56 protein-coding genes and 1 other annotated feature (1 of these 57 only partly in view) are annotated in these 57,671 nt (G+C 55.4%); of the genes, 19 read left to right on the top strand and 37 right to left on the bottom strand.

Annotation, left to right across the window (positions count from 1 at the left end):
- The 14 genes from ACCC84_RS03770 to ACCC84_RS03705 all read right to left on the bottom strand — a co-directional run.
- Positions 1–249, bottom strand: partial view of an EAL domain-containing protein gene (locus ACCC84_RS03770; RefSeq protein ID WP_198773166.1) — the start only. Its footprint begins 492 nt before the window's first position; 249 of the gene's 741 nt are visible here — the first part of the coding sequence; its start codon is at positions 247–249; its stop codon lies off the left edge, out of view.
- A gap of 453 nt (positions 250–702) precedes the next feature.
- Entirely contained in the window at positions 703–1,716 is a 1,014-nt protein-coding gene (gene lplA / locus ACCC84_RS03765; protein ID WP_004963623.1) for a lipoate--protein ligase, read from the bottom strand.
- An 80-nt stretch (positions 1,717–1,796) separates the two neighbouring features.
- Positions 1,797–2,255 (bottom strand): NlpC/P60 family protein, encoded by a 459-nt coding sequence (locus ACCC84_RS03760; RefSeq protein ID WP_004963628.1) that lies wholly within the window; start codon positions 2,253–2,255, stop codon positions 1,797–1,799.
- A gap of 118 nt (positions 2,256–2,373) precedes the next feature.
- Positions 2,374–2,766 (bottom strand): 4-amino-4-deoxy-L-arabinose-phosphoundecaprenol flippase subunit ArnF, encoded by a 393-nt coding sequence (gene arnF, locus ACCC84_RS03755; protein ID WP_004963629.1) that lies wholly within the window; start codon positions 2,764–2,766, stop codon positions 2,374–2,376.
- Positions 2,763–3,107, bottom strand: coding sequence for a 4-amino-4-deoxy-L-arabinose-phosphoundecaprenol flippase subunit ArnE (gene arnE / locus ACCC84_RS03750; RefSeq protein WP_004963631.1), 345 nt, complete (start codon positions 3,105–3,107; stop codon positions 2,763–2,765). The genes arnF and arnE overlap by 4 nt, the downstream gene beginning before the upstream one ends.
- Positions 3,104–4,768 carry a lipid IV(A) 4-amino-4-deoxy-L-arabinosyltransferase gene (arnT, locus tag ACCC84_RS03745; RefSeq protein WP_004963633.1) on the bottom strand — a complete coding sequence of 555 codons (1,665 nt, stop codon included), beginning with the start codon at positions 4,766–4,768 and terminating at the stop codon, positions 3,104–3,106. Before arnT ends, arnE begins: the two co-directional genes overlap by 4 nt.
- Positions 4,765–5,670, bottom strand: coding sequence for a 4-deoxy-4-formamido-L-arabinose-phosphoundecaprenol deformylase (arnD, locus tag ACCC84_RS03740; protein ID WP_004963637.1), 906 nt, complete (start codon positions 5,668–5,670; stop codon positions 4,765–4,767). The genes arnT and arnD overlap by 4 nt, the downstream gene beginning before the upstream one ends.
- Complete coding sequence (gene arnA / locus ACCC84_RS03735) at positions 5,667–7,649, bottom strand: bifunctional UDP-4-amino-4-deoxy-L-arabinose formyltransferase/UDP-glucuronic acid oxidase ArnA (protein ID WP_088499922.1); 1,983 nt, start codon at positions 7,647–7,649, stop codon at positions 5,667–5,669. The genes arnD and arnA overlap by 4 nt, the downstream gene beginning before the upstream one ends.
- Positions 7,649–8,629, bottom strand: a complete 981-nt coding sequence (gene arnC / locus ACCC84_RS03730) for an undecaprenyl-phosphate 4-deoxy-4-formamido-L-arabinose transferase (RefSeq protein WP_371901562.1) — start codon at positions 8,627–8,629, stop codon at positions 7,649–7,651. The genes arnA and arnC overlap by 1 nt, the downstream gene beginning before the upstream one ends.
- Positions 8,616–9,770, bottom strand: a complete 1,155-nt coding sequence (arnB, locus tag ACCC84_RS03725) for a UDP-4-amino-4-deoxy-L-arabinose aminotransferase (protein WP_004963645.1) — start codon at positions 9,768–9,770, stop codon at positions 8,616–8,618. The genes arnC and arnB overlap by 14 nt, the downstream gene beginning before the upstream one ends.
- A gap of 403 nt (positions 9,771–10,173) precedes the next feature.
- Complete coding sequence (gene btuD, locus ACCC84_RS03720) at positions 10,174–10,929, bottom strand: vitamin B12 ABC transporter ATP-binding protein BtuD (RefSeq protein ID WP_039992756.1); 756 nt, start codon at positions 10,927–10,929, stop codon at positions 10,174–10,176.
- 15 nt (positions 10,930–10,944) lie between these two features.
- Entirely contained in the window at positions 10,945–11,496 is a 552-nt protein-coding gene (locus ACCC84_RS03715) for a glutathione peroxidase (protein WP_004963650.1), read from the bottom strand.
- 42 nt (positions 11,497–11,538) lie between these two features.
- Complete coding sequence (gene btuC, locus ACCC84_RS03710) at positions 11,539–12,546, bottom strand: vitamin B12 ABC transporter permease BtuC (RefSeq protein ID WP_198773170.1); 1,008 nt, start codon at positions 12,544–12,546, stop codon at positions 11,539–11,541.
- A gap of 178 nt (positions 12,547–12,724) precedes the next feature.
- Complete coding sequence (locus ACCC84_RS03705) at positions 12,725–13,192, bottom strand: DUF2502 domain-containing protein (protein WP_071586674.1); 468 nt, start codon at positions 13,190–13,192, stop codon at positions 12,725–12,727.
- 230 nt (positions 13,193–13,422) lie between these two features.
- On the opposite strand from ACCC84_RS03705, the gene ACCC84_RS03700 reads away from it, so the two are divergent.
- Positions 13,423–13,557 carry a hypothetical protein gene (locus tag ACCC84_RS03700; RefSeq protein ID WP_371901561.1) on the top strand — a complete coding sequence of 45 codons (135 nt, stop codon included), beginning with the start codon at positions 13,423–13,425 and terminating at the stop codon, positions 13,555–13,557.
- A 212-nt stretch (positions 13,558–13,769) separates the two neighbouring features.
- Here the strand turns inward: ACCC84_RS03700 and ihfA are convergent, their stop codons facing one another.
- The 9 genes from ihfA to ACCC84_RS03655 all read right to left on the bottom strand — a co-directional run bounded on the left by ihfA (position 13,770) and on the right by ACCC84_RS03655 (position 21,978).
- Positions 13,770–14,066, bottom strand: a complete 297-nt coding sequence (ihfA, locus tag ACCC84_RS03695; protein ID WP_004943604.1) for an integration host factor subunit alpha — start codon at positions 14,064–14,066, stop codon at positions 13,770–13,772.
- Between the two features lie 4 nt (positions 14,067–14,070).
- Positions 14,071–16,458, bottom strand: coding sequence for a phenylalanine--tRNA ligase subunit beta (gene pheT, locus ACCC84_RS03690; protein ID WP_004963665.1), 2,388 nt, complete (start codon positions 16,456–16,458; stop codon positions 14,071–14,073).
- Positions 16,459–16,472: 14 nt separating this feature from the next.
- The gene (gene pheS / locus ACCC84_RS03685) at positions 16,473–17,456 is read right to left on the bottom strand and encodes a phenylalanine--tRNA ligase subunit alpha (protein ID WP_004963667.1); all 984 of its coding nucleotides are present in this window, start codon (positions 17,454–17,456) and stop codon (positions 16,473–16,475) included.
- A gap of 202 nt (positions 17,457–17,658) precedes the next feature.
- Positions 17,659–17,782 (bottom strand) — a sequence feature (Phe leader region).
- Positions 17,733–17,777 (bottom strand): pheST operon leader peptide PheM, encoded by a 45-nt coding sequence (gene pheM / locus ACCC84_RS03680; RefSeq protein WP_121626058.1) that lies wholly within the window; start codon positions 17,775–17,777, stop codon positions 17,733–17,735. Its footprint overlaps the feature before it by 45 nt.
- Positions 17,783–17,893: 111 nt before the next feature.
- Entirely contained in the window at positions 17,894–18,250 is a 357-nt protein-coding gene (gene rplT / locus ACCC84_RS03675) for a 50S ribosomal protein L20 (RefSeq protein WP_004963673.1), read from the bottom strand.
- Positions 18,251–18,293: 43 nt separating this feature from the next.
- The gene (rpmI, locus tag ACCC84_RS03670) at positions 18,294–18,491 is read right to left on the bottom strand and encodes a 50S ribosomal protein L35 (RefSeq protein WP_004931418.1); all 198 of its coding nucleotides are present in this window, start codon (positions 18,489–18,491) and stop codon (positions 18,294–18,296) included.
- Positions 18,492–18,589: 98 nt separating this feature from the next.
- A complete protein-coding gene (gene infC / locus ACCC84_RS03665; protein ID WP_071586675.1) occupies positions 18,590–19,141 on the bottom strand; it encodes a translation initiation factor IF-3 in 552 nt (183 codons plus the stop codon).
- 3 nt (positions 19,142–19,144) lie between these two features.
- Positions 19,145–21,073: a threonine--tRNA ligase gene (gene thrS / locus ACCC84_RS03660; RefSeq protein ID WP_039992165.1), complete on the bottom strand. Its 1,929-nt coding sequence runs from the start codon at positions 21,071–21,073 to the stop codon at positions 19,145–19,147.
- A 569-nt stretch (positions 21,074–21,642) separates the two neighbouring features.
- Positions 21,643–21,978 (bottom strand): hypothetical protein, encoded by a 336-nt coding sequence (locus ACCC84_RS03655; protein ID WP_004963682.1) that lies wholly within the window; start codon positions 21,976–21,978, stop codon positions 21,643–21,645.
- 251 nt (positions 21,979–22,229) lie between these two features.
- On the opposite strand from ACCC84_RS03655, the gene ACCC84_RS03650 reads away from it, so the two are divergent.
- Positions 22,230–22,919, top strand: coding sequence for a MarC family NAAT transporter (locus ACCC84_RS03650; RefSeq protein ID WP_004963684.1), 690 nt, complete (start codon positions 22,230–22,232; stop codon positions 22,917–22,919).
- Positions 22,920–22,990: 71 nt separating this feature from the next.
- Here ACCC84_RS03650 and ACCC84_RS03645 read toward each other — a convergent pair whose 3' ends face one another.
- The 6 genes from ACCC84_RS03645 to ACCC84_RS03620 form a co-directional block, all read right to left on the bottom strand.
- The gene (locus ACCC84_RS03645) at positions 22,991–24,124 is read right to left on the bottom strand and encodes an ABC transporter substrate-binding protein (RefSeq protein WP_039992166.1); all 1,134 of its coding nucleotides are present in this window, start codon (positions 24,122–24,124) and stop codon (positions 22,991–22,993) included.
- Between the two features lie 147 nt (positions 24,125–24,271).
- Complete coding sequence (locus ACCC84_RS03640) at positions 24,272–25,555, bottom strand: SLC5/6 family protein (protein ID WP_039992168.1); 1,284 nt, start codon at positions 25,553–25,555, stop codon at positions 24,272–24,274.
- A gap of 463 nt (positions 25,556–26,018) precedes the next feature.
- Positions 26,019–27,359 carry a c-type cytochrome gene (locus ACCC84_RS03635; protein WP_371901560.1) on the bottom strand — a complete coding sequence of 447 codons (1,341 nt, stop codon included), beginning with the start codon at positions 27,357–27,359 and terminating at the stop codon, positions 26,019–26,021.
- A 12-nt stretch (positions 27,360–27,371) separates the two neighbouring features.
- A complete protein-coding gene (locus ACCC84_RS03630; RefSeq protein WP_371901559.1) occupies positions 27,372–29,156 on the bottom strand; it encodes a GMC family oxidoreductase in 1,785 nt (594 codons plus the stop codon).
- A 2-nt stretch (positions 29,157–29,158) separates the two neighbouring features.
- A complete protein-coding gene (locus ACCC84_RS03625; RefSeq protein WP_039992169.1) occupies positions 29,159–29,887 on the bottom strand; it encodes a gluconate 2-dehydrogenase subunit 3 family protein in 729 nt (242 codons plus the stop codon).
- Between the two features lie 306 nt (positions 29,888–30,193).
- Entirely contained in the window at positions 30,194–30,859 is a 666-nt protein-coding gene (locus ACCC84_RS03620) for a transglycosylase SLT domain-containing protein (protein ID WP_273867858.1), read from the bottom strand.
- Positions 30,860–30,968: 109 nt separating this feature from the next.
- On the opposite strand from ACCC84_RS03620, the gene ghoS reads away from it, so the two are divergent.
- From ghoS to ACCC84_RS03590, 6 genes are all read left to right on the top strand, one after another.
- The gene (ghoS, locus tag ACCC84_RS03615) at positions 30,969–31,268 is read left to right on the top strand and encodes a type V toxin-antitoxin system endoribonuclease antitoxin GhoS (RefSeq protein WP_004963708.1); all 300 of its coding nucleotides are present in this window, start codon (positions 30,969–30,971) and stop codon (positions 31,266–31,268) included.
- 147 nt (positions 31,269–31,415) lie between these two features.
- Positions 31,416–32,354 carry a metal ABC transporter substrate-binding protein gene (locus tag ACCC84_RS03610; RefSeq protein ID WP_004963718.1) on the top strand — a complete coding sequence of 313 codons (939 nt, stop codon included), beginning with the start codon at positions 31,416–31,418 and terminating at the stop codon, positions 32,352–32,354.
- On the top strand, positions 32,351–33,241 hold the full coding sequence (locus tag ACCC84_RS03605) for a manganese/iron ABC transporter ATP-binding protein (RefSeq protein ID WP_004963720.1): 891 nt from the start codon (positions 32,351–32,353) through the stop codon (positions 33,239–33,241). Before ACCC84_RS03610 ends, ACCC84_RS03605 begins: the two co-directional genes overlap by 4 nt.
- Positions 33,241–34,107, top strand: a complete 867-nt coding sequence (locus ACCC84_RS03600; RefSeq protein ID WP_004963723.1) for a metal ABC transporter permease — start codon at positions 33,241–33,243, stop codon at positions 34,105–34,107. Before ACCC84_RS03605 ends, ACCC84_RS03600 begins: the two co-directional genes overlap by 1 nt.
- The gene (locus ACCC84_RS03595) at positions 34,107–34,988 is read left to right on the top strand and encodes a metal ABC transporter permease (RefSeq protein WP_004963726.1); all 882 of its coding nucleotides are present in this window, start codon (positions 34,107–34,109) and stop codon (positions 34,986–34,988) included. The genes ACCC84_RS03600 and ACCC84_RS03595 overlap by 1 nt, the downstream gene beginning before the upstream one ends.
- A 185-nt stretch (positions 34,989–35,173) precedes the next feature.
- Positions 35,174–36,040, top strand: coding sequence for a fructosamine kinase family protein (locus ACCC84_RS03590; protein ID WP_198774025.1), 867 nt, complete (start codon positions 35,174–35,176; stop codon positions 36,038–36,040).
- 48 nt (positions 36,041–36,088) lie between these two features.
- Here ACCC84_RS03590 and ACCC84_RS03585 read toward each other — a convergent pair whose 3' ends face one another.
- On the bottom strand, positions 36,089–36,649 hold the full coding sequence (locus tag ACCC84_RS03585) for a YniB family protein (protein ID WP_004963732.1): 561 nt from the start codon (positions 36,647–36,649) through the stop codon (positions 36,089–36,091).
- A 194-nt stretch (positions 36,650–36,843) separates the two neighbouring features.
- Between ACCC84_RS03585 and ACCC84_RS03580 the strand changes: the two genes are divergently transcribed.
- The 6 genes from ACCC84_RS03580 (at position 36,844) to ACCC84_RS03555 (ending at position 43,064) form a co-directional block, all read left to right on the top strand.
- Positions 36,844–38,115 (top strand): HdeD family acid-resistance protein, encoded by a 1,272-nt coding sequence (locus ACCC84_RS03580; RefSeq protein WP_371901558.1) that lies wholly within the window; start codon positions 36,844–36,846, stop codon positions 38,113–38,115.
- 66 nt (positions 38,116–38,181) lie between these two features.
- Positions 38,182–38,847, top strand: coding sequence for a hexitol phosphatase HxpB (hxpB, locus tag ACCC84_RS03575; protein ID WP_004963738.1), 666 nt, complete (start codon positions 38,182–38,184; stop codon positions 38,845–38,847).
- 253 nt (positions 38,848–39,100) lie between these two features.
- Entirely contained in the window at positions 39,101–39,937 is an 837-nt protein-coding gene (kduI, locus tag ACCC84_RS03570) for a 5-dehydro-4-deoxy-D-glucuronate isomerase (protein WP_004963741.1), read from the top strand.
- Positions 39,938–39,970: 33 nt separating this feature from the next.
- Positions 39,971–40,732 carry a 2-dehydro-3-deoxy-D-gluconate 5-dehydrogenase KduD gene (gene kduD, locus ACCC84_RS03565; protein WP_004963744.1) on the top strand — a complete coding sequence of 254 codons (762 nt, stop codon included), beginning with the start codon at positions 39,971–39,973 and terminating at the stop codon, positions 40,730–40,732.
- 208 nt (positions 40,733–40,940) lie between these two features.
- A complete protein-coding gene (locus ACCC84_RS03560) occupies positions 40,941–41,489 on the top strand; it encodes a metal-dependent hydrolase (RefSeq protein WP_004963747.1) in 549 nt (182 codons plus the stop codon).
- A 183-nt stretch (positions 41,490–41,672) separates the two neighbouring features.
- On the top strand, positions 41,673–43,064 hold the full coding sequence (locus ACCC84_RS03555) for an L-cystine transporter (protein WP_371901557.1): 1,392 nt from the start codon (positions 41,673–41,675) through the stop codon (positions 43,062–43,064).
- Between the two features lie 93 nt (positions 43,065–43,157).
- On the opposite strand, the gene kdgR is transcribed toward ACCC84_RS03555, so the two are convergent.
- Complete coding sequence (kdgR, locus tag ACCC84_RS03550; protein ID WP_004963753.1) at positions 43,158–43,949, bottom strand: DNA-binding transcriptional regulator KdgR; 792 nt, start codon at positions 43,947–43,949, stop codon at positions 43,158–43,160.
- Between the two features lie 203 nt (positions 43,950–44,152).
- Here kdgR and ACCC84_RS03545 point away from each other — a divergent pair, with 203 nt between their 5' ends.
- On the top strand, positions 44,153–45,544 hold the full coding sequence (locus ACCC84_RS03545; RefSeq protein WP_371901556.1) for an MFS transporter: 1,392 nt from the start codon (positions 44,153–44,155) through the stop codon (positions 45,542–45,544).
- Positions 45,545–45,599: 55 nt separating this feature from the next.
- On the opposite strand, the gene htpX is transcribed toward ACCC84_RS03545, so the two are convergent.
- From htpX to msrC, 4 genes are all read right to left on the bottom strand, one after another.
- On the bottom strand, positions 45,600–46,478 hold the full coding sequence (gene htpX / locus ACCC84_RS03540) for a protease HtpX (protein WP_004963759.1): 879 nt from the start codon (positions 46,476–46,478) through the stop codon (positions 45,600–45,602).
- A 376-nt stretch (positions 46,479–46,854) separates the two neighbouring features.
- Positions 46,855–48,903 (bottom strand): carboxy terminal-processing peptidase, encoded by a 2,049-nt coding sequence (gene prc / locus ACCC84_RS03535; RefSeq protein WP_004963764.1) that lies wholly within the window; start codon positions 48,901–48,903, stop codon positions 46,855–46,857.
- A gap of 19 nt (positions 48,904–48,922) precedes the next feature.
- Positions 48,923–49,633 carry an RNA chaperone ProQ gene (gene proQ, locus ACCC84_RS03530; protein WP_371901555.1) on the bottom strand — a complete coding sequence of 237 codons (711 nt, stop codon included), beginning with the start codon at positions 49,631–49,633 and terminating at the stop codon, positions 48,923–48,925.
- A 96-nt stretch (positions 49,634–49,729) separates the two neighbouring features.
- The gene (gene msrC / locus ACCC84_RS03525; RefSeq protein ID WP_004963768.1) at positions 49,730–50,227 is read right to left on the bottom strand and encodes a free L-methionine (R)-S-oxide reductase MsrC; all 498 of its coding nucleotides are present in this window, start codon (positions 50,225–50,227) and stop codon (positions 49,730–49,732) included.
- A gap of 249 nt (positions 50,228–50,476) precedes the next feature.
- Here msrC and yebS point away from each other — a divergent pair, with 249 nt between their 5' ends.
- From yebS to ACCC84_RS03505, 4 genes are all read left to right on the top strand, one after another.
- Entirely contained in the window at positions 50,477–51,724 is a 1,248-nt protein-coding gene (yebS, locus tag ACCC84_RS03520) for a membrane integrity lipid transport subunit YebS (protein ID WP_039992757.1), read from the top strand.
- The gene (locus tag ACCC84_RS03515) at positions 51,693–54,326 is read left to right on the top strand and encodes a PqiB family protein (protein WP_273867812.1); all 2,634 of its coding nucleotides are present in this window, start codon (positions 51,693–51,695) and stop codon (positions 54,324–54,326) included. Before yebS ends, ACCC84_RS03515 begins: the two co-directional genes overlap by 32 nt.
- 106 nt (positions 54,327–54,432) lie before the next feature.
- Positions 54,433–55,872 (top strand): 16S rRNA (cytosine(1407)-C(5))-methyltransferase RsmF, encoded by a 1,440-nt coding sequence (rsmF, locus tag ACCC84_RS03510; RefSeq protein WP_371901554.1) that lies wholly within the window; start codon positions 54,433–54,435, stop codon positions 55,870–55,872.
- A gap of 329 nt (positions 55,873–56,201) precedes the next feature.
- Positions 56,202–56,450, top strand: coding sequence for a DUF1480 family protein (locus ACCC84_RS03505; RefSeq protein WP_004963781.1), 249 nt, complete (start codon positions 56,202–56,204; stop codon positions 56,448–56,450).
- Between the two features lie 51 nt (positions 56,451–56,501).
- Here ACCC84_RS03505 and ACCC84_RS03500 read toward each other — a convergent pair whose 3' ends face one another.
- Positions 56,502–57,104: a cysteine peptidase family C39 domain-containing protein gene (locus tag ACCC84_RS03500; protein ID WP_273867806.1), complete on the bottom strand. Its 603-nt coding sequence runs from the start codon at positions 57,102–57,104 to the stop codon at positions 56,502–56,504.
- Position 57,105: 1 nt separating this feature from the next.
- A complete protein-coding gene (locus ACCC84_RS03495) occupies positions 57,106–57,498 on the bottom strand; it encodes an ASCH domain-containing protein (protein ID WP_004963785.1) in 393 nt (130 codons plus the stop codon).
- Between the last annotated feature and the right edge of the window lie 173 nt (positions 57,499–57,671).

Genomic DNA, 57,671 nt, shown 5'->3' with positions numbered 1-57,671 from the left:
ACTCAATAACACCTGATGTTCAATAAACCATGATGCGTATTGCTCTATTAACAGCAGTTGTTCATTAAATAGCGCAACTCTCTGCCGGGGAGTTAATAAGCCAACCCCAATTTCCGTTGGCATTGCCAGATCGCCGTCAAGGCTGTCGAATCGGCTCAAGATTTCTACCGCTAACAACCGTCCATCGCTAGAATAAATCGGTTGGAAAACATAGCGACTAATAAAGTCGGCTTCAAATTGGATTTTCATTTTAATGCCAGAGGCCAAATGGCGAGCATCTCATCGTATATCAATATATTTTATCGATCAATCCCTGTAAGATTAATCGGAAATATCAATGTAAATACCAATAAAATCGGTTTTAATTGATAGTTCAAGGCTATATCTGATACGCCGTGTGGTGGTTAAGAATAGCCTACACTTAAGACAAACGGGCGCGTCAACGTCGATTTACCATCGATATTTCACTTAAGTGATATAACTGTGCTGACAATTTGACTTAGCCATCTTGTTTTTATTAGAAAAATCGGCATGATTTTAAGAAATATCTCAGGCGGCATTTTTTATCATCTGTGCGTTTAACGTTACAATTGATTAAAACTGATTACATATCAATTTCAGCGTTTATTCTTGACATTGAATTCGATAAAAAATGCTCGCCTTGCTTTTTGCCAATCTTGTGCTCTTAATCTGCCGCTACGGTTATTTAATCACCTCGCTCAGCCAACGTTGCAGTTGCTGCAGTTCGGTTGCCTGCTGCGGATAATCTGCCAACAACCGCTGACAGCACGCAGCCACCGCGTCGCTGCGGTAGGCACAACCCACCAGCAAGCCGGCCAACTGCTGTAACGGCGCCGGTTGCAGGCTATCACTGAAAATTTGCGCGCGAGTGATTGCACCCTGTTCGACGTCGAAAAAGATATCTACCCCGCCCCAGCTAAAGCGTTCATTGAGCAGATGACTGAACGCCGGCGCTTTGCCAAAATTCCACTGCCAGCTGCTTTGCTTGGCAAACTGATCGGCAAAGTTGGGCAAGTCGGGGAACGCGTCGGGGGAAATCACCTCCGCCGTTGCGCTGCTGCCGTAGTAGGCAAAAAAGGTCTGAATAATCGCCTCGCACACCTGTTGATGAGTAATGTCGGGGGCAAACTCCGCCAGATTGGCGACCCGTGAACGCACCGAGGTGATACCTTTAGCCTGCAGTTTTTTCGGATCGGGATTCAGATAATCAGCTAGCCGGTTAAGATCGGCATTCAGCAGCAACGTACCATGGTGAAAACCGCGATCTGCGGTTTCGCGGTAGGCTGAACCAGAAATCTTGCGAATGCCGTCGGCGGTCTCAATCACCAGATCGTTGCGCCCCGACGCGCTGGCGTTAATTCCCAGTCGTGACAATGCCTGTAAAATAATGTTGGTCGATACCGCTTTGTCGTAACCCGGTTTGCCGGCCATAAAGGTAAAACAGGTGTTACCAAGATCGTGGAACACCGCGCCGCCACCGCTACTGCGGCGTGCCAGGCGGATACCGTCTTGCTCCATCCGCCGGGTATTGCACTCTTTCCACGGGTTTTGCGACTGGCCTATCACCACCGTTTCAGCATTGCGCCACAGGAACAGTATCACTTGCGAGTTCATCTCGCGGAAAATGCACTCCTCCACCGCCAGATTGAACCAGGGATCGTAAGAGTCGGAAATCAATAAACGCAGGGAGGTCATGGCAGTCACCGCTGAAGTAAACAGGAGATGCTGCCATTATATCGGAAAACAACGGGTTAACTTATCGAAAAAGGCGCGGATCAGATGCGGCGCGCCTGCCAGTAGACCTTTTTCCAGTAGACGTTATCCAGCGAGGAGCGGATCACGCCACGGCTGGTGGAGGCGTGAATAAATTGATCGTTGGTATCATAAATGCCGACGTGCAGACCGTTTTCACCGTGACCGGTTTTGAAAAACACCAGGTCGCCCGGCAGCAGCTCATCGCGCGACACCTTGGTGCCCAGCTCGGTTTGCGCTTCGGTCGAACGCGGCAGTTGCATATCGAAACGGTCGCGGAAGGTTCGATAGACGAAGCCGGAACAATCGACGCCGCCGCGATCCAGCCCGCCGTAACGGTACGGTGTACCGTGCCATTGACGTAACTGTTCGTTTAACTGCGCCACGACCACGATCGAATCCGCCAGTTTGCCGCTGGGCGGTGGTGCGTGACTGCTGCAACCGGCCAGAACCAGGCTGACCAGTAAAAATAGTGTACGCATCCTACATATCCCTTTATTGAATCCGTTGCCACATGCTTTTGGGCATAATTTATCCCTCGTACGAGGAAAAAGGCAAGCGTGATGAAGATGATAAGCGGCACGGTACGTTTTTTTTGCGTTAATCGGCAGGTTTGTTTGCGCCACCGCGGGTAATTAGCCAGACGCCGAACAGGATGCAGAGGGTTCCCAACGTTTTCAGCAGCGTCGCCGATTCATTGAACCACGGCAGCGCCACCGCGGCCAGATAGACCAGCGCATAGCTGATGCTGAGCAAGGGATAAGCGCGGTTTAACGGCAAATGCCGCAAGGCAAAAAACCAGCACAGCATCGATAGGGCATAACCGAAAACCCCGCCACTGACTGCCAGCAACGGCAGCGCGTGCTGGCGTAGCAATATCAGCACGCCGTCGGCAAACAGCACCAGTGGCAGTTGCACCATGCCCCACTTCATCAGCAATTGCGCCAGCGTAACCAGCAGTACGCTGGCGATGCCCCATCCATAGCCTTTCATGGTGCAAGACTCATCAGCACAATCCCCAACACGATCGATGCCACGCCGCACCAGTGTCGTAACGTGGTCGGTTCATGAAATAGCCATCGCGCTGCCAGCGTCACCGCAACCACATTCAAGCTGAGCATCGGGTACGCCACGCTGAGCGGCAGCCGCTGCAACACGCCGAGCCACACCAGCATCCCCAGCGCCAGCAGCAGCAAGGCCAATGCCAGCCAGCGTAGCGCGTGGCGGCGACGCAGCTCAACCGGCAACAACCAGCAACGCGCTGCCTGCTTCTGGCACAGCTGGCCGGCACAGGTCAGCAGGCAGGCCGCCAGCACCAACAGATAGCCGGTCATGGCTGTTGCTGATACCACAGCAGCGCAAACCGGTTCATCAACTGCAGTTGATCGGCGGGTGGCAGGTTGGCCGGCACACTTTCCCCGCGGGACAGCTGTAACACCAGCGAAACGTTGCCTTGCCGACGAGCCTGAGCCAGCCACTGCGGGAAATCGGCATCGCTGACGAAACGGCTGCGCGCATCCTGGTAATCCAACCCGTAGCTGACTTCACCCTTTTCGCTGTACATCAATACGTCGCTACGCTTGAGCTGCCAGGCCAAACCGGCGGCCAGCCCAACGCTGTCGCTCAAAACATAACGGCTGTGCGCCAGCACATCCTGATTGGCTCGAATAAAGTTCTGCGGCTGTTTGGAGTCAATGACCTGTTGCGGGATGGTATAACCGATCAGCAAACACAGCAGCAGCGGGCAGGCTGCCGCCCAGCTCCAGCGTCTGGTGCCGTCACGCACCGATACCACGGCAAACAGCAGCCAGCCGGTGAAGGCGATGATACCGAGGATGATCTTTGGCCATTCCTGCTGGCTAAACAGATGCAGGCGCGGCAACAACCCAAGACCTATAGCCAGCAAGGCTCCTATCCCCAGCAGGCCAAATGCCCCATTGAGCAGTGCATTGATTCTGAACACGCGATGGTGCAACGCGGCGACGGCGTCCTCGGCATAGGCGGCCATCAGCAACGCCAACGGCGCCATACACGGCAGAATATAGGTTGGCAATTTGCCCTTGGCGATGCTGAAGAAAATCAGTGGCATTACCACCCAGCTCAACAGGAACAACAGTTCCGGACGCCTGGCTCGTTCACGCCAGCCTTTCAGCAACGCCCCCGGCAGCAACGCCAACCACGGCAGCACGCCGGCCATCAATACCGGCAGGTAATACCAGAATGGCGCCTTATGTTGCGCATTGTCTTCGGCAAAACGCTGAATATGTTCAATCCAGAAAAAATAGTGCCAGAAATCCGGCTCGCGCTCGGCAATGGCCAACGCCCACGGCAGGCTGAGCAACGCCGCTGTCACGATTGCCAATGGGCCGTAAATCAGCAATTCGCGCCAACGCCGCTGCATAATGGCAATCGGCAACACCGCGATCACCGGTACCGCCAGCGCCAGGAACCCTTTGGTCATAAAGCCCATGCCGCAGGCCAGCCCCAGCAGCAGATAGCCGCCCAATTTTCCCTTGATGGTAGTGGCTTGCAGCGTCAGATAGTAACTGGCCATCGCAGCGGTCAGCCACAGCGCGATCATCGGGTCAAGCACGCTGTAAGTGCCGATGCTGAACACCAACACCATCGACATGAATATCAGCGTCGCCAGGCTGGCGCGCCGGATATTGCGCCACATCAACCAGCCCAGGCTAAACACCAGCAACGCGGTAATACCGGTACTGAACACCGAGGCGAAACGCACGGCAAAATTGCTGTCACCAAACAACCATTGGCTAATGTTATTCAACCAATAGCCGGCCACCGGTTTTTCGAAATAGCGCAAACCAAGCAGGTTTGGTACCACCCAATCGCCACGTTGCAGCATTTCGCGGCTGATTTCGGCATAACGGGTTTCATCCGGCTGCCACAATAGACGGCCGTTGAGCGGCAGCAGATACACCAGAGCAAAAAACAGGGTCAGCAATCCACCCCAAATATTCTTACATGCCTTCATTCATCATCCTTTAATGCGCTTTGACAGCCTAACCAGCCTTCTCGCCCAGGAAACGGCGAGCGGATGACACGGCCCGCCGGCAGCGTGGTGAGATCCTGTGGCAACAGCCGGCTCAGCGGACAAAATTCAATCCCCTGCCGCTGCGCCCGTTGCAATAGCTGTTCGAACATCGCCGCCTGCGACATGCCTTCCACTTCCGCATGAATGGTGTATACCGACACGCCTCGCTGGTTTTCCATCAACTGCAAAATATAATCGTTAAAGTTCGCCAGGCTGGTCTCGCTGCCAATCACTTCATCAAACGTCGGCAGCGTCACCGGAATTTGTACCGTACCGAAGCGCCCGTTACTCAACTGCGGGCGGAACGGCTGCGTACCGCGGCAATCGCTGTTGTAGTGAAAACCGAAGCGCTGTTTGACATCCAGCACCCGCGTATCGGCACGCCAACCGGCCGCCGCGGAGCATTTTACCGGCTGGCCAATGGCCGCCGTCAGCGCATCCTGCCCCAGTTGGATCTGCCGCGTCAGTTCGGCGTCGCTCCAGCGACCGGCGTTGGCCTGCCAGCGCTGATGATCCCAGGCATGTAGCCCCACTTCATGACCGGCGTCGACGGTCTGCTTCATCAACGGCGCCAGCGAGCGGCCAATTTTCCGCCCCGGCCAGGCGGTGCCGGCCAGCAGAATATCCCAGCCGTACAGCGCCGCCGCGTTCGAACGCAGCATCTTCCACAAAAATCGTGGCCGCAACAGGCGCCATAGGTGGCGCCCCATATTATCCGGCCCGACGCTGAAGAAGATGCTGGCCTGAATCTGATACTGCTCAAACAGACTCAGCAAACGCGGCACACCGTCACGGGTGCCGCTAAAGGTATCGACGTCAACGCGTAAGCCGACGCGCTTCATGTCACCTTACCTGCCTCTGCGGTGGTACGCAGGAAGTAATCCAGCGTATCGGCCACGGTCTGCTGCATGGCGATGGTGGGCTGCCAGTCCAATAGACGACGGGCGTTTTTAATGCTCGGCGTTCGGTGTTCAACGTCCTGATAACCCTTGCCGTAGTAGCTGCTGCTTTCCACGTCTTTGAAACCGGCAAACGGCGGGAAGCGATCGCGCAACGGGTGATTATTGAAGCTTTCCAGCAGCATTTCCGCCAGTTCGCGGATGCTGGCCTCGTTGGTTGGATTGCCGATATTGACGATCTGGCCATCGCAACGACCATCGCGGTTTTCGATAATACGGAACAGCGCCTCGATACCGTCATTGATGTCGGTAAAGCAGCGCTTTTGCGCCCCACCGTCCACCAGCTTGATCGGCGAACCTTCCACCAGGTTCAAAATCAGTTGGGTGATGGCGCGCGACGAACCGATACGCGCCGCATCCAGGTTATCCAGGCGCGGCCCCATCCAGTTGAACGGACGGAACAGCGTGAAACGCAGCCCTTCCTTCACGCCGTAGGCCCAGATAACCCGATCCAGCAACTGTTTGGATACCGAATAAATCCAGCGTTGCTTATTGATAGGCCCGACAATCAGACGTGAAGTGTCTTCATCAAACTGTTTATCGTCGCACATGCCGTACACTTCGGACGTTGACGGGAAGATGATGCGCTTGTTGTACTTCACGCAATCACGCACAATTTTCAGGTTCTCTTCAAAATCGAGTTCAAACACTCGCAGCGGATTGCGGGTGTATTCGATTGGCGTCGCGATGGCCACCAGTGGCAGCACCACGTCGCATTTCTTGATGTGATATTCGATCCATTCCGAATGAATACTGATATCACCCTCGACAAAGTGGAAGTGCGGATTGCCCATAAAGCGGCTGATGGCATCTGAACCGATATCCAGGCCGTAAATCTCATAGCTATCTTCACGCAGCAGACGCTCGGTCAAATGGTTGCCGATAAAACCGTTAACTCCCAGAATCAGCACCCGCGTTCTGCGTTGCACCACGCTGTCCGGCTTCGCCGCCAGACGCGCATCAACCATGATGCCCATCTCCTGCGCCAGTCGACCGCCTTGCACGTACAGGCCAGCTTCGTTTTGCCCAGCGATGATTTCCAGCGCACCGTCACCACAGGCGACCACCAGCGGCGCATTGCTCAGTACCGTGCCCGGCTGTTTGTCATGCTGAATATCCAGCACGCGGGAGCGCCACACCGTCATTTTACGCTGGCCGAGATAGCTGAACGCCCCGGGATACGGTTCGGTCACCGCGCGCACCAGATTGTGGATCTCGGCGGCGCTTTTATGCCAGTGGATCTCGCCGTCTGCCGGCGTACGGCGGCCAAAGTAACTGGCCTCGGCTTCGTTTTGCGTGCTGAAGGTCGCCGTACCGTTTTTTAGCTTCGGCAACGCTTCGCGCAGCACCACCTGTGCGGCTTCGCACACTTTGCGATGCAGCGTCAGTGCGGTGTCATCGGCGGAAATCGCCACCGCATGCTGGGCGACGATATCGCCGGCGTCCGCGCGCTTGACCATTTTATGCAGCGTGGCGCCGGTTTCCCGTTCGCCGTTAACCAGCGCCCAGTTGATCGGCGCCCGGCCACGGTAGCGCGGCAGCAGCGAGCCATGCAGATTGAAACCGCCCTGCGGGGCCAGAGACAGTATCTCGTCGCTGAGCAGGTTACGGTAATAGAACGAGAAAATGATGTCAGGCTGTAACTCGCGCAGCCGTTCAACCCACAACGGGTGATTGACGTCCTCCGGCGCGTACACCGGCAAATTCAACTCAGCGCCAATGCGCGCAACGGAAGAGAAGAAGTTGTTCTCACCAGGATCGTCGGTATGTGTAAATACCGCCTGAATATCATAACCCGCTTCAGTCAACGCCTTCAGACCGGCGCAGCCAATATCATGGTAAGCAAATACAATAGCTTTCATCATTCTTCTTCCTGAGTGTTGTGGTCATGCTGTTTACCGACCACTTTTTGAACAAAGTAACGCGGACGAGCACGCACGTCGTTGTAGATACGACCGATGTACTCCCCCAATAACCCCATGCCGACAAACTGTGCGCCAATAAAGGTGAACAACACCGCAAACAGGGTAAACACCCCGCCCGCCGCCCATTCAGGCCCCAACAGCAAACGCATGACGATCAATATCACCGCCAGTAAAAAACCTGACAGCGCCACCACGCTGCCCACCACGCTGAGCAAACGTAACGGCGTGGTGGTCAGACAGGTGATCAGGTCATACATCAGGTTGATCAGCTTCATCAGGCTGTATTTGGAGTCGCCGAATTCACGCTCGGCGTGAGTCACCTGAATCTCGGTGGTGCGGCGTGCAAAGGTATTGGCCAAAATGGGAATAAAGGTGCTGCGCTCATGACAATGCAGCATCGCTTCAACAATGTGACGACGGTAAGCGCGCAACATGCAGCCGTAATCACCCATCGATTTACCGGTAGCACGCTGGATCATCATGTTGATTACCCGCGAGGCGCTTTTGCGGAACCAGGAGTCGCGACGGTTGGCGCGAACCGTGCCAACCACGTCATACCCTTGCTCGGCGACGCTCACCAGCCGCGGAATTTCTTCTGGCGGATTTTGCAAATCGGCGTCGAGGGTAATCACCAGATCGCCGCTAACCTGATTAAAACCGGCCATGATGGCCGAATGCTGGCCATAGTTACGGTTCAGCAATACGGCAATCACGCAACTGCCTGGCTGTTCGGCTGCGGCGGTCAGCAGTTCAGCCGAGTCATCGTTGCTGCCATCGTCCACCAGAATGATTTCATAAGGCTGCGACAGCTGTTTACAGGCGGCGCCAGTCCGTGCCAGCAATGCCGGCAGGCTTTCCTGCTCATTGAATACCGGGATGACCACGGACACTTTTTTAATCAGTTCAACGCGCGACACGGGAAAACTCCACAATAGAAAACAGGCTATTGACCACGCGATCGACATCTGCGTCGGTCATATCGGGGAACAGCGGCAGCGTACACAGGCGGGCAGAGTTCCATTCGGTATTGGGCAGCGACAGTTGCGGGTAGCGTTCGCGGTAGAACTTCTGCGTGTGCGCGGCACGGAAATGCAGACCACTGCCGATGCCTTGCGCCTGCAGGCGTTCCATCAGAGTGTCACGATCGATACCGCAGCGTTCGGCATCAACGCGCACCATAAACAGGTGCCAGGCGTGATGATGCGGATAGTTTGGCTGGCCAAGCGGCTGGAATGGCGAATCCTGTAGCGCGGCCAGATAGCGCTGCGCCAGTTCGCTACGCCGCGCGTTCAACTGCGGCAGACGCTGCAATTGCACCACCGCAATGGCTGCGTGAATGTCCGAGAGGTTGTACTTGTAACCGGGTTCCACCACTTCCGCCTGCGGCTTGCGCCCCTGACGTTGCCGATCGAAGGCATCGACGCCCAGCCCATGAAACTTCAGGCTGCGCAGGCGTTCAGCCAGCGCGTCATCATCGGTGGCGATCAGGCCGCCTTCGGCACAGGTAAGGTTTTTGATCGCATGGAAAGAGAAGATTGCCGTGCCCTGAGCGCCGACCCATTGATGGTGGTAGCGGGCGCCAACCGCATGCGCCGCATCTTCTACCAGTGGCAGATTATGGCGTTGCGCCACGGCGCGCAGTGCGTCCAGCGGCAACGGCGCGCCGGCATAATGGACCGGCACGATCGCTTTGGTTCTGGGGGTAATTGCCGCTTCGACGTCGGCGGCGCTGACCATCAGCGTTTCGCGATCGACATCGATCATTACCGGCGTTGCGCCAAGCAGTTCAATCATGTTGAGGGTGGACACCCAGGTCTGCGACGGGGTGATCACTTCATCACCCGCGCCCACGCCGAGTGCCATCAGTACAAGATGCATACCGGCGGTAGCGGAACACACGGCAACGGCATGCCGACAACCGAAGGTGTGGCAGAAATCCTGCTCCAGCCGTTGGTTCTGTGGGCCGGTGGTGATCCAGCCTGAACGCAATACTTTTTCGACCGCCGCAATTTCTAGCTCACCTATTGCCGGGCGTGAAAAAGGCAGGAATTGTTCCATAGTTAACCCCAAACGTATCGGATTTGCTTTAGCGCCACTGTAAATCTCTTTTATTTAACGGACATTAAACGCAAGAGAGAATCACTTCGGTGGTTTTATAGCCAATCTACGGGTTGAAGCTTAACTAAACCTTAAGAAAAAATTATTTCCTTAAGCCAATCCACTGCCAATACCGTTTTTATATCAATAATAAAATAATGTTAAAAAACAACTGGATAAATAAATAACAATGAGTTACTTAATTTCATTGAACTTAAATAAGTATAGGAAAAATTCGATTATTTTCAAGCGAGGCCGCATAACTGCCATCAGGAAGGGAATAATAACCGGCAGGCTATTCAATTATTTTAGTTATGTTTGTTTACCATCCGTTGATACTGTCATAATAATGCCATACGTCATTTTACGCGGTACGGGTCATGATCCAGCGCTGGTCGCCCACCGCGTGCAAATGAAAATCGACATCATAGATTTTCGACAGGTTATCAGGTTGCATCACATCGCGGGTCGCTCCCTGCGCGACCACCTGACCGGCATGCAGCAACCATACCCGATCGGCCTGCTGCAACGTGTGGTTAAGATCGTGCGCGCATACCAGCGCACAGCGGCCCGTTTGGCAAAACTCGCGCAGCAGGCGATCCAGCGCCACTTTCTGCGCCACGTCCAGGCTATTGGTCGGCTCATCCAGCAATAATAACCGACCGTGCGGGTTGATGGTCGGCCATACCTGCAGCAATACCGATGCCAGGCGCACACGCTGCCATTCGCCGCCGGAGAGCTGGGTCAGCATACGCGACAGCTTGTCCGTCAGTTTCAGGCGCTGGCACAGATAATAAATGGTGCTTTCCAGCGGCCGTTCGTCAACGCCCGCTGGCTGATGCAGCGCCAGGTATTGAAACACCGGCATCAGCGCCACCGGCGGTTGTTGCTGGCTAAGGTAGGCGCGTCGCTGCGCCAGTTGCTCGCCCGGATATGCGGCCAGCGCGCGGCCAGCCAGCTTTATCTCACCTTCCCCGGGCAGCATACCCGCCAGACGTGCCAACAGCGTACTTTTACCTGCACCATTCGGGCCGATAAGATGCACCTGCAGCCCAGCATCAATATGTGCCGAAAACGGCGCCAGACGCCCCGTGACCCCAACCTGGTCGAGCTGCAGCATGCCGTCCTCCATTGTTTACTTTGCCAACGCCATGTTAATCGCATCCGTAATGATCGGATCTTCCGGTTCCATGTCTGGTGCAAAGCGCTGGATAACGTTACCGTCACGGCCAATCAGGAACTTCTCGAAGTTCCAGAGGATATCACCACGCTGTTTTGGTCCCTGATCTTTACTGATGCGACGCGCCATAAACTCGCTGCCTGCCGGTGCAACCGCTTCCGGAACGGCGGCAATCAGCGCCCGGTACAGTGGATGACGCTGCTCGCCGTTGACCTCGATTTTGCTGAACATCGGGAATTTCACACCGAAGGTGCCGCGACAAAAAGCCTGAATCTGTTCATTACTGCCCGGCTCTTGCCCCAGGAACTGATTACATGGGAAACCGAGCACTTCAAACCCCTGCGAGTGATAGGTTTCATACAGGCTTTCCAGCCCTTGGTACTGTTTGGTCAGCCCACATTCCGACGCCACGTTAACCACCAGCAGTACGCTGCCGTGATATTTTTCCAGCGTGGTCGATTGGTGCTCAATGGTATCGACTGGGATCTGATAAATGGATTGCGTCATAAGTAGGTATCCTGTTGTTTTGATTGCAGGTGAACGGAAGGGTTACCTTACGCTCTTTACACGGGTCAGTAACCAGATAAATAACGGCGCCCCGAGCGTGGCGGTGACCACGCCAATCGGCAGCTCCGCAGACAGCAAGGCGATACGTGCCACTACGTCCGCCGCCAGCAACACGCCGGCGCCGGCCAGCGCACACCCTGGCAGCAGGTAGCGCTGGTCTGTCAGGCCACTGAGGCGCAATATATGCGGGATCACCAGCCCGACAAAACCGATCACGCCGGCCAGCGCCACGCTGACGCCGACCAACCAGCCGATGGCCATCACCAGAATATTACGCCACAGGTGCAGTGAAAGACCGAGCTGACGCGCCTGCAGTTCACCCAACGCCATAAAATTAAGCGCCTTGCCCTGCCCGCATAACCACAGCAACACCGGCAATAACGCGAATACCAACCATTTTTGTCGCCAGTCAACGCCGCCAAACCCGCCCATCATCCAATACATCAATTGGCGCAGATCGAGACTGGAACTGAAATAGACCGCCCAGGTCATCAGTGCACTGCATACGATGCCCAGCGCCACCCCGACCAACAGCAAACGTGCGTTGGTCAAGCGACGCCGACGGGCGAAGCTCAGTAACAGAAAGGTCATCAGCAATGCGCCGATAATCGCGCTGAGGCTCATCATGGCAACAGGCAACAGGCCGTTACCCAGCAACACCGTCAACACCAGCGCTACGCCAGCACCGTTGGCGACCCCCAGCAACCCCGGCTCCGCCAGCGGGTTTTCAAATAGCGCCTGCATCACCGCACCGGCCACCGCCAGGCTGGCGCCGACCAGCAACACGGCCAGCGCACGCGGCAAGCGCAGTTGCCAGACAAAAAGCTGTGCGGACTCGCTGAGCCACTGGGTTGGCCATAACCAAACGTCGCCGGCGCTGAGGCTAATCACAAACGCCAATGTCACGCCGATACTCAGCAACAATAGCTGACGTTTGTCACGCTGACGCTGATTTTGCAGCAATACGGTAAAAGTCTGGCTGGTCGGCATACGCGTGGAAGTTCCCTGTCGGCCGTGAGAATGGCCAGATAATTGACGTCTTGGGTCAAATATTAGGGGGTTAGCGCCGTCAGGGGAAGTGTTTGTAAAGCAGAAACCGGGGAAAACGGCGGCTGATGCTGTCGCTCACGCTTGATGAACGCAAAATCAACCGCCGCGGCGTCAATACTCAGCCATGCGCGCCGTTGCCATGCTGCGAATAAGGCCGGTCATCGTGTCGAGCGCCACGATCGTTGCCATTGCCCTCTCCCCGTGCGTGCTCATGGCGGTCGTGATTATTGCCCGGCCCTCTGTCATGGTCATCATGCTGCGGACGATCGTGGTGGTCATCATGGCGTTGGCCACCGTCGTGATGCCCGCCATTACCGCCTGGGCCATAACCGCGCGGCGGTGAATGCTGCCAACGACCGCCATCCCAATAATAACCGCGAGCATTGCGTTCGCCAAAGCCCCGTCCCTGGTGGGCATGCCACCATTGTGGCGGACGCCAGTCGTAGCCATCCCAGTAGTACCCGCGATGATCCCGATCGCCAAGATGCACGGATGCGCCAGGTACATTGATATCGATAGAAACCTCCGCCTGCGCCGCCAACGGCAGCAACAGCGGTAAACATACCAGCAACAGCCTCTTTTTCATTTACGTCTTCTCTCTATTTTGCAGCTGGCTCTTTTATAACAAGGAGGTTATTTATCGCCTATTGCTCTTTGGCCTATTTTCGTATCGTTTGCAACTCCTTTACGCAATGCTTACGTTTAAATCAAGGTTATTTAATTACTATAAGCGCTAGCGGTATATAACCATTTACTGACCAACCGTAGCTTCGCTCGGTATTTATAGCCCCATGAAATTCAACCAGAGATATTATTATGAAACGTATCGGAATGTTCATCACCATCACCCTGCTGGCCGCCACGCTCAGCGCCTGCTGCTTCGGGCCGCACCGGGACGGCGGCCATTATGGTGGCCCAGGCGACTCACACCACCATTACGATCGTCGTTAATCGTCTGGGGGCCACGCCCCCTTTTTTATCTTATTAAAGAAGTACCAAAGAAGACTAAGACAATAAGAAAACTCCGCAATTACTGCCAAGCAAAAAGATTATGCACAAAAGGTAAAATAAAATAACGACAAGAGGATTGATTATTGTCAGGTCAATAAACCGTGATACTAAAGAAAAAGGCCGCAGTAGCGGCCTTTTTTGTTTTACGCAAGTTACTCTTTCGGGCTCGCGTTTTCCACCCGGCTTTTCAACTTTTGCCCCGGACGGAAAGTCACCACGCGGCGCGCCGTAATAGGAATGTCCTCGCCGGTTTTCGGGTTACGTCCCGGACGTTGGTTCTTGTCACGCAGATCAAAATTGCCAAAACCTGACAGTTTCACCTGCTCGCCGTTCTCCAGAGCTCTGCGGACCTCTTCAAAGAACAGTTCTACCAGGTCTTTAGCGTCCCGTTTGCTAAGCCCGAGCTTTTCAAACAGGTGTTCTGACATTTCAGCTTTAGTAAGCGCCATAGGTTCAATCCCTCAAGGATGCTTGGAATCGCTGTTTTAGAGCCTCTACACATTTTGCAACGGTAGCTGCTATCTCCTCTTCTTCCAGTGTACGAGCGGTATCCTGCAATACCAGACTGATAGCCAGGCTCTTATCACCCTCTGCCACGCCCTTGCCACGGTACACATCAAACAAGTTTACGCCAACTACCTGATTTGCGCCAACTTTCTTACACTCTGCCAAAATATCTTCTGCCGGAACGTTTTCAGCCACCACCACAGCGATATCTCGACGGTTTGCCGGGAAGCGAGAAATCTCCCTCGCCTGAGGCACGACGCGGGTTGCGACCTTGTTCCACTCCAGTTCAAACACCACGGTACGGCCGTTAAGATCCAGTTTACGTTCAAGTTCCGGATGAACCACACCGATGAAACCGATACGCTCACCGTGCAAATAAATTGCCGCACTCTGCCCCGGGTGCAATGCCGGATTGGCCTCCGACTTGAACTGAATGTCGGACAATTTGCCCGTCAGCTCGAGTACAGATTCCAGATCTCCTTTTAAATCATAGAAGTCTACCGGCTTTCTTGCCAGATCCCAGTGTTCGTCATGGGTATGGCCGGCGATCACCCCTGCCAGCATGACGTCCTGACGGATAGCCAGATTTGCCGTACTATCAGGCACAAAGCGCAGGCCGCTTTCAAACAGTCGCAGGCGGGTCTGCTGGCGGTTCTGGTTATACACCACCGCAGATAACAGGCCAGTCCACAGCGACAGACGCATCGCGGACATCTCAACCGAAATCGGGCTTGGCAAGATCAGCGCGTCTTCATTCGGGTGCAGCAGCGCCTGAACTTTAGGATCGACAAAGCTATAGGTGATCGCTTCCTGATAGCCGTGATCGACCAGCAGAGTTTTCACGCGTTTCAGCGTTAAATCCGCTTCGCGGTGTTTGGTCATCTCCAGATCGGCACGCACCGGCACGTCAGGAATATTGTTGTAGCCGTATATACGCGCCACCTCTTCCACCAGATCTTCTTCGATTTCCATATCGAAACGCCAGCTTGGCGCCACTGCCTGCCAGTTTTCGCCTTGCTCGCTAACTTCACAGCCCAGACGGCGCAAGATGTCGCTCACCTGTTCGCTTGGCACAGGGTGACCGATCAGGCGATCCAGTTTTTCACGACGCAGCGTAATAGTCGCGCGCTTCGGCAAGCTGCTTTCATTGGTCACGTCAATCACCGGGCCAACCTGACCGCCGCAAATGGCAACCAGCAAGCGGGTAGCGCGTTCCATTGCCTGGTATTGCAAGGCCGGATCAACGCCGCGCTCATAGCGGTGTGAGGCATCGGTATGCAGACCATGGCGACGCGCACGACCGGCAATCGACAACGGGCTGAAGAATGCGCATTCCAGCAGGACGTCCTGCGTAGCGTCATTGACTCCAGAGTGTTCGCCGCCGAAGATGCCGCCCATCGCCAACGCCTGTTGATGATCGGCGATCACCAAGGTATCGGCGTTCAGTTTGGCCTGGCTGCCGTCCAGCAGCGTCAGGGTTTCGCCTTCGTGGGCCATACGTACCACAATGCCGCCGGCAATGCGGCTCAGATCGAAGGCGTGCATTGGCTGACCCAGCTCAAGCAGCACGTAGTTGGTGACATCAACCACCGCATCGATTGAACGAATACCGCAACGGCGCAGTTTTTCACGCATCCACAGCGGCGTTGGCGCCTTGACGTTGATACCTTTGATCACGCGGCCCAGATAACGCGGACAAGCCTCTGGCGCCTCAATGCGAATCGGCAGCGTATCGCTAATGGTCGCGGCAACCGGGCTCATGTCCGGCAGGGTCAATGCCTGCTGGTTCAATACGCCGACGTCGCGCGCAACGCCGATGATGCCCAGGCAGTCGGCACGGTTTGGCGTGACGCTGATTTCAATGGTGTTGTCGTCAAGCTGCAGATATTCACGAATATCGCTGCCGATTGGCGCGTCTTCCGGCAGTTCAATTATGCCATCGTGATCGTCGGAAATACCCAGCTCGGAAAATGAGCACAGCATGCCTTCCGACGGTTCGCCGCGCAGTTTCGCGGCCTTGATTTTGAAATCACCCGGCAATACGGCACCGACGGTGGCCACCGCCACTTTCAGGCCACTACGACAGTTTGGCGCGCCGCAGACAATGTCCAGCAGACGATCGCCGCCGACGTTAACCTTGGTAACGCGCAGTTTGTCGGCATTGGGGTGCTGACCGCACTCAACCACCTGCCCGACAACCACCCCGTTAAAGGCACCGGAGACGGGTTCTACGCCGTCCACTTCCAGGCCGGCCATGGTGATTTGATCGGATAATGCTTCGCTGCTGACGGCCGGGTTTACCCACTCGCGCAACCAGAGTTCACTGAATTTCATGTGATATTCCCGCCTTACTTAAACTGTTTGAGGAAACGCAGATCGTTTTCGAAGAATGCGCGCAGATCGGTGACACCGTAACGCAGCATCGTCAGGCGCTCCATGCCCATACCGAAGGCGAAGCCGGAATAGACTTCCGGATCGATACCCACGTTGCGCAATACGTTCGGGTGCACCATGCCGCAGCCCAGAACTTCCAGCCACTTGCCGTTTTTGCCCATCACGTCCACTTCGGCGGACGGTTCAGTAAACGGGAAGTAAGATGGGCGGAAACGAACCTGCAGATCTTCCTCAAAGAAGTTGTTCAGGAAATCGTGCAGCGTACCTTTCAGATTGGTAAAACTGATGTTCTTATCAACGATCAGCCCTTCCATCTGGTGGAACATCGGTGTGTGGGTCTGGTCGTAATCGTTACGATACACGCGGCCCGGTGCAATGATGCGGATTGGCGGCTGTTGGTTCTTCATGGTGCGGATCTGCACGCCGGAAGTCTGGGTGCGCAGCAGGCGCGTGGCATCAAACCAGAAAGTATCGTGATCGGCGCGCGCCGGGTGATGCCCAGGGATATTCAGTGCGTCAAAGTTGTGATAATCGTCTTCAATTTCCGGACCGGTGGCAACCGAAAAGCCCAGTTCGCCAAAGAAGGTTTCAATACGGTCGATGGTGCGCGTTACCGGGTGCAGACCGCCGTTTTCCAAACGACGTCCCGGCAGGGAGACATCGATGGTTTCTTCCGCCAGACGGGCGTTCAGCGCAGCAGACTCCAGCGTGTTCCTGCGTGCATTCAGCGCATCCTGAACCTGCTGTTTTGCCTGGTTGATCACTGCCCCGGCCGCCGGACGTTCTTCTGCCGGCAAGTCACGCAGCGATTGCATCTGCAAGGTAAAATGGCCTTTCTTGCCTAAATATTCGACGCGTACCAAATCCAACGCGGCAACATCCTGGGCATCTTCTACGGCTGCTTTGGCATTGGCAACCAGCTCTGCGAGATGTGGCATTGCTTTCCTCTTCCTTTGGCCGATATGGCCCTAAGTAATTGTTATCTATTATTCGAACACGCCTTTCGCAAATCTTCAAAGAATTTCACGTCGTAGCCAGGCAGCCAACTGAGCATCCCCAGACGCTTACTCACGTCAGTGACTGGGGTAAACGGGTGCAGCCAACAACGCTACGGCTTGAAAGGCGAAGAAGACAGACAAAAACAAAAAAGCCTCCACAGGGGAGGCTTAGGCGCTACTTTTCGTTTCTTTTCTTACGCGCAAAGCCTCCTGAAATCAGGCGCTAAAGTAAAAAAAGAAACGGAAAATAGCAGCGTGCATGCTTGCGTTACCTTATGCATTGGTTGAACACCAGTGATATAGCGTCAGCCAATAAAAGTCAATATTTGTTGGATTACAAAGATTAAAAGAGGGAGCAAGCTCCCTCTTCTACTGACTTACGCCAGTGCTGCTTTCGCTTTTTCAACCAGTGCGCCAAAGGCCACTTTGTCGAATACGGCGATGTCAGCCAGGATCTTACGGTCGATTTCAATAGAGGCTTTTTTCAGGCCATTAATGAATTTGCTGTAAGACAGACCGTTCTGACGGGCAGCTGCGTTGATACGTGCAATCCACAGCTGACGGAACTGACGCTTACGTTGACGACGGTCACGGTAAGCGTACTGACCTGCTTTGATTACTGCCTGGAAGGCAACACGATAAACGCGCGAACGGGCACCGTAGTAGCCTTTCGCTTGTTTCAAAATTTTCTTGTGACGTGCGCGTGCAATTACACCACGTTTTACGCGAGCCATATGCTCTCTCCTAAAGTCTTATTCTTGATTCAAAAAAAGTGGCTTATGCGTACGGCAGGCACGCAGTAACCAGGACCAGATCGTTCTTAGACACCATGCCTTTTGGACGCAGGTGACGTTTACGCTTGGTTGCTTTTTTGGTCAGAATATGACGCAGGTTAGCATGTTTACGCTTAAAGCCACCGCTGCCGGTTTTTTTGAAGCGCTTGGCTGCACCACGTACAGTTTTAATCTTAGGCATTTTAATTAAATCCACTTCGCATTGTTAAACAACGAATCAGTGAGGCGAATAAAACCCGCACAACGCAAGCGCCGCGCGGGATTCATTACTTGGAAGCCTTACTGTTTCTTCTTGGGTGCGAGCACCATGATCATCTGACGACCTTCGATCTTCGTAGGGAAGGATTCGACAACGGCCAGATCAGAATCTTCACACAGGTCTTTACGGACGCGGTTAAGCACTTCCATACCGATCTGTTGGTGCGCCATTTCACGCCCACGGAAACGCAGGGTGATTTTGGCTTTATCGCCATCTTCCAGAAAGCGAATCAGGTTGCGTAGTTTGACCTGATAGTCGCCATCATCGGTACCAGGTCGGAATTTGATTTCCTTGACCTGAATAACTTTTTGCTTCTTCTTCTGTTCTTTTGTCGACTTGCTCTTCTCGTAGAGGAATTTGCCGTAATCCATGATTCGGCAAACTGGCGGTTCGGCATTTGGGCTGATTTCTACTAAATCAACGCCCGCTTCCTCAGCTTTTTCAAGAGCTTCATTCAGACTGACAATACCAATCTGCTCGCCATCGACGCCGGTTAGGCGAACTTCTTGCGCGCGAATTTCTCTGTTAATGCGATTAGGACGCGCCGGTTGAACTCGTTTTCCGCCTTTAATACTTTATTCCTCCAGTTGATGAAGACTACGGCTGCGGATCTCTTTTTGCAGCTTGTCTACGACTTCATTTACGTCCAGGCTCCCCAGGTCTTTGCCACGGCGGGTACGAACGGCAACTTTGCCTGCTTCGACCTCTTTGTCACCGCACACCAACATGTAAGGAACTCGACGTAAAGTATGTTCGCGAATTTTAAAGCCAATCTTCTCATTTCTCAAGTCTGCTTTCACCCGAATACCTGCATCTTGCAGTTTTTTGGTTAATTGCTGGACATAATCAGACTGGCTATCGGTGATATTCATCACCACCACCTGTACCGGGGCAATCCAGGTCGGGTAGAACCCGGCGTATTCTTCGGTCAGAATACCGATGAAACGCTCCATGGAGCCCAGAATGGCACGGTGAATCATTACCGGCACTACGCGTTCGTTGTTTTCGCCGACGTACGACGCGCCTAAACGGCCCGGTAAGAAGAAATCGAGCTGCACGGTACCACATTGCCAGGCACGATCCAAACAATCATGCAGGGTAAATTCAATTTTTGGTCCGTAGAAGGCCCCCTCACCCGGCTGATATTCAAACGGAATGCCGTTTTCGGTCAGTGCGGCGGCCAAGTCTTCCTCGGCTCGGGTCCACATGTCATCGGTACCGATGCGCTTCTCCGGACGGGTGGACAACTTCACCGCGATCTTTTCGAAACCAAAAGTACCGTAGACATCATAGACCATACGGATGCATTCGTTGACTTCGGCGCGCACCTGATCTTCGGTACAGAAGATATGGGCGTCATCCTGGGTAAATCCACGTACGCGCATCAGACCATGCAGCGAGCCAGACGGTTCGTTGCGGTGGCAACTGCCGAACTCACCCATGCGCAGCGGCAGATCGCGGTAAGACTTCAGGCCCTGATTGAAGATCTGTACGTGTCCCGGGCAGTTCATCGGCTTGATGCAATATTCACGGTTTTCTGATGACGTAGTGAACATCGCGTCTTTATAGTTTTCCCAGTGCCCGGTTTTTTCCCACAGCACGCGGTCCATCATGAACGGACCCTTCACTTCCTGATACTGGTACTCTTTGAGCTTCATACGCACAAAGGCTTCCAGCTCGCGGAAGATAGTCCAGCCGTCGTTGTGCCAGAACACCATGCCCGGCGCTTCTTCCTGCATATGGTACAGATCGAGCTGCTTGCCGATTTTGCGGTGGTCGCGCTTGGCAGCTTCTTCCAGACGTTGCAGATAAGCGTTCAGCTGCTTTTTATCCGCCCAGGCGGTACCGTAGATGCGTTGCAGCATTTTATTTTTGCTGTCGCCGCGCCAGTAGGCGCCCGAAATCTTCTGCAATTTGAAATGATGGCAGAAACGCATGTTCGGCACGTGCGGGCCGCGGCACATGTCGATGTATTCTTCATGGTGATACAGGCCAGGACGATCGTCATGGCTGATGTTCTCATCCAGAATGGCCACTTTGTAGCTTTCGCCACGGGCGGCAAAGGCGTCACGGGCCTCTTGCCAGCTGACCTTCTGTTTGATGACATCGTAATCTTTGTCGGCCAATTCGTGCATCCGCTTTTCCAGCAGATCCAGGTCTTCCTGCGTCAGGGTATGGTCAAGGTCAACGTCATAATAGAAACCGTTGTCGATTACCGGGCCGATGGCCATTTTGGTGTTCGGCCACAGCTGTTTGATGGCATGACCCAGCAGGTGCGCACAGGAGTGGCGCAGAATTTCCAGGCCTTCGGCATCTTTGGCGGTAATGATCGCCAATTGCGCATCGGATTCAATCAGATCGCTGGCGTCGACCAGTTCACCGTTTACCCGACCGGCGATACAGGCTTTAGCCAGACCGGGTCCGATATCACGGGCAACATCCATAGGGGAAACGGCATGGTCGAAGTGACGCTGACTTCCGTCAGGAAGAGTAATAACAGGCATTAATAATTCCTTATCTACAGTGGTGACCCACACGACAGATCACATGAAGAAATACAATATCGTTTAACTACATGAGGTTATCGACGCTATCCGGCTTTACCCTGCCGAATATATACACGCATAAGTACACAATTTAAAATGCACTATGTTGTTACGCCATAACGGAACGGCGATTGTAGCACCCAAAGAAGCGGTGCATCCAGCCACCTTTTTTGATATTCCATGCTAAATACCACGCAGCTGCGCGCTCAGCAGCTGCCGGAGATACGCCGCTGCCTGAGTGCGGCATACAATCACCGCGGCCAGTTCAGCAGGCATACAAGGGAGGCGAACGGGAAAGTAACATTGGCGGCGGAACAATAGCGTAAACGACGGCGCTGGCAATGGATATCTCGAACGCCGCTGTCGACGAAGCTGACGACGGCGTAATGCATAAGGTTCGGTGCCAGGTGCGGCAAATAGGTCAACCGCCAGACATGAGTCGCCGAGCACTGCCGGCGCAGGCAAACGCCAGAGACCAAGCTCGTCCCCCGCGCTTGCCGCCGGCCAGGATAGCGGGCTGCCGATGGCTACTTTTTGTTGCCAGGCTGGTTTTTTTGCTCCGTCAGGCAACGCTGGCATTCGGCTGCCGAATCGTCGCAATTCCTGGTCGGCACGCTGGTCAGGCATTGTTTATGCTCGGTGCACAGCTCTGCACAAGCCCCTTCCGTGCCCCTGGCTCCCAGGGATCCCGGCCCCTTGATACCGCGCTCGGTGATGCCGCTGCCCTGCTCGTCATTCTCTGCGGCGGGCGCGGCCGAGCGACCATTTTCGCTGGCGGGCGCTTGCGACGGTGTGTCTTCAGCGCTGGAAAAGCCGGCAAATGTGGCGAACAGAATTGCGCCCAATAAAATGAGTTGTTTCATGCATGCCTCCACCTGTGATTAATCCCGCTCGGTTAGCAAGAAAGGAATAATTATAGTTGTTGGCCTGACGCTTGACGAACTCAGGGGCCGCAAGCCTGTCGTTTGCCACGCTGCCGTTCCTCCGGTTGGCAGCCCGTGACGCCGTCAATTGTCCGTATTCACCATCGAATAAATAACAGTTTGCCGCAACGAGTACACAGGCTACCCTGAATACAGGGTAACGTTTCAGCATGTTCAGGAGATGGGGTTCGATGTACAGCATTTTGCAATTATTCCAGGCCGTTGGGCTCGGGCTGGTATTACTGTTGCCTCTGGCTAACCCACTGACGACCGTTGCACTGTTGTTGGGACTTTCCGGCAATATGACGCGTGAAGAGCGCAACAACCAGTCGCGCATGGCATCCATTTACGTGTTCTTTATCATGACGGTGTCGTTTTACGCCGGTCAGTTGGTGATGAGTACCTTCGGCATTTCGATTCCCGGCTTACGTATTGCCGGCGGGCTGATCGTCGCCTTTATCGGTTTTCGCATGCTGTTTCCCCAGCAAACACCTGATGAAGCACCGGAGGTCGAACTTAAAACCACCGAACTGCGGCGTAAATCCTCGGCCAATATCGCCTTCGTGCCGCTGGCAATGCCCAGCACCGCCGGGCCGGGCACCATCGCGATGATCATCAGCTCCGCTTCCAGCATCAAGGAAAATACCCTCGGCTTTGCGCACTGGGTATTGCTGACGGCACCCGTGGCGACGTTTTTAGCGGTATCGTTGATCCTTTGGGCCTGCCTGCGCAGCTCTGGCGCGATCATGAAACTGGTCGGTCAAAGCGGCATCGAGGCCATTTCACGTCTGATGGGGTTCCTGCTGGTGTGTATGGGTGTGCAATTTATTATCAACGGCATTCTGGAACTGATCGCCAACTATACGCCGGGCGCTTACTGACTGGCCGCGCACAACCCTAGCTGCTGGCGATGATACGGTGGGAAAAGGCCTTCCCACCGTCGATACCGTCATTACTTGCCGGCTGGCGCCTGTGCGCCCAGGATCCCCTGGCCTTCAGGCACTTCGGTAAAGCGTTTGAGGATCTCGCTGTAGGTGTTCGCCGGATCAAGATCCTGGAACTGGCTGGGGTAGATAAACTTCGCCAGGTATTCCAGCCCGACGATGTTGTATGGATGGTTATAGAAGTTGTGATAAATGCCGTAGAAACGTTGATCTTTGATCGCCTTGACCTGCGCAAACCCCGGCCGCTGCTTCATGCGAGCAAATGCGGCATCCACCTGCTCTTTAGTGACACCGTAACCAAAAGGCACCGCGGCGTTGGTTTTGCTAGCCCACTGCGAGCCGGAAACGATGTACACATCCGGTTTCATACTGATGACTTTTTCCAATGAAACATCGCCGGTAGCGCCCGGCAGCAGTTCAGAGCCGATATTGCGCGCGCCCACCGCTTCCACCATACCGCCCCAACCAACGTGGGCATGGGTAAAGCAGCAGGATTCCAGCCCATTCAGACCGGCCTTGGCTTCCACGAACACCAGCGGCTTGGGCTCAACGGATGTGGTTTTATCGATGATGTGCTGATAATGCTGTTGGTAATAGTCGGTGTATTGCTTGGCTTCTTTTTCACGATCCAGCGCTTCACCGAGCAAGGTGACGCTCTTCGGCGTGTTTTCTACCGGCTTTAGCATGGTATCGATAAACAGTACCGGTACCCCCAGGCTTTTCAACTGCGCCAACACACCGGTCTGCTCCAGTGACGGCTTGGAACGCAACTGTGCAATCATCAAATCGGGCTGCTTGGCAATGACGCTTTCCAAATTGACTTCGCCCTTGTCGCTAAACCCCATGTCGATGACATTGTTGGCTTCCGGCCATTTGCTTTTCAGAATGTCCCAGGTCGCCCCATCGCTCTTCTTCAGCAGATTATTCCACGCCACCAGCCGGCTAAACGGATCGGCACGATCCAACAACGCCAGCGTCAGAATATCGCGCCCATCCTGTACCACCACGCGTTTCGGCTCTTGTTTAAGCGTGATGCTCTGCCCTGCGGTATCGGTCAGCGTCAGCGGATAGCTGGTCGCCAGCGCCTGGGTGGAAAAAATGCCAGCACAGGCCAGCAGCAGCGAGGTCATTCGACGTTGCACATGAAACTCCTTAGCGAAAATATCAACCAGGGAATAGTAATGAGAATTGCTTGCATTATCAAAGTTGAACGGTTTTTTGCGACGGTTTAATTGAAAACAGCTGTAACCGGAGGGAACGGCGCACCCGCATCGGGTGCGCCGGCAAAACTATATCAGACCATAAATCAGGGCCGACAGCGCAATCAGCCCCATCAGTAGCACAAAGACGTTGCTGAGCGCACGATACTGGCGCATGGCGGGCACCGTACGCACCGCATACATCGGCAGGATGAATAAGATTGCCGCAATCAGCGGGCCGCTGATGGTTTCAATAATATGCAACGCACTCGGGTTCCATACCGTCGCCGCCCAGGTCAGCAGAAACAGCACCACCGCGGAAATACGCTGCGTGGTGCGTGCCGCCAACGGCTTACCGATGGCGCGCGTCAGGCCGTCAATCAGGCTGGTCGCCCCTTCCGTTACCCCCAGTGAGGTGCCAAGAAACGATTTGGCCATCGCCAGCATCGCCATTACCGGCCCGAGATAGGCGATAAACGGGTTGGAGAACTTATTCGCCAGCGTGGTCAGCACCGTGATGTTCTGCTCCTTCGCCTGTTGCATATCGTCATAAGACAAACTGAGCACACAGCTAAAAACAAAAAACAGCACGGTAATGCAGATCAGTACATAGCTGTAGCGCATGATACGCGCGCAACGACGTTCTGCCTTATCGCCATACAGGCTCTTCTGCGTTGAGGCAAAAGACGAAATGATTGGCGCATGACTGAAGGAAAACACCATCACCGGCACCGCCAGCCACAGTGAATGCCATAACGCTGGACTATCGACGCGAGTGCTCGCCAAGCCACTGACAAAATGGGCAGTATTCCAATGCGGCAACAGATAAAGCGAAATGCCCATCAAGAAAACCAACAATGGGAATACCAGAATGCCCATCGCCGCAACGATACCGTCCTTGCCACGCAATAGCACCAGGTTCAGCACTGCCACCACCGCCAGGCTCAGCCACAGGCGTGGCGGTGGCGTAACGTGAAACTGGTGGATCAGGAAGTTGTCCAGCGCGTTAGTGATCGAAATGCTGTACACCAATACGATCGGGAAGAACGCCAGCAGGTACAGCACCATGATGATTTTGCCGGCCAGCACGCCAAAATGCTCGACCACCACATCGTGAATATTGCCATCGCGGCTGGAGCCCGAAAGAACAAAACGGCTCAGAGCCCGATGCGGCAAATAGGTCAACGGAAACGCAAACAGCGCCATCAGCAGCAGCACCAGTGGGCCATTCAGCCCGGCGTTAATCGGTAAAAACAGCGTGCCGGCACCCACCGCCGTAGCATACAGGCCAAACATCCAAACGGAGTCGGTTTTATTCCATTTGGCCGATGGCGTCGCCGCCAGCGTGCCTGAATCTGGAGAAATAGTACTCATGAGACAACTTACCCTAATCTGTAACGACAGCGATTGCGCTCAACGGAACATCCCTCTCCGCGAAAACTAAATAGAAAAAACAATGCATTAACGCAGAATTTCATTCTTGTGACTGATAAAAAGACGGCAAAGGATAATTAAAAATGCAGGTTAGGTCTATATTTATGCGGCTGACCGGCTACTTTATCAGCAACATCAACCAAAGAATGGCCATTTATTCAGCAGAAAATGTGGCGATGGTAGGCGAAGAGGCGCAAGGATGTGAGAAGGAATTGACGATAAAGCCGCCCCAGAACAGGGAGCACAGGTTAGCATTCATAGAGACGGTAGTTTTGAAGGTTTAGGGGGTGTTTTGGCGAATATAAACCTAAACGTTCTGACTGCCGTTTTCTATTGGTTCACGCTAATACGCGATGAACCAAAAAAAGGCCTCTTGCGAGGCCTTTATCATCAGCAAGCAAGCTTACTTCGCCGCGTCCGGGTGATCCGGCACCTGGGCGCTGCCCATCGCCTTTTCATCACGGATCATCGAGCGATCCTTACGTACATCGGCAACATCGGCGGCGCTGATGGCCTTGGCGTCGTTGCCCCAGCTGGAGCGGATAAAGTTCACTACATCCGCCACCTGCCGATCGTCAAGACGCCAGCCGAACGGCGGCATGGTGATGTTGGACACCGCCCCCTTCACCGCTGGCGTGGTGTTGCCGGTCAATACGATGTGGATAAGCGAAGTTGCATCGTCGGTTTGTACGACCGGATTGCCCTTCAAGGCCGGGAAGGCGCGTTTGTAGCCCACGCCGTCGGTACGGTGGCATGCCGCACAGTTATCAACGTACAGCGCCGCGCCAGGCTTGCTGTCGTCGCCGCGCCACAGATCTTTCGCCACACTGTCCGCCACCGGTGCCGCTGTCTGCTGCTTGCCGTCTTTTGGCGGTAGCGTTTTCAGGTAGCGGGCAATCGCCGTCAGATCCTCGTCGGTCAGATATTGCAGGCTGTGCTCGACCACATCGCTCATGCCGCCAAACACGATGGCCTTGTCGTTGCGACCGGTTTTCAGGAACTCGGTGAGCTCCGCTTCGCTCCAACTGCCCAGCCCATCCTTATGCTCGCCGCGCAGGCTGGAAGCAACCCAACCGTCGATTGGCGCATTGCTACCGGACAGGTAGTCATCGCCCTCGTTATTGCTCAGCGCCTTCTCTTGCATGGTGATGCTGCGTGGCGTGTGGCAGGCACCGCAGTGCCCCAACCCTTCAACCAGATAACGCCCACGCTCGATCAGCGGATCGGCGTTGGCTTCGGCGACAAAGTCCGCCGGCGTCGGGGCGAACACGCCGCGCCAGATGCTCAGCGGCCAGCGCATCGACAACGGCCACGGAATGTCGGATTCACGATTAGCCTCTTCCACTGCCGGTACGCCATGCATAAAGTAGGCATACATGGCGCGCATGTCATCTTCCTTGATCAAGGCAAACGACGGATAAGGCATCGCCGGGTACAGGGTGCTGCCATTTTTGGCGACGCCTTTACGTACCGCGTTATCGAAATCCTCGAAGCTATAGTCACCGATGCCGGTTTTCTTGTCTGGCGTAATATTGGTGGAATATATGGTGCCGATCGGCGTTTCCATCGCCAAACCGCCAGCGAACGCTTTGCCGCTTTTGCCATTGGTGTGACAAGCCACGCAGTCGCCGGCACGCGCCAGATACTCACCGCGCTTGATAAGCTCGCTGCTCACCGTCGCATCCTGCGCGAAGGCCGACACACTCAGCGCACTGAAAACCAGTGCAGAAACAATTGTTTTCATCACTCGCCGTCCTTATGCCTGCACCAATGGGCCTGGGTTCTTCAGATACTGCTCGCGGATAGCCCGGGCAGACCAGTACGCCAGCGCCGCGACGGTGCCGGTCGGGTTGTAGCCCAGCCCTTGCGGGAAGGCAGACGCGCCAATCGAAAACACGTTGTGTACGTCCCAGCTTTGCAGATAGCGGTTTACCGCGCTGGTCTGCGGGTTTTCGCCCATCACCGCGCCGCCGTTCATGTGGGTGGTCTGGTAGCTGGTGGTGTCAAAATGGCTGTCGGCGTTTTTCGGACTGCCGATAATGTGTTTCGGGTTCATCGCCTTGGCAATCGGAGCCATCTTGTTGAACATGAACTGCGCCATCTTGATGTCGTTTTCCTGCCAGTCGAAGGTCATGCGCAGCAACGGCTGACCGAACACGTTTTTGTAGTTCGGGTCGAGGTCCAGATAGTTGTTGCGGTAAGACTGGTGCGCACCGTGCGCATCCATCGATACATGATGGGTGTAGGCTTCCGCTACCGCCGCCTTCCATTCGCTGCCCCAGGCCGGGGTGCCGGCCGGTGTCGGCAAGCCCGAAATCGGCTTGGTACCCGCCTGGTTGACCCAGAATGGCGAGCCGCCGACAAAGCCCTCTTTGGCGTGATCGAAGTTGTCTGCGTTGAAGTCGTCAACGCCAACGCCGTTGCCGCCCGCACCGATAAACGGATTGGTGTGCACGTTTTTATCGAAGAACGCTTTAATGGTGGTCATGTTCTGATAGGCAAAGTTACGCCCCACCACCCCTTCTCCGGTCAGCGGATCGTACGGTTTGCCGATGCCGGACAGCAGCATCAGGTGTACATTGTGGAACTGGAACGCTCCCAGGATCACCAGATCGGCCGGTTGTTCCACTTCACGCCCCTGTGCGTCGATGTAATTCACGCCGGTAGCGCGTTTTTTATCGTCGGTCAGGTTCACTTTCAGTACGTTGGCGTTGGTGCGCAGCTCGAAACGTTTCTCCATACGCAGCGCTGGCAGAATATTCACGTTCGGCGAGGCTTTGGAATACATGTAGCAGGCGTAACCGCTACAGAAGCCACAAAAGTTGCATGGCCCCATCTGAGCGCCGTATGGATTGGTGTAAGAATCCGAGGTATTGGCCGACGGCAGGTTATATGGATGATAACCGACCTCGGTCGCCGCTTTTTGGAACAGTTGCGCAGAGTAGGTATTCTTTTGCGCCGGCAGCGGGAAATCGTCGGAACGATCTGGCGCGAACGGGTTGCCCCCCTTGCCTGCACCAACCACTTTCCCCTTGATCGACCACGCGCTGCCGGAGGTGCCAAACACCTTCTCCGCCTTGTCAAAGTACGGTTCCAGCTCGTCGTAGGTCACGCCGAAGTCCTGGATGGTCATATCCTTGGGAATGAAGTTTTTGCCATAGCGCTCTTCATAATGGCTGCGCATGCGCAGTTCGATCGGATCGATGCGGAAATGTACCCCAGACCAGTGCAGTCCGGCACCGCCCACGCCGGTACCCGGCAGGAATGCCGCCAACTGACGGTATGGCACCGCGGTCTGGCTGCTGTTATGGCGAATGGTCACCGTGCTTTTCGACAAGTCCTGGAACAGTTTGCGGCGAATATTATAGGTAAGTTCGTCGATAACCTGCGGATAGGAACCGTCCGGGTAGGTATCGCGCATCGGCCCACGCTCCAGCGCAACCACGTTCAGCCCCGCTTCGGTCAGCTCCTTGGCCATGATGGCGCCAACCCAGCCAAACCCGACGATCACCACGTCCTTTTTCTTCATTAGCGTTGCCATTGTTATCCTCTCTCCCCACGAATCGAAACCGGTGGGAAGGGATAACGTTCCCCTCGCTCAACCCAGTCCATAAAGTCGGCGCGCGCACCCGGAAAATTAATCAGCTTCCAGCCAACCATGTCTTTATTACCGCCATGGATCGGATCGCTGAAGAAACCTTCGCGGGTGTTTTGCAGCAGGTAGGAGAAAAACAGCTTGGCGGGCACCTGTTCGAACTCGGCTTCACCAGCTTCCATCTGTTTCAGCATCGCGTCCTGTTGTGCGCCATCCAACTGGGCAAACACCTTGCCATGCTGCTTTTTGCTGTAACCGTCGGCGTCGGCGATGCCCAGATTGTAAATCTGCTTTGGCACCAGCGGTAACTGATAACCCAGCTCCTTAGGTACGTCCGGGTTGAATGGCCCCTGCATATACCAGATGGCACCGGTGGCATAGGGAGTATTCATCTGGCGATCGATAAATTCCGGCACGCCAGCTTCCAGCGCGCCTGGGCCACGATCGTCGGCCGGGATCAACCGCGCCACCGCGGCGTTGATAAAGGCCCACTCTTCCGGCGTGAAGAAAGTGGGTTGATAAGCGTCAGTTGTTGCGGGTGTGTTACTGGCAGCATTGGCGGCTGCCGGCGCGGTCAAAGCCCCGACGCTACTGCCGCCAATCACCGCAGCAGGGATCAGGGTCATCGATTTGAGTAAGAAATCGCGCCGCGAATTGTTAGTTTTATCGTCCGACATATCACATTCCATCCAAAGATAATCACAACTATTTAACCTCAACCGTGCGGTTGATGTGGGTTTTAAACATAATTTGTAACTTTTTTGTCTATTTATTGAAGGCCAAAAAATAATCTTTAGCAAAAATGTTACCGGTAACTTATTGAATGGACGCAAAGAATTGACCACAGCCGACAAATTGACTTTTTGTGCTGTTTTTTGGCTAACGGCAGGAGAAATAACGAAAAATGAGATATTCGACGGGTTTGCGCGCTTAAGAAAGTAAAAAAACCGGCCAGGAAGGCGCCGGTTTTTCACGGGTTCGGGTTATTGCTGCATCGCCTGGTAAGCGGTTGTCACCTTCCACAGGTAACGCGGCGCCTGCGGTGCTGGGTGTTTCTTCTGTATGTGCTGGTAAAACTCGTCCGGGCTCATTTGGTTGATGCGGTTCACCGCCACCCGCTTGTCCGAAGAGAAGGTGCGCAGCATCGCGCCAGCACCATTGACGTAGGAGACGATGGTAGCGTATTGCAGAGTTTTAGGGTTGGTAATCCCGGCTAGCTGTTGGCTTTGAAGAATATTGATATAGGCCGTTCCCAGATCAATATTGACCGCCGGATCTTTTAATTCTCGCGAACTGGGTTGCCCCTTTTTGCCCTTCATACGATAGGCATCACGCCCGGCAGTAGAGGCTTTCAACTGCATCAGCCCCACGGCATTGGAGGTGCTGACCACGCTTGGATTAAATCCGGATTCAACCTGGATAATCGCCTTGATCAGCGTTTCATCCACGCCGTAATGGCTGGCGGCCTGGCTGATATAGTCGTTGTAGGCAACCGGGGTGCCGGTGCGGTTGACCGGTGCCTGCGGCGGCGGCAGCAACCACCCTCCCTTGCCTGTGCCACTGCCCGTTGTGCTGCTGGTTGTCTGCGGGTCTTTCGCGCACCCCGCCAAAAGCGTAATTGCCATCAGGCAACCAATTTTTGTTTTCACAGAATCCCTCACTCCTTTCAATGAGTTGCGTAGCAGAGGCAACGTGTAAGGACGCCTGCATTCATTTTTTGGTCTATTCTCATGCTATCCATATACCAAGAGGTGATTTATGAGTCAATCTGCGACCAGGTGTTTTGTGGTGACTTTTCGCTACCAGGAAGAAGGATTAACTGATTTGGCGAAGCTTACCGGACAATTGACCCGCGAAGGTTTCACCACTGCGCTGACGGATAAAGACGGAGTTTCGCACGAGTTGGGTAGCAATAGCTTTGCGCTGATAACCTCATTGGATCAAGCAGATACCGAAAAACTGGCACAAGGACTCGGGCAGGTTGCGTTAGGAAAAACGCCAGAAGTGTCGATATCTACTTATGACGAGTATGTTAAACAGTTACACACCGATAACTAGTTACATACGGATACATTAAATGCTATAACTCACCGGACGGTATTATTTGTTGATGCTGGAATCAACCTGTCGTCAGTTGCTTGTGACGCTTGACTTCATGATAAATGATATTGATAATCATTTTCATTTAAACAAGGAGAAGTCACCATGCTACTGAAACCGAACGCATTTCCCTTTGAGCAACGCGCAACACGATGGCTGCGCCCGTTTGTTCTGCCTGGACTGCTGCTGGCTGCCGCGCTGTTCAGCCACCCTGCGCTGGCCGAAAAGAAACTGCGCGTGGTGACGACCTTCACCATTATTCAAGACATTGCGCAAAACGTGGCCGGCGATGCCGCCGTGGTCGAATCCATTACCAAACCCGGCGCAGAAATTCACGATTATCAACCCACGCCGCGCGATATCGTCAAGGCGCAGCACGCGGATCTGATCTTATGGAACGGCATGAACCTGGAGCGTTGGTTCCAGCGCTTCTTCGAAAATATCAAGCAGGTGCCTGCGGCGGTGGTTACCGAAGGCATTACGCCGCTGCCGATCCGCGAAGGGCCGTACAATGGCAATCCCAACCCGCACGCCTGGATGTCACCCACCAACGCCCTGGTATATATCGATAATATTCGCCAAGCGCTGGTGAAGTACGATCCGGCCAATGCCGAAACCTACAATCGCAACGCCAAAGCCTATGCAGAAAAAATTGCCGCGCTTGACGCCCCGCTGCGTGAACGACTGTCGCGTATTCCGGCGGCGCAGCGCTGGTTGGTGACCAGCGAAGGCGCGTTTAGCTACCTGGCGAAAGATTATCAGTTGAAGGAAGTCTATCTGTGGCCAATCAACGCCGACGAGCAAGGCTCACCGCAGCAGGTGCGGCGGGTTATCGACGCGGTGCGCGCCAATAACATTCCGGTGGTGTTCAGCGAAAGTACCATTTCCGACAAACCGGCCAAACAGGTGGCAAAGGAAACCGGGGCCAACTACGGTGGCGTGCTGTACGTTGATTCGCTGTCTGCCCATGACGGACCGGTACCGACATATATAGACTTGCTGAATGTAACCGTGCAGACCATTGCCAAAGGATTTAATCAATGACCGCTGAGGCGTTTGTCCGACCCGAATTGAACGTCGATGATGTCACCGTCACCTACAACAACGGCCATACCGCGATTTACGACGCCAGCTTCTCACTCACCGGCGGCGCCATCTGTGCCCTGGTCGGGGTGAACGGCAGCGGCAAATCGACGTTGTTTAAAAGCATTATGGGGCTGGTGCGCCCCACTCACGGCCGCGTATTGCTCAGCGGCAAACCGATTGCCGATGCGCTGAAGAAAAACCTGATTGCCTACGTCCCACAAACGGAAGACGTTGATTGGAACTTCCCGGTACTGGTGGAAGATGTGGTGATGATGGGGCGTTACGGCAAGATGAATTTTCTGCGTATTCCTTCCAAAGACGACCGTCAGCGCGTGGATAACGCGCTGGCGCGCGTCGGTTTGAGCGAGCTGCGCAAGCGGCAGATCGGCGAGCTGTCCGGCGGGCAGAAAAAACGCGTATTTCTAGCCCGGGCGCTGGCGCAGCAAGGCAGCGTACTGTTGCTGGACGAGCCGTTTACCGGCGTTGACGTCAAAACCGAAAACGCAATTATTGACCTGTTGCGCGCGCTGCGCGACGAAGGCCACCTGATTCTGGTTTCCACTCACAATCTGGGTAGCGTGCCGGAATTCTGCGATCGGGTAATACTCATCAACCGCACGGTGCTGGCCGCAGGCCCGACCGAAACCACCTTCACCCAGAGCAATCTGGAGCTGGCGTTTGGCGGCGTGTTGCGCCATATCAACCTGTCCGGCCCGGATCTGCACGACGATAACGATCCGCGTACCGTTACGGTGCTGACCGACGACGAACGGCCGGCGGTATTTTACGGTCACACCAAAAGCGATCCACCAGCGCAAAGCCAGCCAAAGGAGAAACAATCCTGATGCTGGAGATTCTGCTGCAACCCTTCAATTACAACTACATGGTCAAAGCCATTTGGGTCAGCGCCATCGTCGGCGCCGCCTGCGCGTTCCTGTCGGCCTATCTGATGCTGAAAGGCTGGTCACTGATGGGCGATGCCCTGTCACACTCGGTGGTGCCTGGCGTTGCCGGCGCTTATGCCTTGGGGCTGCCCTACGCCGCCGGCGCATTCTTTACCGGCATGCTGGCGGCGCTGGCAATGACGCTGGTACGTCACGTTACCCGTCTGCGCGAAGACGCGATTATCGGTTTTATCTTTTCCACCTTTTTTGCCGTCGGGCTGCTGATCGTCTCGCTAAATCCGACCTCGGTTAACGTGCAGTCGATTATTTTTGGCAATATCCTCGGCATCGCCGATGAGGACGTGCTGCAGGTAGAGATTATCATCGGCGTCTCACTGGTTATTCTGTGCCTGCTGTGGAAGGACCTGCTGGCAGTATTCTTCGACGAGAGTCACGCGGTGTCGATTGGCCTGTCGCCGCTGCGGCTGAAAATCCTGTTCTTTACCCTGCTCAGCGCCTGTACCGTTGCGGCATTGCAAACCGTTGGCGCCATTCTGGTGATCGCCATGGTGATCACCCCTGGCGCAACCGCCTATTTACTGACCGACCGCTTTAGCCGACTGGTGATCATCGCTATCATTATCGGCGCGCTGACCAGCGGTATCGGCGCCTATTTAAGCTTCTTCCTTGATGGAGCCACCGGCGGCGTGATCGTCACCCTGCAAACCGTGGTATTCCTGCTGGCGTTTGTGCTGGCACCGAAACATGGCCTGCTGGCGAGCAAACGTCGGGTGGCGCGCGCTGAACACCACGGGGAGGAAGGCTGATGGAAATGTTATATCAATGGCTCAGCGAGCCCTTCGCCTATCCGTTTATGCAACGGGCGATCGTGGCTGCCATCGTCACCGGCGTGGTGTGCGCGGTACTGTCATGCTATCTGGTGCTCAAGGGCTGGTCGTTGATGGGCGACGCCATTTCACACGCCGTACTGCCTGGAATCGTACTGGCGTTCGTTCTCGGTATTCCCTTGGCCATCGGCGCGTTTCTCTCCGGTATATTTTGCGCACTCGCCACCGGTTATCTAAAGGAAAACAGCCGGGTGAAGGAAGACACGGTGATGGGCATCGTCTTCTCCGGCATGTTCGCCTTTGGGCTGGTGCTTTTTTCGCGAGTGGATACCGATCAGCACCTGAGTCACATTCTGTTCGGCAACATGCTCGGCATCACCGACGGCGAACTGAAACAAACGCTGCTGATTGCCGGTATTACGCTGGCGGTGGTGCTGCTGAAGCGCCAGGATCTGATGCTGTACTGCTTTGATCCCAGCCATGCACGGGTAATTGGCCTGCCGGTCAAACTGCTGCATTACGGCTTGCTGTGCCTGCTGGCAATGACCATTGTCGCCTCGTTGCAGGCGGTGGGGGTGATTCTGGTGATCGCCATGCTGATAGCTCCAGGGATTATCGCCTTCCTGCTGTGTCGCAGTTTTGACCGCATGCTGCTGGTTGCCACCGTGGTGTCAGTGTTTTCCTGCGTGCTCGGCACCTTGATAAGCTTTCATATCGATGGTGCAACCGGACCATGCATCGTCATCGTACAGGCCGTGCTGTTCGTCATCGCCCTGCTCTACAGTCGCATTAAGCCGTTACAACGTCACGAAGGTACGCTACTGGATGATAAATCCCGCTCGCGCGCTCCCCGCGCCTAGCAGTAGGAAAAACTAACCTCGGCACAGGAGTATTTAAATTAATCAATAGCGTATATACTTTGACCAGATGTGCGATTGTGACAAATACGCCAACGGTAACGCACGGCTGTGCGCCATATCGTGTTTTCACCATGTCAAAGACGCTAAGCTAATGAAACAGCAGGCAACACAGAGGGGGGAATACCATGTGGCAAGCCGTTAGTCGTCTGTTAAGTGAACATCTTGGCAACGCAGAAATCCGCCAAAGGACTGAACTGCCGGGGGGCGAAATCCACCCGGCGTGGCGCGTGAATTACGGTGACAGCGAGGTGTTCGTCAAGTGCGACGCCCGCGAGTTGCTGCCTATTTTCACCGCCGAAGCGGATCAGCTGGCATTGCTGGCGCGTAGCAAAACCGTGCGCGTGCCGGCGGTCTACGGCGTCGGCAGCGATCGCGACTACAGTTTCCTGCTGCTGGAATACCAGACGCTCAAGCCATTGGATGCCCACGGCGCCCATTGTCTCGGACAACAGCTGGCACGTCTGCATCAGTGGAGCGAACAGCCGCAGTTCGGCCTCGATTTTGATAACGATCTTGCCACCACACCGCAGCCCAATGCCTGGCAACGCCGCTGGGCCGAATTCTTTGCCGAACAGCGCATCGGTTGGCAGCTACAGCTGGCGGCGGAAAAAGGCATGACCTTCGGTGATATCGATGAACTGGTCGACATCGTCTACCTGCGTTTGCAGAACCACCAGCCACAGCCTTCCTTGCTGCATGGCGATGTGTGGCCAGCCAACTGCGCAATGACTGCCAACGGCCCAATGCTGTTCGACCCCGCCTGCTACTGGGGCGATCGAGAATGCGATCTTGCCATGCTACCGTTGTACCCGGAACTGCCGCCGCAAATATATGATGGCTATCAAAGCGTTTGGCCGTTGCCCGCCGACTTTATCGAACGTCAGCCGCTGTATCAGCTCTATTATCTGCTCAATCGCAGCAACCTGTTTGGCGGCCAGCACCTGGTCGCAGCGCAGCGTGCCATCGACAGCCTGCTACACCCTGAACCATAAAAAAGGGCCCGTGACGGGCCCTGTTTTTACCTGTCGCGAGCCCGTCGATCAGGCGCCGCCGGCCAGGCTTCCCAGCAGTTTGATGACAAAATAGGCCACCACCGCTATCACGATGGGCAAAATATACAGCGGGAAATATTGCAAGAAAATGGTGTGGTGCGGCAGTGTAATACGCTGTTCCAATTGAGCACGCGTAAGCCCTTCACTGCCCTTGGCCTGTTCAAGGATCAACTGATCTTCCAGACGTTCGCGGATGAACTTCACCTGTCGTGACATACGCGCGCCGGAAGCGCACAGCGCCAGCCCGACAAAGATAAGGAAATAGATAACGATAAACATCAGGTTGCCGCCGCTGAACAGGCTTTTATCGAGATTCGGCACCGGCGAGTTATACCAGAACAGGTTAAGAAACGGTGTATTGAAACGCACCATATCCACCATGACATGCACAAAGTCCAGCATCACCGCATTGATGCCTTTGGTTTTCTCACTGTGTTGATAGATAAAGTTGAGCAGTGAAATCAGCGTCGACAGCAACGCCGGGATGAATACCAGCCATCCCAGGATACGTTTAATGATGGCAATACGCCCTGCCTGTTGATACGTCATGGATTCCCCTTGTTAGCGACGCAGCCGTAATGGCCTAAGTCTACCCGTTGTTGCCGGGCTACGCCCACCGTTTTCTTTACACAGATCGGGTGGAATTATCCGATATCAACAGCTTAGCGTCTAAGTACGACGACAGCGCTGTTTTTTCGCATCGCGTTATACTGTTATCCCAAGGCATTATAAAAGGAACGATAATGATTCGGCTGATCGTCTTGTTGCTCGGCGCCCAGGCACTGCACCGGCAACGTCGCGCTTTACAGCTGCTTGGCTGGTTTTGGATCATCGTTGGCGTACTGATGCTGATCGATGTGTTGCAGGACGGGCGTTCACTGCTGGCGCTGGATGCGTTGGCGCTGATGCTGGCACTCGAGGGGGTGGTGGCCATCTCGGCGGCTTTGGTGATTGGCGGCAGCGGCCGGCCGGTGCTGCTGAAGGGCCTCGGGTTTATTTTTATGGCATTTCTGGTGCTCGACGTGCCGGCCGACGGCAATATCGTTTCTAGCGTGGTATTCGGCAGCGCGTTGCTGCTGGACGGCGTGGTGCGCATCGCGTCCTCAACCGTGATCCAGCACAGCCGCTGGAAGATTGTCGCCCTGGCCGGTAGCGGCGAACTGTTACTGTCGCTGATGATCTTTATCGGCTGGCCGGCACCGCATCGCATGACGGTGCCCTTTTGCCTTGGCCTGATGATGATCCTCTCTGGCTGGGCTTTGCTGCGCATTTCGCGCCGCCTGATGCACTTTACCCTGAATCGACAAGATACCGAATCGCCGTCACACACGGCTACCCAGCCGCTGACGGTATATGTCTGGACCCCACTTGGCACGGCGAAAGATGCACGCCGTCGCTATATCGTTGACCGTTACATTGCCGCAGTCGATGGTTCAGGCGTGATCTCTACCGGTCATGCGGCGCTGGAACGGGCTCCTGATATCTATATCAGCCATTATCCGCGCGATGAAATCGATCGGTCGGCACAGGATTTTCGCCGCTTGCTGCATGCCGGGGAGCAGAATAACGTCGCCGGCCGTTTTCTGCCCAGCTTGCAACAAGAAACGGCCGAATGGTGCCCACCGGACAAACACATTCACTTCTGCCGCTATAACTCCAGCGCTCTGCGCACCTTCTGGCAGCACTACCGCCAGGACGATACCTACAACTTGACGCGACGCAACTGCTCAACCACGGTGATTAGCGCGCTGGACAGCGCACTGGAAGGCGTACTGGGCGGCCGACAGCTATGGCGACGCTTTCTGATGTTGTTGCTGGATCCTAACCTGTGGGTGTTGGCGATGTTGCGCAGCCGCGGTGAAAGCATGACCTGGACGCCGGGGCTGGTGCTGGACTATACCCGCATGCTGAAACAGGTGACCGAACGCCAGGATCAACGCTGGCTGCTGAAATTACGCAAACTGGCACAGCGTCTGGCGGCAATTCCCCGTAGGCAGCGGCGGCAAAAGTTTTAGTCACATCGGCGACAATGCTACAGTAAGGTCAATATTTCCTTATGGCGCCCGCAGGAGTGACCGCTAATGGCCTATTCGCAACAGATTGAAAGCGCAATTTTTGATATGGACGGCTTACTGATTGACTCCGAGCCGCTGTGGCTGCAGGCAGAGCTGGATATTTTCGGTTCGCTTGGCCTCGACCTTTCCGATCGGCACAATCTGCCGGACACCCTGGGCCTGCGTATCGATCTGGTGGTCAAGCTATGGTATCAGGCCATGCCATGGCAAGGCCCTTCGCTGGAACAGGTATCGGCACGCATTATTGAACGCGCCATTGAACTGGTGCACGAAACGCGCCCACTGTTGCCGGGCGTGCAGCAAGCGCTTGAACTGTGCCGCTCCCAGGGCCTGCATATTGGACTGGCGTCTGCCTCGCCGCTGCATATGCAACAGCAGGTACTGAAAATGTTTGAACTGGAACCCTATTTTGATCGGTTGGTTTCGGCGGAATATTTGCCTTACAGTAAACCGCACCCGGAAGTTTACCTGATCGCAGCCGAACGTCTGGGCAGCGATCCACTGCGCTGCATCACGCTGGAGGACTCGTTCAACGGCATGATCGCTACCAAGGCGGCGCGTATGCGTTCGATAGTGATCCCGGCACAGGAATACCGCCAGGATCCGCGCTGGGCATTGGCAGATCACCAATTGTCGTCGCTCGAGCAGCTGACGCCGGCACACCTGAGATAATCCCCCCGCCTTCCTATGATTTACTGCGCACTGCCGACCAGGCAGTGCGTTTTTGCCTTGTCGGTCAAAAACCAAGACCGCCGTCAAAATTAAATAAAACATTATTTCATTTTTATTGAATTCGCATACCGACCACCCTATGCTGTCGCCATAACAGAAAGCGCCGGGTTGTCGGTCGCCGCTGTCACTGCCACGCAGCGTCATCGTTTACCCGGTGCTTTCTTCCTGTCACTTCAGCAAGCGAGGCATTGAGATGGACGTCCGTCAAAGCATTCACAGCGACCATGCTAAACAGCTCGATACCGCCGGATTACGCCGCGAATTTCTGATCGAAAACATCTTTGAGGCCGATCGGTACACCATGACCTACAGCCACATCGATCGGATTATCGTTGGTGGAATCAAACCGGTGAATAAAACGGTCAGCATCGGCGACGAAGTCGGTAAGCAACTGGGCGTCAGTTATTTTCTGGAGCGCCGCGAACTGGGCGTGATCAACATCGGCGGTGCCGGTACCATCGAGGTGGATGGACAGCGCTATGAGATTGGCAATCAGCAGGCACTGTATGTGGGTCAGGGTGCCAAACAGGTTGAATTCAGCAGCGCCGATGCCCGTCGCCCCGCCAAGTTCTACTACAACAGCGCGCCAGCGCATACCGCGTATCCCAACCGGAAAATCACCTTGGAGGAAGCCTCGCCGCAAACGCTGGGCGATAACGCCACCAGCAATCGCCGCACCATCAATAAATTCATCGTGCCGGACGTGCTGCCGACCTGCCAGCTCACCATGGGCCTGACCACGTTGGCGGAAGGCAATCTGTGGAACACCATGCCCTGCCACACCCACGAGCGGCGTATGGAGGTGTATTTCTATTTTGATATGGACCAGGACACCGCAGTATTCCATATGATGGGACAACCACAGGAAACCCGACATCTGCTGGTACACAACGAACAGGCGGTGATTTCACCGAGCTGGTCAATCCATTCCGGCGTTGGCACCAAACGCTACACCTTTATCTGGGGCATGATTGGCGAGAATCAGGTCTTCGGCGATATGGACCACGTCGCCGTCAGCGACTTGCGCTGATCCCCCCTTTTCGAACCACGAGAGAAGCTGGCTATGATTCTAGATTCCTTTGATCTAAAAGGTAAAGTGGCGCTGGTGACCGGGTGTGATACCGGGCTGGGCCAGGGTATGGCAATCGGGCTGGCGCAGGCCGGTTGCGATATCATTGGCGTTAACCGCAGCGATCCGCAACAAACCCGCGATCGGGTCAGCGCGCTGGGGCGCCGCTTTCTGACGCTACAGGCCGATCTGAGCAGCGTGGCGGTGATCCCCAGCGTACTGGAACAGGCCATTGCCGAATTCGGCCGTATAGACATTCTGATCAATAACGCTGGTATTATTCGCCGCGAAGATGCAATTAACTTCAGCGAAAAAGACTGGGATGACGTGATGAATGTGAACATCAAAACCGTGTTCTTTTTGTCGCAAGCGGTAGCACGTCAATTTATCAAGCAGGGATCCGGTGGCAAAATTATCAATATCGCCTCCATGCTGTCTTACCAGGGCGGTATTCGCGTACCGTCGTATACCGCCTCAAAGAGCGCAGTGATGGGCGTAACCCGCCTGCTGGCCAATGAGTGGGCCAAACACGGCATTAACGTCAATGCCCTCGCGCCTGGCTACATGGCCACCAACAATACTCAACAGTTGCGCGCCGATGAGGAACGTAATCAGGCGATTCTCGATCGTATCCCTGCCGGCCGCTGGGGACTGCCGCAGGACATGATGGGGCCGGTGGTGTTTTTGGCGTCAGCCGCCTCTGATTATGTCAATGGCTATACCGTGGCGGTCGACGGGGGCTGGCTGGCACGGTGATCCCCCGCAACATCATTCCGACCAGGGCTCCGCATGGAGTCCTGGTTGCTTGCCGCAGGGTCATCGCATCACCGGCAGCGCGGAAACTGTCCAACTCATTGTAAATTCGGCGATTTAAACAATTAGTTACAGCGTCACCCATTCCATTACTGTGCAAATCCCCATATACTGGATAAATTACCAGTTTACCAGCCGGAATTGCAACAGCATGACTGCGGAAGGACATCTTATTTTTTCTGTCGCTTGCGCGATCTTCGCCAAGAAAGCAGAAGTGACACCGGTGCTGGCCAACGGCGACTGGTGGCATATCATACCCGCAGCCCTGCTGACGTCTTTATTACCGGATATCGATCATCCCAAATCGGTACTTGGCCAACGCTTGCGCTGGGTAGCGATCCCTATCGCGCGGGCCTTCGGCCATCGCGGCTTTACCCACAGCCTGTTGGCTATCGTCGGCGGCGTGATGCTGTTTAGCCTCGATGTACCACGCAGTTGGCCTATTCCCCCCGACGTCTTGCATGCCATGATCATCGGCTACTTCAGCCATCTGCTGGCTGACATGCTCACCCCCGCCGGCGTCCCCCTGCTATGGCCTTGCCGCTGGCGTTTTCGTCTGCCGCTGCTAAATTCACAAAAGGGCAATCAGCTGGAACGTGCCCTGTGTCTTTGTCTGGTCGCGTTCGCCATCTACTGGCAAGGGGGTTGCACCATTCCGGTGCAGTCGTATTTTGAGCAGTTGAAAAATATTAGACTGTGATCACGAAATATCGGCGTTTTTATATCCATATCGGCGATTTATTAAGCAAAAAATTACTGTGAGTTATATCACATTCGATTTGGATATAAGGGTGGCGCCGCGCAAACTGATACCATATCGACATCGCTACATCGTGGTGCGTAGCCATTTTTAAACTATAAAAAAGATATTGGAGACACGGGGATGAATCTACCGCTCGTAATTAACGTGCTGGTTTTTGTCGCCCTCCTTTTGCTGTTGGCGCAAACTCGCCATAAGCAATGGAGCCTGGCAAAAAAAGTTCTGGTCGGTTTGATGGTTGGCGTGGTATTTGGCCTCGCATTGCAACTGATCTATGGCGCAGACAATCCATTACTGAAAGAATCTATCGGCTGGTTCAACATCGTCGGTAACGGCTATGTGCAACTGCTGCAAATGATCGTTATGCCACTGGTGTTCGTCTCAATCCTGAGCGCCGTCGCCAAACTGCATAATGCGTCATCGTTGGGTAAAATCAGCGTGCTGACCATTGGCACACTGCTGTTTACCACGCTGATCGCCGCGTTGGTCGGGGTGCTGGTGACCAACCTGTTCGGCCTGACCGCCGAAGGACTGGTGCAAGGTACGCAAGAAAGCGCGCGTTTGTCGGCAATTCAGAGCAACTATGTCGGTAAAGTGGCCGATCTGACGGTACCACAGCTAATATTGTCGTTCGTGCCGAAGAACCCGTTTGCCGATCTGACCGGGGCCAGCCCAACCTCAATCATCAGCGTGGTGATCTTCGCTGCCTTCCTTGGCGTCGCCGCACTGCAATTGGTGAAAGACGATCAGGCCAAAGGCCAACGCGTTCTGAATGCCATTGACACGCTGCAGTCCTGGGTGATGAAACTGGTGCGCCTGGTGATGAAACTGACCCCGTACGGCGTGATGGCGCTGATGACCAAAGTGGTCGCCGGTTCCAACATTCACGATATCATCAAGCTGGGCAGCTTTGTGGTCGCCTCCTATCTGGGGCTGGCGATCATGTTCGCGGTACACGCGCTGCTGCTGTCGTTCACCGGCGTTAATCCGGCCAAGTTCTTCCGCAAGGTCTGGCCGGTGATCACCTTTGCCTTTACCAGCCGCTCCAGCGCCGCCAGTATCCCGCTTAACGTGGAAGCGCAAACGCGCCGTCTGGGTGTGCCAGAGTCGATTGCCAGCTTCTCCGCCTCGTTCGGTGCCACTATTGGCCAGAACGGCTGCGCCGGCCTGTATCCGGCCATGCTGGCGGTAATGGTTGCCCCTACCATCGGTATCAACCCGCTGGATCCGTTATGGATCGCCACGCTGGTTGGCATCGTCACCCTCAGCTCCGCCGGCGTTGCTGGCGTGGGCGGCGGCGCGACCTTTGCCGCGCTAATCGTGCTGCCGGCAATGGGCCTGCCGGTGACGCTGGTCGCACTGCTGATTTCAGTTGAACCGCTGATCGACATGGGTCGTACCGCGTTGAACGTCAGTGGATCTATGACCGCCGGCACCATTACCAGCCAGTTGATGAAGCAAACTGACAAAAGCATCATGAACAGCGAAGACGAAGCGGAACTGGTTCACCAGTAACCTTGCCCATAGCAATAAAAAACCGGCGATTACGCCGGTTTTTTTATGTCTGCCTGTCGCTCGTTGATCATCGGTGATGAGAGCATCGCACCGTCAGAACGGATAATCGTGATAACCCTGCTGTTGCGAGATAATACGCGCGGCGTTATGTAACTGCCGAACGTAATCGGATTTCGCATCTTCCGAAAAACGAATGGTCGGGAAGGAGATGCTCAGCCCGGCAATCACCACGCCAAAACGGTCGAACACCGGTACCGCGATGCAACGCAGCCCTTCTTCCTGCTCTTCGATATCCTCGCCAAACCCTTGCGTACGAACTTTATCCAGCACTGGCAACAGGTCCGCGGCGCTGGTAATGGTATGCGGGGTACTGCGGGTAAACTCCACCTGAGACAGAATATCGTTCACCTCTGCACGGTCACGCCATGCCAGCAGCACCTTACCGATGGCGGTACTGTGCAACGGATTACGCCGGCCGATGCGCGAATACATGCGCAGATTATACAGGGAGTCGATTTTATGGATGTATACGATGCTGTCTTCATCCAGCGCACCCAGGTGAATGGTTTCACGGGTGTGGTTGGACAACTCACGCATCTGAATGTCGGCGCTGCGGATCAGATCGACATTTTGTAACGACTTGGCGCCCAGTTCGAACAGTTTGAGGGTAAGAGAATATTTTTCCGATTCTCCCTCCTGCGCTACATAACCCAGCGACTTCATGGTTTGCAGGAAACGGTAGACGGTGCTTTTAGACATCATCACCCGCTGAGACAGTTCGGTAATGCCGATCTCGCGCTCCTCGCCCAGTGCTTGCAAGATACCGAACACCTTGAGCACCGATGAAACAGAATCCGGTTGTTTATCTAGATCTGCGTTAGCCATGGTCAATCCTACTCACCTATTTCTGTTTTAAGAAATTTGAACAAGGGTTTCAGTATAAGCGGAACAATCCGCGCTATGCAATGGATGCCAAGGAATAATCTGCTACTCATCGACGTTTACAATTGTCGGATAAATGGCAGATGAATTCGGCAACAAAACTGTTAGCATGGTCACCTTCCCTGAGTTTAATAATTCTCCATACTATGACGCGTTCCTGCACCGACGGTTTGCCCGTCCCACAGCGCTACGGGGCGATCTTGGCCATTGCTCTCGGCATTACCGTTTCCGTGCTCGATGGCGCGATCGCCAACGTTGCGCTACCGACCATTGCCCGCGATCTCAACGCCAGCCCCGCCAGTTCAATCTGGATTGTCAATGCCTATCAGTTGGCGATTACCGTATCGTTGCTGTCGCTGGCTTCGCTGGGCGATTTGATTGGCTATCGGCGCATCTATCAGGCTGGCCTGCTGGTGTTCAGCATTACCTCGCTGTTTTGCGCCCTGTCCGATTCACTACTCAGCCTGACCATCGCCCGCGTATTGCAAGGCTTTGGTGCAGCGGCGATCATGAGCGTCAATACTGCGCTAATCCGTATTATTTATCCGCAGCGCTTTCTTGGCCGCGGCATCGGCATCAATTCGCTGATCGTCGCTTTCGCATCCGCCGCCGGTCCTACGGTGGCAGCGGCGATCCTGTCGCTGGCATCGTGGCAATGGCTGTTCGCCATTAACCTGCCGATTGGCATTGTCGCCTTGCTGCTGGGTATGCGTTATTTGCCGGCCAACGGCCAGAAGAACCGCCAACAGCGCTTTGATCCGCTTAGCGCGGTGATGAACGCCTTGACGTTCGGTTTATTGATCACCGCCATCGGTGGCGTGGCGCAGGGGCAAAGCCCATGGCTGATTGCCGCCGAAATGGCGGCGCTGTTGCTGATTGGCTTTTTCTTCGTGCGCCGCCAGCTGCGCCAGGAATCTCCGCTGCTGCCGGTGGATTTGCTGCGTATCCCGATCTTTGCGCTGTCGATGGGCACCTCCATTTGTTCGTTTGCCGCACAAATGCTGGCGATGGTGTCGCTGCCGTTTTTCCTGCAAGGCGCATTGGGGCGTGACGAAGTGGCTACCGGGTTATTGCTGACGCCGTGGCCGTTGGCGATTATCGTCATGGCGCCGCTGGCCGGACGCCTGGTGGAGCATATCCACGCCGGTCTGCTGGGCGGTATTGGGTTGTCGGTGTTCGCACTCGGGCTATTCCTGCTGGCACTGTTACCGCCGAACCCGCACGATCTGGACATTATCTGGCGCATGGCATTGTGCGGCGCAGGTTTTGGGCTATTCCAGTCACCAAACAACCACACCATTATTTCCTCCGCACCGCGCCACCGCAGCGGCGGCGCCAGCGGCATGCTGGGCACGGCACGCCTGCTGGGGCAAACGACCGGCGCTGCGCTGGTGGCGCTGATGTTCAACCTGTTCCCCACCAGCGGAACCCACGCGGCGTTGATTCTGGCCGGCAGCTTCGCCACCCTGGCCGCCATGGTCAGCTGTCTGCGCATCACGCAATCCCCCGCCGGCACGATTGAACCCAGCGCCAAATAGCAGGCATAAAAAACCCCGGTTAACCGGGGTTTTCTGTTTACATGCTGGCTTGAGGCTACTTCAGGTATTGCCCGGAGCGCAGTGCTTCAATACGCTTGTCCAGCGGCGGGTGCGACATGAACAATTCGCTGAATGTCTTGGATTTACCGTTGATGCAGAATGCCATCATGCTACCCGCTTCCTGCGGTTCGTAGCTGGTTTTCAGCCGTTGCAATGCGGCAATCATTTTCTCGCGGCCGACCAGTTTGGCGGAGCCGGCATCAGCATAAAACTCACGGTGACGCGAGAACCACATGGTGATGATACTCGCCAAAATCCCGAACACCAGCTCCAGCACCATTGACACCGCGAAGTAGATCATCGGGTTGCCGTTGCTTTCGCCTTCCCCGTCTCGGTTGCCCAGGAAACCGGCAGCCACCTGCGCCAACAGGCGGGAAATAAAGATCACGAAGGTGTTCACGATACCCTGGATCAAGGTCATGGTCACCATGTCGCCGTTGGCCACGTGGCTGATTTCGTGCGCGATAACCGCTTCTGCTTCGTCACGGCTCATGTTTTGCAACAGGCCGGTGCTGACGGCAACCAACGAGGCATCGCGGCGTGCGCCAGTAGCAAATGCGTTGATATCCGGCGCATGATAGATAGCCACCTGCGGCATGGCAATGCCCGCCTGCTGCGACTGACGACGCACGGTTTCCAACAGCCAGTTTTCGGTTTCGTTACGCGGTTGTTCAATCACTTCCCCGCCGACGGAGCGCAGCGCCATCCATTTGGACATCAGCAGAGAAACGAACGCACCGCCGAAGCCGAACAGACCGGCCATGATCATCAGGCCCTGAACGCTACTGGACTGGATTCCTGTCAGGCTGAGCACCAGCCCGAAAACCAACATCACCGCCAGGTTGGTGAGCAGGAACAGAGCTATACGCATCATAAAATGTTTACTTCCTCATAAATGTTAACAAAACGCTGCTTGGGATACCCAGATCGTATGGGCATCTGTCACAGTTTCAAGCGTTGTCCGCCATTAACCCACTAAAAATACGAAACTTTACAAAAACGGCGCTTGCTGCCAGTTTCGTAAATTGTAAACGATTGTTGCGGATAACGGTGGGTTTTTATCGTGGTTCGCGAAAGTGACGTTTTGTTTGCACCAGGTACGCCATTAAGGATTGCCGGTTGAAAAATGCACATGGTGCATGAGATTGGCAACGGACTCACAACGATGAAATCATCCCTGCACCGCAACGCCTAATTTCAGCATTAAAAAACGCACCCGAAGGTGCGTTTTACTTTCTGCCAGCGCCGCGTTATTTGGCGGCGGCCGGTTGTGTGGCTGGCTGATCTTTCTCAAGATGAGACAGTTCCAACGCGATATGCACCGTTTCATCCAGGTACGGATCCGGTTCCTGGTAATCCTTCGGCAAGGCATCCAGCGATTTCAACGGTTTCTTGCCGGCACGCTCCAGGCGATCGTTAATACGCTGCAAGCGGGTCGCGTCATCGTCGTGGTTCTCTTTCTCGCGCTGGGCCAGATTGAGCGAAACAATGTTGCGTTTATCCTTCAGCGCCTTGTAATGGGCGATGTCTTGCGCGATGTACTGGAACTCTGGGTTTTTGGCGATGCGCTGCTGGTGATCCTTCAGCAGTTCAGGCACAAATGGCTTCATATCGCCGACCTTGGTATAGGTGGCGGCATTGATGCTGTCCCACGGCATGGCGTTGTCTTCAAAGCTTTCGCCGGTTTCCGCCGGATCGACGCCGGTTGGCATCAGGATATCAGGCGTGACGCCCTTACGCTGGGTACTGCCGCCGTCAACGCGGTAGAACTTTTGAATAGTGTATTGCACCGAGCCCAGCGCCGGCCATTCAGGACGCAGCATCTGATCGTAAATACGGTTCAGTGAACGGTATTGCTGCACGGTGCCTTTACCAAACGTCGGCTCACCGACGATCAGCGCACGACCGTAGTCCTGCATTGCCGCAGCGAAAATCTCCGAAGCCGACGCGCTAAAGCGATCGACCAGCACCACCAGCGGCCCTTTGTAGTAGGTCACGCCATCGGTGTCGGCGTCTTCACGAATTTTGCCGTTGTTGTCGCGCACCTGCACCACCGGGCCGCTCGGAATAAACAGACCGGACAGCGAGACGGCTTCGGTCAGCGCGCCGCCGCCGTTGGTGCGCAGATCGATGATCACGCCCTTGACGTTCTGCTTGGCCATCTTCTGCAGCTGAACTTTGACGTCATCGGTCAGGCCAACGTAAAAGCCGGGGATATCCAGCACCGCAATCTTTTCCTTGCCGACGGTTTTGATGGTCATCTTCACCGCGCGGTCTTCCAGTCGAATGCGCTCACGGGTCAGGGTGACCACGCGCGTCTTGGTGCCCTTGCCGGCTGGCAGGATTTCCAGGCGCACCTTGCTGCCCTTCGGCCCCTTGATCAGTGAAACAACGTCGTCCAGACGCCAGCCGATGACGTCCACCATCCCTTTACCAGCCTGACCAACGCCGACAATCCGATCGCCAACGGTGATCGATTTGCTCTTCGCCGCCGGGCCGCCCGGCACCATCGAATTGATCAGGGTGTAGTCGTCATCCATTTGCAATACCGCACCGATGCCTTCCAGCGACAGGCTCATTTCGGTATTAAACTGTTCGGTATTGCGTGGTGACAGATAGTTGGTATGCGGGTCGATTTCATGCGCAAAGGCATTCATCGCCAGTTGGAACACGTCTTCGCTGTTGCTTTGCGTCAGGCGTTTGATGGCGAACTGATAGCGTTTGGTCAGCGTTTCGCGAATTTCCTTGTCGCTCTTGCCGGTCAGCTTGAGGTTCAACTGGTCATATTTGACCTTGGCATCCCACAGACGATCGAGTTCGGCTTTGTCTTTCGGCCACGGCGCTTTGCCACGGTCGATATCAATAGTGTCATTGCCGGTAAAGCTCATTGGCTTACCCAGCAACGACAAGGCATAGGTGTAACGCTCAAAGCGGCGTTTCTGCGCCAGATTAAACAGCGCGTAAGGCGTATCCAACTTACCGGTCTTCAGCTCGTCACCAAACGACTGGCGCTTATCGGCGAACTGCGCAACATCGGATGCCAGCAACACGTTGTGGCTGTAATCCAGCATGTTCAGATAGCGATCGAAGATCTTGCCGGAAAACTCGGCATCCAGGGCGAATTGCCGGTAATGGGAGCGAGTAAAGCGCGATGTTACGCGCTCACTCACTGTTGCATGCTGTGGTTCCTGATGCAGCTGCGGCAGTTGGTCGATGCGGATGTTGGCGGTGTCCGCACCGTAACTGACGCCAGCCCACATCAAGGCAGCGACTGCCGTTAATCTGACTAATTTGTTCATGCCTTGGTTGGCCTCCGTATCAGAACTGCAAGTGTTCTGCGCGCACAATCATCGCCAGACCGGAAGAGAGCTGCACACGTACGCCATCTTTAGCGATTTCGAGTACGGTAGCATCCATCGCGCTCTTACCTGCTCTGACTTTGATTTCCTGGCCAATTTGCAGTTTAGAGATATCCGTAACGGGCACATGAGGCTGCTGGTTTTCCTCTTTTGCGGCACGAGGTTGACGAGCTTGCTGCGGGCGAGTGTGTGGACGTGGCTTGCGGCCTTCCTGCGCAGCGCCGCCTTCACGACGAGCGGCAGGTTTTTTACCGGCTGGACGCGGACGACGAGGCTCAGCGGCAGCGGATTCACCGGCGGCTTCACGTTTTTTGGCGTTTTGTTCGGCACGCTGTGCCTGAACGCGCGCTTTGGCTTCTTCAAGCTGTTGGCGGGCATGGTCGACATGCTGCTGTTCGAGTTCGCCGCACGGGTTACCGTCCAGATCAACACGCTGTGCGCCGACTTTGATGCCATACAGGTAACGCCAGCTAGAGGTATACAGGCGCAGTGCAGAACGCAATTGCGTCTTGCTCAGATTCTCTTCCCCCTGCACGCGCTCCACCAGATCCTGAAAAATACCGATTTTAAGCGGACGAGCTTCGCCTTCGGCGCTAAAGCAGAGCGGAAAGCGCTCGGCAAGAAAAGCAATAACTTCTTTACTAGAGTTCAACTTAGGTTGATTTTCCATGAAATTTCCTGATTACAACGGTGTTGCCAACAAGCCGCAGGCATGAACAGGCGCCATTATAATGACGCCATCGCTAAATGCCACGTTAACCGTAGATCAACTTGCCGCTACAGTGACGTATTTCGCACAATTACACTGTTCCAGTTGCGCGCAAAGCCCCGCCACCACTGCTTTCAGGCCTAATTCGTCGTGCTCGTCGAACCGTTGATAAACTGTGCTGTCGATATCCAGCACGCCAATCACCTGACCGCCAACCACCAGCGGCAGCACGATTTCGGCGTTGCTGGCGGCGTCGCAGGCGATATGGCCAGGAAACGCATGCACATCGCCGACGCGCTGAATGCGGTTTTCTGCTGCGGCGGTGCCACAGACCCCTTTGCCCAGCGGAATGCGCACGCAGGCAATTTTTCCCTGGAACGGCCCGAGCACCAGCTGCTTGCCGTCCATCAGGTAAAATCCGGCCCAGTTGACGTCATCCAGCCGCTCATTGATCAGCGCACTGGCATTGGCAAGCGCCGCGATGAAATGGGTTTCGCCGTCAAGTAGCGCCACCAGATCGCGTTTGAATTCCGCGTAGAATTGTTCTTTTGTCATGTAGTAACCATTAACACTCTGTAGATAGCCTTAAGCTCGAGGCTTAGCCCCTATAAAATAAGCATTAAATGCGTATAGTCACAAGGTTAATCATCTGTTGCTTCACAAAACCCTGCCCGACAGGGTATGTTTGCCAGCCAGAAACCCCGTTTACCTGCTTTGCCACCTTCCTTTATAACACGATGGCAAAGACGGCGTTATTTTCCAGCTACGCTAAATAGACCTGCGGGCTAAAGAGCAGTTTTGATGATGAAGATACACGCGATCACCGGCCCGCTAAGCACAGCGCGCCACCAGCGCTGCTGCGAATGCGACCTGCTGTTTATCCTGCCGCCACTGGCGGGCAACCAGGCCGCTTATTGCCCGCGCTGCAATGCCAAAGTGGTCAATGGCCGCGACTGGTCGATGACCCGGCTGACGGCGCTGGCGGTAACCATGCTGCTGCTGATGCCGTTCGCCTTCACCGAACCGCTGATCAGCATTCGCCTGCTCGGCAGCCATATTCACGCCAGTCTGCTGGAAGGCGTCTGGCAGATGAGTCGCCAGGGCGATCCGATCACCGCCAGTATGGTGGCATTTTGTACCATGGGCGCGCCGCTGACGCTGGTGCTGTCGCTGCTGTATCTGCGTATCGGTCATCGGCTAGGCATGAATCTGCGCCCGGTGTTGCTGATGCTGGAACGGCTAAAAGAGTGGATCATGCTGGATATTTATCTGATCGGCATGGCGGTAGCGACGATAAAAGTCAAAGAGTATGCCGACATCGCGGCCGGCAGCGCGTTGATTGCCTATCTCTGTCTGACGTTACTCAGCCTGCTGACCCTGATTCACATGAACCTGGAACAGCTGTGGGAACGCTACTACCCGCAGCAACAGCCACAAGGGGCGCCGTCGGCGTTGCACGTCTGTTTATCGTGCCACTATACCGGCTATGCCGATTCGCGCGGCCGTTGCCCGCGCTGCCATATTGCCATGTGCCACCGCCAACCCTACAGCCTGCAAAAAACCTGGGCGGCGCTGATTGCGGCAATGATCCTGCTGATCCCGGCCAACCTGCTGCCGATCTCGATAATCTATGCCAACGGCGCACGAATGGAGGATACTATCTTTTCCGGCGTGGTCTCGCTGGCAACCTCGGGCAACATGCCGATTGCCGCGATTGTGTTTATCGCCAGCGTGCTGGTGCCGTTTACCAAGGTCATCGTGCTGATCACCCTGCTGTTCAGCATCCATTTCAAAACCTCGCACAGCCTGAAAACACGTATTCGGCTGTTGCGCCTGGTGAGGTGGATTGGCCGCTGGTCGATGCTCGATCTGTTTGTCATCGCGCTGATGATGTCGCTGGTAAATCGCGAGCAATTATTATCATTTACTATGGGGCCGGCAGCCTTTTACTTTGGGTCTGCGGTCATTTTGACTATTCTTGCCGTTGAATGGCTGGATAGCCGATTGATTTGGGATGCACATGCAACAGGAAACGCCGAATACGACGACTGAAGCGCGGGTCAAACACAAGCGCCGCATTTCACCCTTCTGGTTATTGCCGTTTATCGCCCTGCTGATCGCCGGCTGGCTGGTGTATAGCAATTTCCAGGAGCGCGGCACCACCGTCACCATTGATTTCCAGTCGGCCGCCGGCATCGTCGCCGGGCGTACGCCGGTGCGCTATCAGGGCGTCGACGTCGGTACCGTGCAGACCATCAGCCTGAGCAAGGATTTGCGTAAAATCGTGGTGGAAGCCAGCATCAAAAGCGATCTGGAAGATTCGTTGCGCGACGGTACCCAGTTCTGGCTGGTGACGCCCAAAGCCTCGTTGGCCGGCGTTTCCGGGCTGGATGCGCTGGTCGGCGGCAACTACATCGGCATGATGCCGGGCGGCGGTCAACCACAGACTCACTTTACGGCGCTCGATACCCAACCGAAATACCGTCTGAACACCGGCGAACTGATGCTGCATCTGCACGCCGACGATCTTGGCTCGCTCAATACCGGCTCGCTGGTCTATTACCGCAAGATCCCGGTGGGCAAGGTGTATGACTACACCATTGCCGCCGGCAACAAGGGGGTGACCATTGACGTACTCATCGATCGCCGTTTCGCCAACCTGGTGAAGGACAATAGCCGCTTCTGGAACGTTTCCGGCTTTAAGGGCGACTTCAGCCTGGCCGGCGCTTCGGTGCAAATGGAAAGCCTGGCCGCGCTGGTGAATGGCGCCATTGCCTTCGACTCGCCGCCACAGGGGCAACAGGCCAAGGCCGAGCAGAATTACACCCTCTATCCCGATCTGGCGCACAGTCAGCGCGGCGTCAACATCACCCTCGATCTGCCCAGTGGCAAAAACCTGAGTGAAAACCATACGCCGCTAATCTATCAGGGCCTGCAGGTCGGCACCCTGACCAAACTGACGTTGCAGCCCGACAGTAAGGTCACCGGCGAACTGACGATCGATCCGTCGGTGGTAGATCTGATGCGCAGCGGTACGCGTATTGCCATGCGCAGCCCGCGCATCAGCCTGAACGACGCCAAGCTGAGCCAGTTGCTGACCGGCAATACGCTGGAGCTGATCCCCGGCGACGGCGAGCCACAACAGCATTTCAACGTACTGGACAGCAGTGAAACGCTGCTGCAACAGCCCGGGGTACTCACCGTATCGCTGACGGCGCCACAGAGCTACGGCATTGACGTTGGCCAGCCGCTGATCGTACACGGCATCCGGGTCGGTCAGATCCTTAGCCGCACCCTGACCGATGAGGGCGTCAACTTCCGCGCAGCGATTGAAGCGCAATACCGTGCGCTGATCCACAAGGACAGCAAGTTCGTGGTCAACAGCCGGGTAGACGTCAAGCTGGGTCTCGACGGTATGGAGGTGCTTGGCGCCAGTGCGCAGGAGTGGATCGACGGTGGTGTACGCATCATACCGGGCAGCAAGGGCGAACCGGCGACCCAGTATCCGCTCTATAGCAATGCGGAACGTGCCGAAGCAGGCATCATCGGCAACAAACCCAAGCCGACCCTGACGTTGACCGCCAACAGCCTGCCGGATGTGCAAACCGGTTCTGTGGTGCTGTACCGTAAATTCCAGGTAGGTGAAATCGTCGACGTCAGGCCAAAGGCGAATGAATTCGACGTCGATATCTATATCAGCCCGGAATATCGCAAGCTGCTGACCAATCAGACCATTTTCTGGGCCGAAGGCGGAGCCAAGGTGCAGCTCAACGGCAGCGGGCTGACGGTGCAGGCGTCGCCGCTCAACCGGGCGTTAAAGGGCGCCATCAGCTTCGACAATCTGCAGGGTGTGACACTGGACAAGGGCAGCAAACGGCTGCTGTATGCCAATGAAACCGCCGCCCGTGCGGTGGGTAGCCAGATTACGCTACGCACCTACGATGCCAGCAAGCTGTCGCCAGGCATGCCGATCCGTTATCTGGGTATCGACATTGGCCAGGTCGAGTCGCTGAAGCTGGCACCGGAACGCAACGAGGTGCTGGCGAAAGCGGTGCTATACCCAGAATATGTCGATACCTTCGCCCGCTTCGGCACGCGTTTCTCGGTGGTCTCACCGGAGATCTCCGCCGCCGGCGTCAGCAACCTCGACACCCTGCTGCAACCGTACATCAACGTCGAACCGGGTCGTAGTGGACGTGCCCTGCGCACCTTCGAACTCCAGGAAGCCACCATCACCGACTCGCGCTACATGGATGGTCTGAACGTGGTGCTTGATGCGGCAGAAACCGGCTCACTGCAAATCGGTACGCCAGTGCTGTTCCGCGGCATCGAGGTAGGTACCGTGACCGGTTTCTATCTGGGTGCGATGTCCGATCGCATCCACGTTGCCTTGCGTATCAGCAAGAAGTACCAGCACCTGGTGCGTAACAACAGCGTGTTCTGGCTGGCGTCCGGCTATAATCTGCAATTTGGCCTGACCGGCGGTGTGATCAAGAGCGGCACCTTCCAACAGTTCATTCGCGGCGGTATCGCCTTCGCTACCCCACCGACCATTCCATTGGCGCCGCAAGCCAATGCCGGCAAGCACTTCCTGCTGACGGCGGAAGAGCCGAAAGACTGGAAGGAATGGGGGACGGCAATCCCGCGCAATTAACCCCGCCAGACGGCAGGGCTGCCACCGTGCGGCCCTGCCGATACTCTCTGCCCCTCGCTTTATGTTACACTGCCGCCCTCATTTTGACCGTCCATAAGAGTTACCCGTGGCCAAATCTGCTAGCGTACTTCTGCCCCCAGCCTTTCTCGACGCCACGCGCGCGATCATGCCCGCCGCACTGTCGATGGAGGATTTCATCGCCGCCTGCCAACGCCCGCTGCGCCGCAGCATACGTGTCAATACGCTGAAAATCAGCGTTGACGGCTTCCTGGCGCTGGTAAAGGACTACGACTGGCAACTGGCGCCGATCCCCTGGTGCGCAGAAGGTTTCTGGATCACTCGAGACGACGACGCGCTGCGACTCGGCAGCGCAGCGGAACACCTGAGCGGCCTGTTCTACATTCAGGAAGCCAGTTCCATGCTGCCGGTCAGCGCACTGTTCAGCGCAGGCGAAACGCCCCGTCGCGTACTGGACGTCGCGGCCGCTCCCGGTTCCAAAACCACCCAGATCGCCGCATTGATGAATAACCGTGGCGGCATTGTCGCCAACGAATACTCTGCCAGCCGCGTCAAGGTGCTCCATGCCAACCTCAGTCGCTGTGGGGTGAAAAACGCCGCCCTGACCCACTTTGACGGCCGGGTATTCGGCGCCGCTCTACCGGAGTCCTTTGACGCCATCCTGCTGGATGCTCCCTGCTCTGGCGAGGGCGTGGTGCGCAAGGACCCCGACGCCATGAGCAACTGGTCGCCGGAAAGCGTGCACAGCATTGCCGAAACGCAACGCCAACTGATCGACAGCGCCTTCCATGCGCTGGCGCCCGGCGGCGTGATGGTTTACTCCACCTGTACGCTCAATGCACAGGAAAACCAGCAGGTGATTAACAGCCTGTTGGCCAACTACGGTTCGGCGGTCAGCGTTGAACCGCTGGGCGACCTGTTCCCTGGCGCGCACCAGGCCTTGACCGACGAAGGTTTCCTGCACGTATTCCCGCAAATCTATGACAGCGAAGGGTTCTTTGTCGCACGCCTGCGCAAGCATCATGCGGTTGCGCCGCTGCCAAAGCCAGGCTATAAGGTGGGCAAATTCCCCTTCTCGCCGCTGTCCGGCAAAGACGGTGCGCTGGTGCAACAGGCGGCGGAAGCCGTTGGCCTGAGCTGGGATCGGTATGACCATCGTCTATGGGCGCGCGATAAGGAAATCTGGTTATTCCCGGCCGAGCTGGAGCCGCTGATCGGCAAGGTACGCTTCTCACGCATTGGCCTGAAACTGGCAGAACGCTTCCCGAAAGGCTTCCGCTGGCAACACGAGGCGGTGCTGGCATTGGCCGATGGTCACGCAAAGCAAGCCTTTGAGCTGGACGCCGCGCTGGCGCAGGAGTGGTTTCACGGGCGCGACCTGTATCCCGAGCCGCCGCCGCAGGGTGATGAATGCATCGTTACCTATCAGCATCAACCGTTGGGCATCGCCAAACGTATCGGCAGCCGGATAAAAAACAACCTGCCACGTGAACTGGTACGTGATGGCGTACTGGATTTCCATCAGTAACGTCCCTCCGGCGGCAATGTTGATATCTTGCCGCCAACCCGCTTTCTACCCAACTCCCCCACCGTCTGGCACGGTAACCACCAGCAGAGCGGCGCAGGAGCCGGGTTAATGCCAAGGCGGCGCTGAATGCGACACAGAGTGAAAGGCCAGTGGGTGGCTACCAGCAAAACGTCAGTTCCGTGATGGGATATTCAGCCCGGCTAGCCTGATGCCGGCAATAGTGCCAGGTTAAATGTTTACTGTGGCATTTTTTGCACCATTGACTATGCTCATTATGACGGCCTCTAACTGGTCTTACCTCTTACGTCCCGCTTGAGCAAGGAGTCTTCATGAGTGTATCCGTAGTGAAAATAGGCAGCTTTGAGGTCGATGATGCGTATTTGTCTACGTCATCCGAGCAGGCTGAAGGCAAAGGTATTCTGACCATCCCGTGTAAATCCGATCCTGACTTGTGCATGCAGTTGGACGGCTGGGATGAACACACCAGCATCCCGGCAGTATTGAACGGCAAACAATTGCTGTTGTACAAACAGCATTACGATCGTCAGGCCGACGCCTGGGTGATGCGCGTGGCATGATGGTACGCCAGGAAAACGCGCTGTGTTTGCTGAAAGACACAGCGCGTTTTTTTATGCCAGCGCGATACCACGCCCGGCGAAGAATCGCGCAAAGGTGTTGAGTGGCATCGTTACGTTCTCACGCGTTGCCAGGCTGTCTCCCGAGGGATTATGAAAGCGCAACCTGGTACCGTCCGCCGCCGTTACCAGCACCAGATGCCCACCTTTATGTGGCGGCGTCTGGTGCGGCTGGCGGATAGACGGATGCACCGAGGCAATGAAATAACGTCGGGATGCCAGCAAGAGCGGTAAATGTTCGGCACTGAGATCGACGTGCACCTGTGCCTGCAGCCCAAACTGTTCCCCCACATATCGGACGAACGGCGCGTAGATCAGCCCCTTGATGTTATCCCCCTGACGCTGGTAAGCCCCGTACGGCAGGCTACGTCGCGCCAGTTCCAACACCGGCGGTGCCACGCCGTCGCGATCGCGCAGCACCATGTTCAGGCACGCCATGCCGCAGACGTGATTGGCCCACTCACAGTATTCCGCCTGCGTCAGCGCCCCGCTACGCGTCCAGTTGAGGTCGTCTGCCAGACGGGCATCGCCGGCTATCAGCTGCGCCGCCAGCTCCGGCGTGGCCCACTGGCAGCAGTAAGGTACCGGTTTCGTCACCTCAGAACGTCTCGATGACCTTGAAATTCATCAGGATCAGCGACATGTTGGGGGAAAACAGATCGTAGGCCTCAAAGAAACGCTGATGCTCCCGACGCCAGTAGGCCAGCGACCGGTCGCCTTCCCCTTCGGCATAGGCATGCGCCTCGTCAACCTGATCGAAGCTTGTCAGATCCACCGTTGTCAATTCCACCGCACAAACCGGCTCGCCCTTGCCGTTGACCACCACAAAAACATCACCTTTTTGCGGAATGCCGTCCTGGTCCAGGTTCGCACAGGTCGCGGTTTTGGTACCGTTGACAATCAACGCCGCCAGTTGGTCCGCCAACTGTTCTGAATCTGCAAATGCCCAACGTTCGGCATTCTCGTACTGTTTGGGTAGCGCCTTCGCCATGTTTATTGCCCTGTTTGAGTCACTTTGCAGACAGAATAGTACACCGGATAGGCCGCTGCCCGCATCCGCTGCGTGTGTCTTCACTACGCCTGCAGCATCTTTACCGGTTTTTTACCCTAAATCCCTGTGCCTGCGCCGACGCAACAGGCATACTGGACGTTCACCCATTCCAT

It is taken from the genome of Serratia odorifera (assembly GCF_041448735.1).
In the GTDB taxonomy this organism is placed as follows: Bacteria; Pseudomonadota; Gammaproteobacteria; order Enterobacterales; family Enterobacteriaceae; genus Serratia_F; species Serratia_F odorifera.
Note: the sequence above shows the minus strand (reverse complement) of the source record. Positions and strands in the feature narration are given on the sequence as shown.

Coding starts and splice junctions, on each gene's coding strand:
- htpX (WP_004963759.1), bottom strand. CDS start 46,478: ATGATGCGTATAGCTCTGTTCCTGCTCACCAACCTGGCGGTGATGTTG.
- yebS (WP_039992757.1), top strand. CDS start 50,477: ATGAAGATACACGCGATCACCGGCCCGCTAAGCACAGCGCGCCACCAG.
- ihfA (WP_004943604.1), bottom strand. CDS start 14,066: ATGGCGCTTACTAAAGCTGAAATGTCAGAACACCTGTTTGAAAAGCTC.
- rplT (WP_004963673.1), bottom strand. CDS start 18,250: ATGGCTCGCGTAAAACGTGGTGTAATTGCACGCGCACGTCACAAGAAA.
- pheS (WP_004963667.1), bottom strand. CDS start 17,456: ATGCCACATCTCGCAGAGCTGGTTGCCAATGCCAAAGCAGCCGTAGAA.
- msrC (WP_004963768.1), bottom strand. CDS start 50,227: ATGACAAAAGAACAATTCTACGCGGAATTCAAACGCGATCTGGTGGCG.
- ACCC84_RS03650 (WP_004963684.1), top strand. CDS start 22,230: ATGTACAGCATTTTGCAATTATTCCAGGCCGTTGGGCTCGGGCTGGTA.
- lplA (WP_004963623.1), bottom strand. CDS start 1,716: ATGACCTCCCTGCGTTTATTGATTTCCGACTCTTACGATCCCTGGTTC.
- ACCC84_RS03625 (WP_039992169.1), bottom strand. CDS start 29,887: ATGTCGGACGATAAAACTAACAATTCGCGGCGCGATTTCTTACTCAAA.
- ACCC84_RS03610 (WP_004963718.1), top strand. CDS start 31,416: ATGCTACTGAAACCGAACGCATTTCCCTTTGAGCAACGCGCAACACGA.
- arnD (WP_004963637.1), bottom strand. CDS start 5,670: ATGAAGCGCGTCGGCTTACGCGTTGACGTCGATACCTTTAGCGGCACC.
- ACCC84_RS03505 (WP_004963781.1), top strand. CDS start 56,202: ATGAGTGTATCCGTAGTGAAAATAGGCAGCTTTGAGGTCGATGATGCG.
- thrS (WP_039992165.1), bottom strand. CDS start 21,073: ATGCCTGTTATTACTCTTCCTGACGGAAGTCAGCGTCACTTCGACCAT.
- ACCC84_RS03760 (WP_004963628.1), bottom strand. CDS start 2,255: ATGCGTACACTATTTTTACTGGTCAGCCTGGTTCTGGCCGGTTGCAGC.
- ACCC84_RS03545 (WP_371901556.1), top strand. CDS start 44,153: ATGACGCGTTCCTGCACCGACGGTTTGCCCGTCCCACAGCGCTACGGG.
- ACCC84_RS03560 (WP_004963747.1), top strand. CDS start 40,941: ATGACTGCGGAAGGACATCTTATTTTTTCTGTCGCTTGCGCGATCTTC.
- ghoS (WP_004963708.1), top strand. CDS start 30,969: ATGAGTCAATCTGCGACCAGGTGTTTTGTGGTGACTTTTCGCTACCAG.
- ACCC84_RS03655 (WP_004963682.1), bottom strand. CDS start 21,978: ATGAAACAACTCATTTTATTGGGCGCAATTCTGTTCGCCACATTTGCC.
- arnF (WP_004963629.1), bottom strand. CDS start 2,766: ATGAAAGGCTATGGATGGGGCATCGCCAGCGTACTGCTGGTTACGCTG.
- kdgR (WP_004963753.1), bottom strand. CDS start 43,949: ATGGCTAACGCAGATCTAGATAAACAACCGGATTCTGTTTCATCGGTG.
- prc (WP_004963764.1), bottom strand. CDS start 48,903: ATGAACAAATTAGTCAGATTAACGGCAGTCGCTGCCTTGATGTGGGCT.
- ACCC84_RS03700 (WP_371901561.1), top strand. CDS start 13,423: ATGAAACGTATCGGAATGTTCATCACCATCACCCTGCTGGCCGCCACG.
- ACCC84_RS03640 (WP_039992168.1), bottom strand. CDS start 25,555: ATGAGTACTATTTCTCCAGATTCAGGCACGCTGGCGGCGACGCCATCG.
- btuC (WP_198773170.1), bottom strand. CDS start 12,546: ATGCCGACCAGCCAGACTTTTACCGTATTGCTGCAAAATCAGCGTCAG.
- proQ (WP_371901555.1), bottom strand. CDS start 49,633: ATGGAAAATCAACCTAAGTTGAACTCTAGTAAAGAAGTTATTGCTTTT.
- ACCC84_RS03495 (WP_004963785.1), bottom strand. CDS start 57,498: ATGGCGAAGGCGCTACCCAAACAGTACGAGAATGCCGAACGTTGGGCA.
- ACCC84_RS03715 (WP_004963650.1), bottom strand. CDS start 11,496: ATGACGCAATCCATTTATCAGATCCCAGTCGATACCATTGAGCACCAA.
- btuD (WP_039992756.1), bottom strand. CDS start 10,929: ATGCTGCAGCTCGACCAGGTTGGGGTCACGGGGCGTCTGGCGCCGTTT.
- arnE (WP_004963631.1), bottom strand. CDS start 3,107: ATGACCGGCTATCTGTTGGTGCTGGCGGCCTGCCTGCTGACCTGTGCC.
- ACCC84_RS03515 (WP_273867812.1), top strand. CDS start 51,693: ATGCAACAGGAAACGCCGAATACGACGACTGAAGCGCGGGTCAAACAC.
- ACCC84_RS03600 (WP_004963723.1), top strand. CDS start 33,241: ATGCTGGAGATTCTGCTGCAACCCTTCAATTACAACTACATGGTCAAA.
- ACCC84_RS03580 (WP_371901558.1), top strand. CDS start 36,844: ATGATTCGGCTGATCGTCTTGTTGCTCGGCGCCCAGGCACTGCACCGG.
- kduD (WP_004963744.1), top strand. CDS start 39,971: ATGATTCTAGATTCCTTTGATCTAAAAGGTAAAGTGGCGCTGGTGACC.
- ACCC84_RS03555 (WP_371901557.1), top strand. CDS start 41,673: ATGAATCTACCGCTCGTAATTAACGTGCTGGTTTTTGTCGCCCTCCTT.
- arnT (WP_004963633.1), bottom strand. CDS start 4,768: ATGAAGGCATGTAAGAATATTTGGGGTGGATTGCTGACCCTGTTTTTT.
- ACCC84_RS03605 (WP_004963720.1), top strand. CDS start 32,351: ATGACCGCTGAGGCGTTTGTCCGACCCGAATTGAACGTCGATGATGTC.
- ACCC84_RS03590 (WP_198774025.1), top strand. CDS start 35,174: ATGTGGCAAGCCGTTAGTCGTCTGTTAAGTGAACATCTTGGCAACGCA.
- hxpB (WP_004963738.1), top strand. CDS start 38,182: ATGGCCTATTCGCAACAGATTGAAAGCGCAATTTTTGATATGGACGGC.
- arnA (WP_088499922.1), bottom strand. CDS start 7,649: ATGAAAGCTATTGTATTTGCTTACCATGATATTGGCTGCGCCGGTCTG.
- pheT (WP_004963665.1), bottom strand. CDS start 16,458: ATGAAATTCAGTGAACTCTGGTTGCGCGAGTGGGTAAACCCGGCCGTC.
- ACCC84_RS03595 (WP_004963726.1), top strand. CDS start 34,107: ATGGAAATGTTATATCAATGGCTCAGCGAGCCCTTCGCCTATCCGTTT.
- ACCC84_RS03630 (WP_371901559.1), bottom strand. CDS start 29,156: ATGGCAACGCTAATGAAGAAAAAGGACGTGGTGATCGTCGGGTTTGGC.
- ACCC84_RS03705 (WP_071586674.1), bottom strand. CDS start 13,192: ATGAAAAAGAGGCTGTTGCTGGTATGTTTACCGCTGTTGCTGCCGTTG.
- ACCC84_RS03585 (WP_004963732.1), bottom strand. CDS start 36,649: ATGACGTATCAACAGGCAGGGCGTATTGCCATCATTAAACGTATCCTG.
- kduI (WP_004963741.1), top strand. CDS start 39,101: ATGGACGTCCGTCAAAGCATTCACAGCGACCATGCTAAACAGCTCGAT.
- arnB (WP_004963645.1), bottom strand. CDS start 9,770: ATGGAACAATTCCTGCCTTTTTCACGCCCGGCAATAGGTGAGCTAGAA.
- ACCC84_RS03635 (WP_371901560.1), bottom strand. CDS start 27,359: ATGAAAACAATTGTTTCTGCACTGGTTTTCAGTGCGCTGAGTGTGTCG.
- rpmI (WP_004931418.1), bottom strand. CDS start 18,491: ATGCCTAAGATTAAAACTGTACGTGGTGCAGCCAAGCGCTTCAAAAAA.